Raw genomic sequence first — 57,671 nt, forward strand, 5'->3', positions numbered from 1 at the left:
GCTGTGCGCGCTGGACCACCTCCACGGTGGTCGAGCGCGCACAGCAGGAGGTCGGGGGGTCGTCACCGGGCGTCCTGGAGGTCGTCGTGGTGCTCGTGGTCGACCCAGATCGACCACAGGATCGAGCCGACCAGGAGGCCCGGGAGGATCCACCGCAGCGCGAGCTGCACGGGCGGGCGGCGCAGCCACACGATGGCGTCGCCGAGGTGGGGGATCGTCGCCCGCACCGTCCACACGTGCCTGGTGCGCACGACGGCGGTCCACGGGTCGTTCCCGTTGTTGGCGTCACCTTTGGTCTGGACCTCGTACGCCGTGCCGTGCGAGCCCGGCAGCGGCCGCACCCACACCACGCGGTGGGAGATCACCCGGTGGTCTGCCACCGGGATGTGGTACGTGAACACATCGCCGGCCCGGAGGCTGCTGGTGGGCTTGGTGGTGCCGACGACCACGGACCCCGGTGGGATGCCGGGGCGCATCGAACCGGTCAGCATCACCATCGTCCGGTAGTCGAAGAGGCGTGGGCCGATGGCCAAGAAGAACAGAAGGGCGGCGGCCACGATGACCGCCGCCCACTCTGCGAACGCCCCGATCTTTCGGACCATCGTTCAGGTCACTTGTTGGTCGCAGCCCGCTGGGTGCCGGTGAAGGCGACGTTCAGCGTGGTGCTCAGGCCCTGGAACGTGTTGTCGGCCGTCTGCGGGAGCGTGAACGTCGCCCGCAGGTAGTCCGAGGAGCCGGCGGTCAGCGAGCTGAGCCCGCTGAGTGCAGTGTTGGTGGTGAGGTTCGCCACCGGGGTCGATGCCAGCGCCGATGTGGTCGTGCCACCGCAGGTGTACGTGTACGCCGGCGCGGTCCCCGCTTCGACCCACGCCTGGCTGCACTTGTCGATCTGCAGCTGCAGGCCGTTGACGGCATCGGTGTCGAGCTTGCTGCTGGTGCCGGCTGACGGCGTGACGGTTGCCGTCACGGACGCCATGTCCAGCGTGCCGGTGTTGTCGAGCTCGAAGCCTCGCTGGAACGTGTCGCCGGCAGCCAGGTTGGTGGCGCCGACGGCCAAGCGGTTGTTCGCCCCGAAGGTCAGCACGACGGTGCCCGAGCTGTCGGCTTGGGGACCGGCCGTGGTGGTGGAGGTGAACGTGCCGAAGGTCCCGAGTCCTGCGACCGCAGCCGCGGTCGCGAGGGTCGCGACGGTGGCGAGGATCTTCCCGCGGCGGCTGAGGCCACGCCGCTTCCGGGCTCCGGGGTGGCCTCCACCGATGGTGTTGGATGCTTGGTGCACTGCCATGGTTCGTGTCCTTTGCTTGGCAAGTAGGTCGCCCGGTCTGTCTTGCCGGACATCTCGATCGTCGGGGGTTTTCGGGGCGCGGCAAATGGCCCGCTCGGGTGGGGGCGGGTGGTGGGCCGGGTCCGCTGCCGGGCCGCCCGGCGGCCGGCGGGCTTCGATCCGCGGTCGGGCGTTCACCGCCCTCGCCTGGTGGGATCAGCCGTCAGGGACGGAAGTCCCGAGCCGACCCGGGACTTTCGTCCCGGTCGCTGCTGGCCCGTTCGGGCGCTGGGCACCACCCGGGACCTTTGACCCTTTTCGGTCCGTGTGACGGGGGAGTGCGCGGGTCGGCGGTGGCGAGCCAGCAGAGGTGTCCCGCGGTGGGACGATGTCGCTCCGGCGGCGCGGCGCGGACGCGGACCGCCCGGCGTCCCGGCAGCGGAGCGGTCAGCGGAAGAGGTCTTCGGCCGGTGGGCGGACGATCTCGTCGCGCACGTCGCCGCGCCGGAACCAGCCGGTGTCGACGCCGCGCACGATGGCGACCGGCACGCCCGACGCCTTGCCCATCACCAAGTCGGCCGCGCCGGCGATCTCGTCGACGACGGCGACTTCGGTGGCCTGCAGCTCCCGGCCGCGGTCGTCGACCGAGCCGCGCAAGTCGAGGATGGGACCGATGCCGGCCGAGCCGATGGCGATGTCGGTGACGCCACGACGCCACGTGCGGCCGAACGTGTCGCTCACGATCACCGCGACCTCGACGCCCGCTGCTGCGCGGAGGCCGTCGCGGATGCGCCGGGCCGAGCGATCGGGATCGACGGGCAGCAACGCAGCCCATCCCTCGTCGACGTTGGACAGGTCGACGCCCGCGTTGGCGCACACGAAACCGTGTCTCGTCTCGACGATCACGAGGTCGCCGCGGCGTCGCAGCACCCGCACGGACTCGGCCTCGATCACCGCGAGGCGCGACGCGGGGTCGTCGGGATCGACCGGCACCAGGCGGCCTTCGGCCTTCGACACGACCTTCTGGGTGACGACCACCACGTCGCCGCCGCGGAGGTCGGCGGCGGCCGCGATGATCGCCGCCAGGTCGTCACCGGGGTGGATCTCCCCGATGCCGGTGACCGCGATGACCTCGATCGTCACGCCGCGTCCAACACGGTGCGGGCGAGGGTCGCAGCGGCTGCGGGGCTCGACATGATCGTGGGCGCCGCCACGCACTCGATGCCGGCGGCTTCGACGTGAGGTGCCAGGGCGGCGTCGGCCTCGTCGATCACCAACGTGCGCGCCAGCGGGGCGTACAGGCGGGCGATGCCGACGACGGTGGGCTCGTGGCCGAGCTCGCGCAGCATGCGATCGGCGGGGCCTTTCAACGCCGCGCCGGCCACGATCGGCGACACCGCCACCGTGTCGGCGCGGCGGGCTTCGATGGCGGCACGGACCCCGTCGACGGCGAGCAGCGGGCCGATCGACACGATCGGGTTCGACGGCGCGATCACCACGCGATCGGCGGCGGCGATCGCGGCCAGCACGTCGGGGCCGGGCTTGGCGACATCGGCACCGTCGAAGCGCACCGCTGTGATGGGAACCTCGTGGCGGTGCTCGACGAAGTACTCCTGGAACGCCAGCTCGGTGGCCCCGCGGTCGAGGGTGACGGTGAGCGTCGTGCGCAGCGGGTCGTCGGTGACGGGCAGCAAGCGGAACCCGAGTTCCCAGGCCCGAGTGATCTCGGCGGTGACCTCGGTGAGCGTGGCGCCCTCGGCGAGACGCCGGGTGCGGAACAGGTGCGTGGCGAGGTCGCGGTCGCCGAGGTTGAACCAGGTGGGCCCGCCGTAGCGGCCGAGCGCATCCATGGCCTGCCAGGTCTCGCCGGCGAGGCCCCAGCCGCGGTCGGGGTCGATGGCCCCGGCGACGGTGTACGTGACCGTGTCGAGGTCGGGGCTGATGTGCAGACCGTGGAGCTCGAGGTCGTCACCGACGTTGCCGATCACGGTCACGTCGCCGGCGGGGTGGACCTGCACCACCCCTGCCAGCAGCCGGGCCGCGCCCACACCACCGGCAAGCACACAGATCATCCGCCGACGCTATCCCCGCGCCGACCCCCCGACCCCTCCCGACCCGCTTCTCCTCCATTCTGGGCTGCTTTTTACGCGTTGGGACGCGTCGTTTTCAGCCCAGAACGGTGGGTCAGGCGGTGACGGGGGTCAGGCGTCAGGCGTCAGGCGTTGGCGCGCTTGCGGCTGGCCAGGATGATCAGGCCGCCGAGGGCGAGCAGCAGGGCTGCGCCACCGGTCATCATGCCGATCTCGGCACCGGTGAAGGCGAGGCCGCCGCCGGTGGACGTGCTGCCGGTGGCCGAAGCCGGCACCGTGATCGCGAAGCTGGCGGTGTTGCCGGCGGAGTCGGTGGCGGTGATCGTGTGGGCGCCGGGGGCGACGTTCGGGACCGTGACCGGGGCAGTGAACGCACCGGTGGCGTCAGACGTGACCGTTCCGACAGTGACGGCCTGGGAGTGGAAGTCGATCGTGATCGTGAGGCTGTGCCCGAAGCCCGAGCCGGTGCAGGTGATGGTGACACCCGTTGACGCGACGCTGGCGGAGCAGGTGAGCGACGGGGCGCCCGGGGGCGGGCCGTAGCCCGGACCCGTTGGTGGTGTCTGGGCGAACGCGGGGGCAGCCGTGAACGCGACCAGTGCTGCTGCGACGATCAGCACACGCTTGATCATGGACGTTCCCTCCAGGGATGGACGGCCGGGCGACCGTGCCGGGGTTCTCTGTTCCGCCTTGGCACGCAGCCATGAATGACTACCAATGACCACGCAGGTTAGACGCGTGCGCGCGGTGCGTGCCAGTTATTCGTTTATCTGGCGTTTCACCAGCCCTTTTGCACCCTCAGTGGTCGACGTCAGCTGTCCAAGTGCGTTCGGTGGTCAGCACGCCGCGGAGGGTCGCCGTGGGGTCGGCGTGCCATCCGGGCGGGAGGCTCAGCCGCACCTCGACCTGGTCGGGCAGCACCATCGGCTGGGGGTGAAGGATCAGCGCGTAGCGGGTCGCGGCGCGGTGAGCGCCGCCGGGAAGCCGCCGGTCCGGGGCCGGGGGGAGGACACCGGACAGGTGGTACGTGATCGTGCGCGTGCCGCCGGGCGGGATCTGCACCGACAGGCCGTAGGCGTTGGCGCCGGCCTCGACGTTGGAGTCGAAGGACTTGTCGGTGCCGTCGACGTCGACCGCCTCGAGCTCGAGCCCCGAGTACAAGGTGGCGTAGGTGGCGTTGGTGCCTTCGGGCAACCCGAAGTTGTTGCCGATCAGGTAGGGCGGCAGGCCGGTCGACGGTGCCGTGTTGTGGAGGCGGACGGTGGCGGTGGCGGTGGTGGCGCCGCTGTCGGGATCGGTGCGCACGTCGTACGTGATCGATCGCTGCAAGAAGTTGTCGATCTTGGACTGGCCCTCGTTCTGGGTGGTCAGCGCGAGGAGGTCGCTGCCCTCGGCGCGGGCGCGGGCCCCGGGGAAGGTGCCGTCGAGCCCGATCGTCTTCATCAGCGCCTGCTCGTCGGCGTGGCGGCTCCAGAACAGCAGCCGGCCCTGGTGCATCGAGGGGCTCAGCAGGTCGGCAAGTGACCGAGGCCCTGGCAGGGTGCCGTTGGTGAGCTTGTCGAAGGTGGCGCGCATCACGTCTTGGAGGTAGTCGTGACGGTCCCGTTGCTGGATGCCCGGCTGCGGGAACTCGACGTACTGGTCGTGGAGGAGGAACTGCTCGACGTTCTTCGACGTGAGGGGGCTCGTCCGGCCCTCGACCTGGATGGGCCCGGTGATCTGGAGCAGCGCGGCCATCGCCTTGGGGTCGAGCGCGAGCACGCCGTCGACCGGCACGCCGCCGGACTGCGGGTAGAGCTCGGCCAGCACGTGGGCGTCGGTGGGGAAGTCGGGGGAGAAGAACGCGTCGCCCGGCGAGTTCTGGGCGCCGAAGCGGTAGTAGCGGGCGAGGTAGTCGGCCGGCCCGGAGATGTGGCGGGTGCCGTCGGGTGCCGCGCGCCGCAGGGTTCCGGCGTCGCCGGAGCGGACGAGCTGCAAGTGACCGTGGTCGGCCACGACCTCGCCCCAGGCGCCGACGAACCCGCCCAACCCCCGCTGCTCGGTGGGGGTCATGAACGCAACGAGGTAGTGGCGGGGGCCGTCGGCGCCGAGCAGCGCCGGTGCGACGCTCGACGCCTCGGTGGCGAGCCGTGCTTCGGGCAACGCCTTGTCGATCTGGTGGGTGAAGCTGCGCAGCCGGCTGCGCACCGGACCCACGAGCCACGGGTCGTCGACGTTGGCGGTGGCCTTCTCGGCGCTGCGGAGCGCGGCCGTCAGGCGCTCGAGCGGCGGGGTCATTGCGGCGAGCTTGGTGGTGTCGAGGTGGCCGGCCCGGTAACGAAGCTGGTTGTAGTCGGCTTCGCTGGCCGACTTGGATGCCACGGCCGTCACGTCGACCGCGGTGCTGGTGGTGCTCGCCAGCGCGGTGCGGTGCTGGCTCACCACGGGCACGAGGCCCGAGACGAGCGTGAACGGATTGGCTGACTTTCGATGCGCGCGTTGGAAGGCGATGTGCGCCCGGTTCAAGGCGGCCACGGCGGTGGCCTGGTTGGCGTTGCTGGCGGAGTTGAAGGCGAGGTTGGTGTTGGCCACGCCGGTCTGGATGTCGGCGCGGGCGAGCAAGGCGCCGATCACGGCCGGGATCGACAGCACCACGAGCGCGGCGACGAAACTGATCGCGACACGGCGGCAGACCTTCTGGGTGCTGCTCCGTGCTGCCCGGTAAGCCGAGACGACCACGGGTGCCACGGCCACGCAGGTGATGAGGGCGGTGAGCCCGTGGAAGCCGATGGCGTGGAGGTGCAACAGCACTTGCGCGGCGACGGCCCCCACCGCGGCCCCGACGCGGCGCAACCTGCGTGGTTGGAGGGTGCCGGCGAACGCCACCACGATGGCCAGCGCGGCGGGGGCGATCCACCAGCCGCGGCTGAAGGCCAGCGCAAGCGCGCACATCACCAGGGTGGGTCCGCGGCGTGACCGGCCGGCGGCCAGCGCGACCAACGCGCCGAAGCCGGCGCGGTAGAGCGCGTCGACCACGGTGTGGCCGGTGGGGTGTGCCGACGCGAACACCGCGAGGATCGCCGAGAGCGCGACGAACACCAGGGCTTGTTGGCGAGCTGCGGACTGGCGGGCGTCGCGATGGCGCCGGCGGGCTTCGGCTCGCGCTTGGTGCAGTTCAACGCTCAAAGTGCGTGGACGGTAGCCGATAGGACCAGCATCGTTGAGCACGCGGGAGCGATGCTCGCGGCCTGCCGGTGCTTGGTCGGGTGCGTCGAGCTCGAGGTGACGCGGCGCGAGCGCGCCCGCGCTCACCGCGCACACGCAGGCGGCGGTGGTTGTCGACGGGACATCGAATCGCTACCTAGAGTGCTTCGATGAGCGCGAAGCGCGTTTTGACAGCTAACGTCCGCGTCGCGGCACTCGGTGGTTCGCTCACCGGGTTCTGCGGTCGTTGGCTCCGGCCACTCGGCTGCCAGAGCGAACAGGCTCCTCGGCGGGTGAGTCCGGTCGTGCGCGCGGTTGGACACAGGCTTGGGCGCCTCTCGGGTGCGCTCCGGGGTTCTGCAGTGCTCAGAAGCGAAAGCAGGGTCGATTTGCACTCGAGCGTGGCGGACGTCTCGTTGGGTTGCGGCAATGGGTGTTGACTCGCGCGGGTTCGATCCTGCCCGCATGTCGCCGTTGCCGCGTGTGTTCGTGATCGCGTCACGGCAGCGGGCGGTGTTGCAGCCCGTGCTCGACGCGCTGGCCTGGATCGTGGCCGTGGTGCTCGCGGTGTGGTCGCGCTACGACTTCGAGTCGAATCGTGTGCACTGGGGACACCTGTTCGTCATCGCGGTGGGCGCGGCGATCCTGCAGCTCGTCGTGGGCTGGGCGATCGGCCTGTACCGCGGTCGTTGGCGGTTCGGCTCGTTCGAGGAGGTGGCGGCGCTCGCCGAGGCCGTGGCGATCACCGGCGCGGTCGGCGCGCTGGTCGACCTCGAGCCGCTCGACCGCTGGGTCCCGGCATCGGCGATGATCATGGCCACCGCTGCCGCGCTCGTGCTGGCCAGCGCCATCCGCTACCTGTGGCGTCTCAACCTCGAGCGCTACCGCCGCGACGGGCGCGACCCCGACGAGCGGGTGATCGTGTTCGGCGCGGGCGAAGGCGGGCTGCAGGCGCTCGACGTGTTGCTGCGCAGCCCCGACGGCTCGATGCTGCCCGTGGCGCTGCTCGATGACGACCCCGGCAAGGCGCGCGCTCGCCTGCGGCACTTGAAAGTGCTCGGCGGGCGCGACCGCATCGGCGAGGCGGCCGAAGAGGTCGAGGCCACCACGTTGCTGATCGCCATCCCGAGCGCGGGCTCCACGCTGATCCGCGAGCTGAGCGAGCTCGCCGGCGAGGCGGGGCTCAACGTGAAGGTGCTGCCGTCAGTACCCGAGCTGCTCGGCGGCGAGATCGGCGCGGGCGACATCCGGCCGTTGAGCGACGCCGACCTGCTCGGCCGCCACGTGATCGACACCGAGATCGATTCGATCGCTGGCTACATCGCCGGCAAACGGGTCCTGGTGACCGGTGCCGGCGGATCGATCGGCTCGGAACTGTGCCGCCAGATCCACCGCTTCGCGCCCGAGTTGCTGATCATGTTGGATCGCGACGAGTCGGCGCTGCACCAGGTGCAGATGTCGATCGAGGGCCGGGCGATGCTCGACACCCGCAACCTGGTGGTGTGCGACATCCGTGACCGCGAGGCGCTCGACGCGGTGTTCGCCGAGCATGTGCCGCAGGTGGTGTTCCACGCCGCCGCGCTCAAGCACCTGCCGCTGCTCGAGATGTGGCCCGCCGAGGCGGTGAAGACCAACGTGTGGGGCACAAACCACGTCCTCGATGCGGCCCAGGCGGTGGGCGTCGAGCGGTTCGTGAACATCTCCACCGACAAGGCCGCCGACCCGCAGAGCGTGCTCGGCTACACCAAGCGGTTGGCCGAGCAACTGACGGCGGCGATCGCTGCCACGGCCGAGGGTACGTATCTGTCGGTGCGGTTCGGCAACGTGTTGGGCAGCCGGGGTTCGGTGCTCACGGCGTTTCGCGCCCAGATCGAGGCGGGCGGGCCGGTCACCGTCACCCATCCCGACGTGGAGCGCTACTTCATGACGGTCGAGGAAGCCGTGCAGCTCGTGGTGCAAGCAGGGGCGCTGGGCGAATCGGGTGAGGTGCTGGTGCTCGACATGGGCGAGCCGGTGAAGATCGCCGATGTGGCCCAACGCCTGGTCGAGCAGAGCAAGCGCCCGGTACGGGTCGTGTACACGGGCCTGCGCCCCGGCGAGAAGCTGAGCGAGGTGCTGTTCAGCCCCGACGAGGTCGACCGGCGCCCGAAGCACCCGATGATCTCCCACGTCGACGTGCCGCCGATGCCGGGCCATGGCATCGGCGACCTGCTCGTCCAAGCGGGGCGCGAAGCCTTGGTCCAAGCCCTCGCGGCCCGCTGCCGGGCGGGCTCGCCGGCAAGCGCCGACGCAGGTCAGGCATGAGGAAGCTCACCGACCGCGTGCGGCAAGATCGTCACGTTCGGTCACTCGGCGCGACACGACCGGTCAGGACCCGATGACCCCCAGCTACACCGGCAAGACCATCCTCATCACCGGTGGCACCGGCTCGTTCGGTTCCACCGTGGTGCACGGCCTGCTCGGTCGCGACCACAAAGAGATCCGGGTGCTGAGCCGCGACGAAGCCAAGCAGGATGCGATGCGCACCAGCCTCCCGCCTGGACACCGCGTGCGCTTCTACATCGGTGACGTGCGCGACGCCCGCAGCGTCGCAGCGGCGATGCGGGGGGTCGACCTGGTGTTCCACGCCGCCGCGCTCAAGCAGGTGCCGTCGTGTGAGTTCTTCCCGTTGGAGGCGGTGGCCACCAACGTGGCAGGCAGCGCCAACGTGGTGCGCGCCGCAGACGAGGCGTCGGTGGAGTCGGTGGTGTTGTTGAGCACCGACAAGGCCGTCTACCCGATCAACGCGATGGGGATGAGCAAGGCGCTCATGGAGAAGGTGGGCCAAGCCGCAGCGCGGGAGCTCGCTGGATCTGGCACCACGGTGTCGACGGTGCGCTACGGCAACGTGATGTACAGCCGGGGCTCGGTGATCCCGCTGTTCGTGCAGCAGATCAGGGCCGGCCAGCCGCTCACGATCACGGTGCCCGGCATGACACGGTTCCTCATGCCGCTCGCCCACGCGGTGGATCTGGTGGAGTTCGCGCTCTTGCACGCGGAGCCTGGCGACGTGTTCATTCGCAAGGCGCCGGCGGCCACGATCGCGGACGTCGCCACCGCGGTGCAGAACGTGTTCGGCGCATCCGTGGGCACCAAACAGATCGGCATCCGCCACGGCGAGAAGCTGTACGAGACGCTCGCCACCGCACACGAGCTGCGCCGGGGCGAAGACTACGGCGACTACCTGCGCGTGCCGCTCGACGATCGCAACCTCGACTACGCCAAGTACTTCAGCGAAGGTGACCAAGACGAAGACCCACTCGACGACTTCCACTCGCACAACACCCGGCGCCTGTCCGTGCCGGAAGTGGAGAAGCTGCTGCGTTCCCTGCCCGAGATCGAAGCGGAGCTCGCTGCCTGGGACGGGCCGGCATGAGCGCGGCGGAGCGCATCGTGATCACCGGTGCCGACGGTTTCTTCGGCTGGCACCTGCGGGCGCGCCTGCTCGCGCTACGGCCTGAGGCACAGGTTCGGTCGCTCGATCCGGACTCGTTCGCCGACGACGCCACGCTCGCCACCGCGCTGGCAGGTGCCACCGCTGTGGTGCACCTCGCCGGGGTGAACCGGGGCACCGACGAAGAAGTGGCAACGATCAACCCCGCGCTCGCCGAGCGGCTCACCGACGCGCTCGACCGCGCGTGCGTCACCCCGGTGGTCGTCTACGCGGATTCCATCCACGCGGCTCGCGACACCACGTACGGATCGGCCAAGCGCGCGGCCGGCGAGCGCTTGTTGGCGTGGGGTGAGCGCACCGGCGCCGCCGTGGCCGACCTGCGTTTCCCGAACCTCTTCGGCGAGTGCGGCCGTCCCAACTACAACTCCGCGGTCGCCACGTTCTGCCACGACCTGGTCGCCGGTCGCCCGTCGGAGGTGAACCCCGAGGGCAGCACCGAGCTGTTCCACGTGCAGGACGCCGCCGCGTCGGTGCTGGAGGCCATCGACCGGCGCGCCAGCGGCACGGTCACGCTGGCCGGCGAGCGCGTCGCGATCCCCGAGCTGCACGCGCGGCTCCGGCGACTCCACGATTCGTACGGTCAAGCCCACTTTCCCGACCTCGACGACCGGCTCGATCTGCGGCTGTTCAACCAGTTGCGCGCCGCCGGGTTCCCCGGCAACACGCCTCAGCAACTCACCGCGCACCGTGACACGCGTGGCATGTTCGTGGAGGTCGCCCGCGGCTTCGGCGCCACCCAGACCTCCTTTTCGGCCACCGCCCCGGGCATCACTCGTGGCGACCACTTCCACCTCGACAAGGTCGAGCGGTTCGTGGTGCTGCACGGCACCGCGGTGATCCGCTTGCGGCGCCTGTTCACCGACGATGTTCACGAGTGGGTGGTGCGCGGCGACGAACCGGTGGCGATCGACATGCCCCCGCTGCACACGCACAACATCACGAACACCGGCGACGACGAGCTGCTCACCATCTTCTGGGCGAACGACCACTTCGACCCCGCCGCCCCTGACACGTTCGTCGAGCCGGTCGGCCAACCCACGTCGCCGGCCGTGGGGGTGGCGCCGTGAAGGTGGTGACCGTGGTGGGCACCCGACCGGAGATCATCCGGTTGTCGCGCGTGATCCACCGGCTGGAGCTCGACTGCGAACACGTCCTGGTGCACACCGGCCAGAACTGGGATCCGCAGCTCAGCGACGTGTTCTTCAAGGAGCTGGCGATCCGCCAGCCGGACCACTGGCTCGAAGTGCCGGTGACGTCGCTCGGCGCGGTGCTCGGCGGCGTGCTGTCGAGGATCGAGCCGGTGCTCGTGGCCGAGCGGCCCGACGCGGTGCTGGTGTTGGGTGACACGAACAGCTGCATCGCCGCGGTGATGGCGAAGCGGATGGGCATCCCGGTGTTCCACATGGAAGCGGGCAACCGCTGCTTCGACGAGAACGTGCCGGAGGAGACGAACCGCCGGCTCATCGACCACGTCGCCGATTTCAACCTCTGCTACACCGAGCACGCCCGTCGCAACCTGCTGGCCGAAGGGCTGCCGACGCGGCGGATCTTCGTGACCGGTTCCCCGATGGCCGAGGTGATCGCCGCGTACGACGCCCGGATCGCCGAGTCCGACGTGCTGGAACGGCTCGGGCTGAAGCCGGGTGGCTACTACCTGGTGTCGATGCACCGCGAGGAGAACGTCGACGACCCCGCCCAGCTCGACGTGCTGGTGGAGGCCATCTCGGGGCTCGCCGAGCGCGACGGCAAGCGGGTGGTGGTGTCGACCCACCCTCGGCTGCGCAAGCGGCTCGAAGGTCGAGCGGGCGAGGCTGGAGACCGCCTGGAGTGGCTCGAACCGTTCGGCTACTTCGATTACAACCAGCTCCAGCGCAACGCCCGCTGCGTGCTGTCGGACAGCGGAACCATCAGCGAGGAGTCGGCGATCTCAGGGTTCCCAGCCGTCACGATCCGCAACGCCATCGAACGCCCCGAGGCGCTCGACACCGGCTCGATCGTGATCACCGGTATCGACGCCGAAGCCATCGCCCGGGCCGTCGACCTGGTGGTCGCGCAGTGGGCCGAAGGCATCCGCCCATCGGTGCCTGCCGACTACCAGATCACCGACACGTCCATCAGGGTGAGCCGCCTCGTGTGCGGCCTCGCCGGAGTGCACGGCAACTGGCTCGGGCTCCGCTCCAAGCAACGGCTGAGCGACGCCTGATGCGCATCGTGCTCATCCACCGCTACTTCGCGCCCGACACCCCGCCGTATGCACACATCCTGCGCGACATCGCCCTCCGGCTCGGCGAGGATGGCCACGAGGTCACGGTGCTCACGTGTCAGCCCTCGTACAACCGTGCCGTCGTCGACCGCGCGCCGAAGGTCGAGCGGCTCGCTGACAACGTCACGGTGCGGCGATGGCCGGTGTTCGATGATCGGACGTCGGCACCGTTGAAGGCCCTCAACCTCGCCACCTTCTGCGTGCGGCTGTTGGCCAGCCGGGCCCGTCTCGGCAGGGTCGAGGTGATCATGGCCGCCTCGACGCCGCCGGTTGCGCCGGCGAAGGCGGCGTCCTGGTTGGCTCGCCTCTGTGGCGCGAAGTTCGTGTACCACAAGCAGGACATCTACCCGGAGGTCGTCACCGCCCCCGGGATGTTGCGGGCGGGGCGACTGGCCGACCTGCTGCGGCGGATCGACGCGCGCACGGAGCGGGCCGCCGCCGAGGTCGTCGTCTTGTCGAAGGACATGGCGGCGACGGTTCGGTCTCGGGGTGCCGGCGCTGAGCGAGTCGCGGTGATCAACAACTTCGATCCGTGGACCGGCGCGTCGCCGGCCGGCTCGGCCCGGCGCGAGCAGGGACGCGCACCGCTTCGCGTGGTGTTCGCTGGGAACCTCGGGCGCTTCCAGAACATCGAGGCGGTGCTCGACGCCATGGTGAAGGTCGGCGCCGATGACCGCGTGCGCCTCGACTTCCTGGGGGACGGAGCGTTGCGCAGTGAGCTGGAGGCCACCGTGGAGGCCCGCGGGCTGACGAACGTTTCCTTCCGCGGTTACCAGGCTCCGGAGGAGGTCGCCCGGGTGCTGCGGGAGGAGGCTGACCTCGGCGTTGTGTCCCTCGTCGCGGGGGTCATCCGCGCGGCATATCCGAGCAAGACGATGTCGTACCTGCGCAACGGCTGTCCGGTGCTCGCCCTCGTCGAGGCGGACTCCGAGCTGGCTCGAGCAGTTGTGGCCGCGGGTGCCGGCGTTCAGCACGATCCAGCCGACGCGGGTGGGCTGGCCGACCTGCTGCTGGAGCTGGCCGGGCGGCGCGACGAGTTGGCGGTGATGCGCGACCACGCGTTGGCCTTGTACCGCACCCAGTTCGACCCGCAGCTGCAGCTCGCGAAGTGGGCCGAGCTGTTCGCGTCACTCGACGGCGAGCGGGTTGGTGCGCCATGAGGCCGGGCCGGGAGCACCGCACATTCGGTCGGGTCGTGGCCGGCGCGGCGCTGGTCGTGTCGAGCCCCGTGCTCGCGGCCGCCGCCGTTGCGGTGAAGTTGTCGAGTCGTGGCCCTGCGATCTATCGGGCCAAGCGCGTTGGACGCGGTGGCTCGGAGTTCACGATGTTCAAGTTCCGGACGATGCGCACCGCGCCGGCGGGCAGCGGCGGCCGCATCACCAGTGGTGTCGACCCCCGGATCTTCCCGGTTGGGCGCTGGCTGCGACGCCTCAAGCTCGACGAGTTGCCCCAGCTCGCCAACGTGGTCCGCGGTGAGATGGCCATCGTCGGGCCGCGCCCCGAGGATCCAACGATCGTTGCCGACCACTACGCCCCGTTCATGCTCGAGACCCTCGAGGTGCTCCCCGGCCTCACGAGCCCGGGGAGTCTCCAGTACTACGCCGAGGAGGAAGGCGACATCCCATCGGACCCCGACCTGGCGGAGCGGCACTACGCAGAGGTACTGCTGCCGCGCAAGATCGCGCTCGACCTCGTGTTCGTGCGCAATCGCTCGTGGCGTTACGAAATGGAGCTGATCGTGCGCACGGTCGCCTCGCTGTTCGGCATCCGGCGGCCGTTCGCCCGTCGCGCGTCGTGGGAGCGAGCGGAGGCCGACGCGATCTTGCGAGGCGTCAGCTCCGGCCCCGCCCCTTGGCCTGCGGCGGTGGGCGCGTGAGCCCGCGACACGTGATCTTGATCGGCGCAGCCCGATCCGGGACGAAGATCGTTCGTGACACGCTGGCCGTCGCGACCGGCGCAGGAACCGTTCCATACGACATCGGTTACGTCTGGCGGGCCGGCAACGAGTCCGCACCCGATGACGTGCTGGAGCCGTCGCAGCTCTCCTCGAAGGCGCAGCAGTTCGTGGCGGGCTTCGTGGACGGCTATGCCGCGGGCGTCGTGCCGACGGTGATCGAAAAGACCGTCGGCAACTCGCTTCGGGTGCCGTATGTCGCCAGCGCGTTTCCCGATGCGGTGTTCATCCACCTCATCCGCGACGGGGTCGACGTCGCGGAGTCCACCCGGCGACAGTGGATCGCGCCCACCGACTGGCGTTACCTTGCGCGCAAGGCCCGCCACTTCCCGTTCCGTCTCGTTCCGGGCTATGGCGTGCGCTACGCGCAGTCGCTGGCGAGTCGCGTACGCCGAACCGACCGCCGTGTCGGCTCGTGGGGGCCGCGGTACCCCGGCATCGACGAGGACTTGGCGAGCGAGGACTTGCTGGTGGTGTGCGGGCGCCAATGGAAGGCCTCGGTGCTGCATGCCCGCCAGGCCTTCGCCTCGCTCGACGTTCCGGTGCTCGAGGTCCGCTACGAGACGCTGGTGCGCGACCCCATGTCGACCATCAAGGAAGTCGCCGAGTTCGCGGAGTTGGCAGTCGGGTCCGACTCGTTGGGTCAGGCGGCGGCGAGCGTGACCAGCGCGCGCGTCGGCGCAGGTCGCCGTGCGCTCGAGGTGTCAGAGCGGGCGGCGCTCGGACGGGAGCTCGACCAGCTGCTCGACGTGTGCGGCTATGCCCGGTGCGGCGACGCCATGCAGAATGGCGTCGGATGAGCAGCGCTCCGGGGGCTCGGACCAAGTTGCGTTATCGCTGGTCGCACCGGAATCCGGTCCACCGCGCCGTGGTGAGGAGCGCGAACCGGGTCTTGCCGCACGTTCCGTTCCGGGTGAAGTACGGGCTGACGGATGCGATCCGTCGGCGAAACCCGCCGTACAGCCTGCTGACCCCGACGTCGTCGGTCGTACAGGTGGGCGCGCCTCGGGACACCCTGCTCGCAGGGCGGTCGCGGGCGATGGGGTTCGCGCTCCGCACCCGCCCGTCCGGCCGGGTGCTCGTCGTCGAGCCCGACGCCACCAGCGTCGCCGAGTTTCGGCGGGTGGCAGCCGCTCAACGCCTCTCGCACGTCGAAATCGTGCAAGCCGGTGCTTGGTCCGAGCGTGGCACGATCACCCTCGAGGTCGACCCCGAGCACCCGGCGACGAACTTCACCGATGGCACGGCCGATTACACCGCGGAGGAGCGCGCCCGCTTCACGACCGTGGAAGTTCCGGCCGCGCCGCTCGACGAGCTCATCGCGGAGGCCGGGCTCGAGCATGTCGATCTGGTGAGCATCACGACGAACGGGGCCGAAGAGCCGGGATTGCGGGGACTGGAGCACACGATCGAGCGCGATCATCCGTACATCTGCCTCGCCCGGACAGAGGATTCGTACGAGGAAGTGATGGCTGGTCGGGGCTACGAGCTGCTCGCTTCCGACGACCGGGGCTTCACGTTCCGACACCGGCCATGATGCGTACCCATTCCCACGCCCCCGTGCCCTTCGCGCTGCCCGACATCGGCCAGGAGGAGATCGACGCCGTCACCGAGGTGCTGCGGTCCCGTTGGCTCACGACCGGGAAGCGGTGCCAACAGTTCGAGGCGGCCTTTGCGGAGGCCGTCGGTGCCGACCATGCGGTTGCGTTGAACTCGTGCACGGCTGCCCTCCATCTCAGCCTGGAGGCCTACAGAGTCCGCGAAGGCGACCTGGTCTTCATGTCGCCTTACACCTTCGCCGCGTCGGCCGAGGTGGTCCGCTACCTCCGCGCCACCCCCGTCTTCGTCGACATCGATCCAGCGACGTTGAACATCGACGTCGAGCGCTTGCGGACCGCCGTGGTGGCCAGCGCCGAGGCAGGGCTCGGGCGACCGAAGGCCGTCATGCCAGTGCACCTCGGCGGGGTGCCGTGTGACATGCCTGCCATCCGAACGCTGGCCGCCGAGCACGGTATGCACGTGATCGAGGACGCCGCCCATGCCTTTCCCGCCGCCCGCGATGGGGCGGCGGTGGGCGGGTTGCGCGAGGGGGAGCCCGGTACCGCCTGTTTCTCCTTCTACGCGACCAAGACCATCACGACCGGCGAGGGAGGGATGCTGACCACCGGCGATGCCGAGATCGCTGCCAGAGCGCGCATGATGAGCCTGCACGGGCTCAGCCGCCAGGCGTGGACCCGCTACGAGGACGGCGGTTCGTGGGTGTACGACATCGTCGCCCCTGGGTTCAAGTACAACTTGACCGACCTCGCTGCTGCGTTGGGTCTCGTGCAGCTCCAGCGCGCCGAGCAGATGCGGCTCCGCCGGGAAGCGATCGCGGCGCGGTACTCGTCGGCCTTCGCCGATCTGCCCGGCCTCGCCGTGCCGACCGTGCCGGCCGGAGTGACGTCGGCCTGGCACCTCTACGTGCTGCGCGTTGGGGACGGCCGTTCTTCGCGCCCGCGCGACGAGCTCGCCGCGAATCTCACGAGATCGGGAATCGGCTGCAGCGTTCACTTCATCCCTCTGCACCTGCACTCGTACTACGCAGAGACGTACGGCTACCGCCCGGGCGATTTCCCGCTCGCCCTCCGCGAGTCCCAGCGGTCGGTGTCGCTCCCGTTGGCGAGCAGTCTCACTGACGACCAAGTCGGATCGGTCATCGCCGCTGTCCGCTCCTCCGTCACGGAGTCCGCACGCCATGGCTGACATTCGCATCTACCTCTCCGCCCCAGACGTGGGCGAGACAGAACGACAGTTCCTCCTCGACGCGTTCGATTCGAACTGGATCGCGCCCGCCGGTCCCGCGATCGATGCGTTCGAACGCGAGGTGGCGCAGCTCGCTGGTGTTCCGAGCGCGACGGCATTGTCGAGCGGCACCGCTGGCTTGGAGCTCGCACTTCGGATGCTGGGGGTTGGTCCTGGCGACACGGTGCTGCTCCCGTCGCTCACGTTCGTCGGCTCGGTTGCGCCGGTGGTGCACCTGGGCGCCGAGCCGGTGCTCGTCGACAGCGAGGTGGCGTCGTGGAACATCGACCCGGACCTGGTCGAACAGGAGCTGCGCGCGTACGCAGCGAAGGGGCGGCTTCCCGCGGCAGTGATGGCCGTTGACCTGTACGGCCAGTGCGCGGACTACTCGCGCCTCGAGCCGCTCTGTGCGGAGTACGGCGTTCCGCTCATCGAGGATGCCGCGGAAGCAGTCGGCGCGACCTGGCAGGGGCGGGCGGCCGGCTCGTTCGGCGAGTGCGGGGTCTTCTCGTTCAACGGCAACAAGATCATCACCACTTCCGGTGGGGGCATGTTCCTGTCGAAGAACCCCGACCTGGTGGCGCGAGCGAAGTACCTCGCGACACAAGCGCGACTGCCGGTTGCCCACTACGAACACGAAGAGATCGGGTTCAACTTCCGGCTCAGCAACTTGTGCGCGGCGTTGGGTCGCGCGCAGCTCCGCTCGCTCGACCGCAAGATCCAGCGCCGGCGCGAGATCTTCGAGCGGTACGCCAGCGCACTTTCGGGGGTTGACGGCATCGAGTTCATGCCTGAGCCGCCCGATGCGCTCAGCACGCGATGGCTCACCGTCGGCTTGGTGGATCCTCGCCGGACAGGGCTGACCCGCGACGATCTGTGCGCCGCGCTCGCGGCCGTCGGGATCGAAGCCCGTCCTGCCTGGAAGCCGATGCACCTGCAACCCGCGTTGAAGGCAGCGCGCGTGGTGGGCGGCGCCGTCGCGGAGCACATCTTCGATCAGGGCGTCTGCCTGCCGAGCGGTTCGGGGTTGACCGACGGGCAGGTCGAGGAGATCATCGGGGTGATCAGGTCGGCGCTCGACGGGGCCGTTGCGTCGTGAGCCCGGCACGCGCCGCTGTCGCCCCCCACCCCTTTGTCGTGGTCGGCGCGATGAAGTCGGGAACCACGAGCCTGTACACCTTGTTGCAGCTGCACCCGGCGGTCCGTGTGGTCGGCGACAAGGAGGCCGACCAGCTGTTCCGTGACGAGGGCGTGGCAGCGCTCGCGCGGGAAGTTGCTGCTCATCCGGAACATGCCTGTGGCGAAGTGTCGACCGCCTACATGCAACGACCGCTCAGAGAACCGCCGGTGGCGGCCGCACGGCGGGCGCTCAGCGACGGTGTTCGCGTCGTCGCGGTGCTGCGAGACCCGTTCGAACGGGCGGTGAGCCACTGGCGTCACTGGCGCCAGCTGGGCACCGAAGGTTCGGCGGCGTTCGAGCGGGCGGTCCTCGACCCCGCTGGCGAGTATGTCGCGTTCAGCAGGTATCACCACCAGCTGGCCCCGTGGATCGACGAGTTCGGGTCGGGCGCGGTGCATTGCATCCGGCTGGAGGACTACCAGTCCGATCCGGTCGCCATCGTCCGCAACCTGTGCGCGTTCCTCGGCGTTGATCCGGCGCCGCTCGTCGGCCTGGAGTCCCAGCGGGTCAATGCGGCGGAGTCTCGCTTGGTGGCGCGCGGGCCGGCCAGAGCCTTGTCCCGGTCGCCGTTGTATCGACGGGTGATCCGGCCCGTGGTGCCAGCTGCCGCCAAGCGTGCCGTCCTCCGGGTGGCTGGCGGTGCCGGCGGTCGGGAGGGGGCCCCGCATCCGGTCCCCGACACGAGGGTCCGGTTCTTCGAGCTCGTCGCCGACGATCTCGCCGAGTTGCACGCGCGTTGGCCCCACTTGCAGTGGGCTGCACCCGGAGGGCAAGGCGGGACAGGGCGGTGAGGCTCGAGTTCCTGTCGGCCACCGACGCCCTTCGCCGACCACCCGACGTGCCGGACATCTATTACACGGCGGGGTACGGGCTGACCGCGGAGCTCATCGACCGCGGCGTGTGGGAGTGCGCGGTCTCAGACGATGGGATGGTGTCCATGCCGTACCTCCGCCGCGACATTTGCGGCGGGCCGGAGTACGACATCGTGAGCCCCTACGGCTACGCCGGGGTAGCGGTGGCGTCGGCAGATCAGGCGGGGAGGCGCCGCGAGTTCCGTGCGCGCTTTCTCGACGCCTCACGCGAGCGCGGGCTCGTGGCCGAGTTCGTGCGGACCAACCCGCTGGATGTCGCCGAGCCCGACCTCGCCGACCTGGACGTCGGCACCGCGCGGCGTCACCGCACCTTTGCCGTGAAGGTGGGTGCGCATCCAGCCGCCTATTGGGACGAGACCGAGGGCCGCCATCGCACGGCCGTGCGCAAGGCCGAGCGGTCGGGTGTGGAAGTGATGGCGGGTCAGACAGACGAGCTGCTCGACGAGACGAGCGGCTTTCGGAGGATGTATCGCCACACGATGGAGCGCGTCGCCGCGGGGCGTCATCTTCGGCTGGGCACGCCGTACTTCCGGCGGATGGTCGACCACCTGCGCGACGACGTCCACCTGCTCGAGGCCCGCTTCGACGGGGAAGTGTGTGCGGCAGCGCTGTTCCTGAGTTGGAACGACCGCTTGCACTACCACTTGTCCGGCTCCACCGAACCCGGTCTCCGCCTGGGAGCGACGAATGCGATCCTCGACCGGGCAGTCCGCACGCTGCTGCGTCCGGGCGGCGTCCTCCACCTCGGTGGCGGGCTGCAACCCGACGATGGCCTCGAGCGGTTCAAGCGCTCGATCGCGACGGAGCAATGCTCGGTGTTCTTCTGCCAGACGGTGGTGAACGAGCGGCGCTACCGCGAGTTGGTCGAAGCGTCGGGCGCGCCCGAGAGCGGCTACTTCCCCGCGTATCGAGCCGAAGGGCGCTGACGGTGTCCTTCCTCGACAAGTCCGACGACTTCGAGTCGTTCCTGAGTCTGTTGAACGACACCCTCGAGCCGGTGTTCGGTACCGCAGGCCCGACCGGCGACTCGCACACGTCGGTGCAGATCACCGGCCTGCCACGGACCGGCACGACGATCCTGTATCAGCTCCTCGCGCGAACCGGCTGCGTCGGCTACGTCTCGAACCTCATGGCCTTCTTCTGGCGGGTACCGACTGTGGGCGCCACCCTGCAGCGCCAGCTGACCACCGGCGAAGTGACCCTGTCGACGTCGTCGATGGCGGGTCGCACGGTCGAGCCCCTTGATCCGCACGAGTTCGGCTACTTCTGGCGCGCGGTGCTCGGCCATTCGGCGAACTCGATGGTCCGCGATTTGGAGCCGTGGCCCATCGATCGACTGCAGCAGGTGCTGGACGACGTGTCGAAGGTGTTCGGTGCACCGACGGTGTACAAGAACTTCCTGGTGCTGGCGCACCCCGACGAGATGTTCACCCTTCCGTCGGCGCGGTTCTTGGTCCTCGAGCGGCCAGCGATCGATGTGGCAGCCTCGCTGGTCGCGCTCGATCGGCGGGTCGGTGGTGCGGCGCCTGCCCGGCTGGGGCTGCAACCGGCGCCGGCCGAGCAGGTCCGTGACGGATCGTTGGTCGAACAAGTGGCACGCCAGGTCGCGGTGCTCGAACGGGCGCGACGCCGTGCCGGTTTCGAGCGCCACCCGGCAGCGCTGGTCGTCCCTTACCGGAAGCTCTGCGAATCGCCACGCGAAACGGTCGGCGAGGTGCTCGAGTTCATCGGCGGAGACCTGCGCCAGCTCGACCCTGGCCGGTTGCCGGCATCGCTGACCCCCGGTGCGGGCGCCACCGACTTGGCCCCGGCCGAGCGGCGCGTGCTGCAACGGCTGCTCGACGAAGAGCTCGAAGGGGCGATGTGAAGCGCCGCCGCGACATCAACTTGCTGGTGGTGGCGCCGGGCCTGACGAGCTCGGGTGGGATCGCTTTCGGCGAACGCCTCGTGAGCGAGCTCGAGGTGCAGCTCGGCCGCGAGGTCGGGCGGGCGGAGACGCCACGGCTCGGCCGTCTGCAGCTCGATCGGCACTCGGCCGGCGCCACGCATGTGCTGTTCCTCGGCTCCCGGGCGATCGAAGTGGCCGGAGCCCGCACCGTGCTCTGGCCGTTGAACGTGGCCCCCTTCGACGCGCGAACGGTCCACGCTCCGTCGTCGAGCGTGCAGAACCGGGCTCGGCACCGCCTGTTGCTCCACCGTCTGCGCCGCTCGGTCGGATGTGTGGACGGCCTGGTGTTCGGCTCGCATTACGCACGGTCGCTGTACTTGGCGCGGTTCGCGGATGCCGCGACGATGCCATATCGCGTGATCCGCGGTGGCGCCCGCTCACTCGAGGTCGCCGACGGGACTGAGGGCCGACGCGACGGGGGCCTGATCCTGTGTGTGTCGCACCTCTATCCCTACAAGGGCATCTTGGAGCTGGTCGAGGCCGTTGCGATCGTCGACGCCGAGCTCCCGCCGGCGGTGACCGTTCGAATCGCGGGGGCGGATCGCGACCGTCGCTACGCCGCGGCCGTGCGCAAGCGGATCATGGACCGCGGGCTCGATCACCGCATCGAGGTGCGGGCGGCAACTGGTCCAGAGCTGCAGTCCCTCTATGCCGAAGCAGAGGTCGCGGTGTTCATGTCGACTTGCGAGAACGCGGGTTCGTTCGCGCTCTACGACGGGCTGCACGCGGGCTGCCCCACGATCTGCTCGGATCGATCGTCGATGCCGGAGATGGTCGAGGGGGCGGTTCGGCTCGTCAACCCGTTCGAGCCGCATGCGGTGGGCTCCGCCATCGTCGGGCTGCTGCGCGACCCGAGCGAGCGCCAGGTGCTCGCGGCCCGGGCGCAGGCCTGGTCGGCGAAGGTGCCGTCATGGGGCGATCGAGCCGCAGAGCTCATCGAGTTCTTCGAGGAGCTCGACGCGTGACCGCCCGGTCGAGGGCGCGGGCGTTCGGCCGGGGCATGGCGTTGGAAGCCGCGAGCGCTGCGTACCTGGTCGGCGGGCGCCACCGTCGTTCGCTCCGGGAGCCGGGTGCCATGGTGGTCCTGGTTCACGACACGCCGCCGCGCTCGCTCGCGTCGTTGGAACGGTTCGTTGTGCGACAGCGGGAGCGGATCGTCGACTACGCCGTGGCCGTGAACGCGGCGAACGGGTCTGGCTCGGCGGGGGCAGGGTCGATCGCACTCAGCTTCGACGACGGGTTCCTGAGCAACCGCGGCGCGGCCGAGATGTTGGCGAGCCACGGTGTGTCGGCGGCCTTCTTCGTGCCGACCGGGGTCATCGGCGCGGCACCAGATGAAGTCGACCGGTTCTACCGGCGCCCCCAGCGCGAAGGTGTGATGGGTTGGGCCGACCTCGACCGGCTCGTCGAGCTCGGCCATGTGGTCGGCAGCCACTCCCGCGAGCACCGGCCGCTGGCGCAGATGAGCCTGGCCGAGGCCGAGGCACAGGTCTGCGAGTCGGTGGAACTGCTGCGCCGGCGCCTGGGCCGAGCTGACCACTTCGCCTGGCCGTACGGATCGCTCGCCAGCGCGCCGGTCGACCAGATCGTTCGCTGGTGTGGCGCTCTCGGCGTCACGCCGGCCTCGGGGGTGCGCGGCCGCAACGTCGCCGAGCGCTTCGCGCGAGAGGGCTACCTGCGGCGAGATCCCGTCGACCCGCTCCACTTGGCACGCGACCTGCGCGTCTTCATGAGTCGGTCTCGCTAGCGCGGCGGGCCCGAGGATTGGCTCGCCGGTAGGCGATCTGCCACGGCACCTGCCCGAAGGCGCTCACCAGGCCGAAGCCCCACGCCGCGCCTTCTGCTCCTGCGGTCACCGCGCCGATGGTGGTGCCGACCAGGAGGCAGACGCCGAGGAAGGACGCGACCCGGAGGATCAACTTGGGTTGCTGCACGGCCCGGAGGCCCACCCGTGGTCCCTGGTTCGCACCCATGCCGGCCGCCCACAGCGCCGTAGGTATCAGCAGCTTCTTCGAGATGCCCCAGTTCTTGCCGGCGAGCAGGTGCCCGAGACGGGCGGGGAGGAAGTAGAGGCCCGCCGTGAACACGACGACGGTGGCGACGAGCGCGATGCTCAGGCCGGTGACGTACAGGTCCAACTGCCGGCCGCTGCGAGCCCGCAGCCGTACGGCCTCGGGCACCGCGAAGGCGATCGTCGCTGCGATCAACGTCGTCAACGGGGTCATGAGCGTTCGCGAGGCGCTGAGCTCGCCGAGCGCGCCGACGCTCACGATGCCGCTCAACATGATGAGCGACAGGCGGCCCGCTGCCTGCTGGGCGAGCGTCTCCCCGGCAAGCCTCAGGCCGAGATCCTTGTGAGAGGTCAGCCACCGCCACGCGCTTCGAGCGCCCGGGAGCACGCCGATCTGCACGATCCCCGCGATCAGACCAGCGCCAGTGCCCACCCCCCAGACGATCATGAGCACCGGGACGGTCGGGTGGCCGTGGTGTACCACTGCGAGCGTCACCAGCCCGGTTGCGATCAGGCAGATGCCGTCGTTCGCGGCAGCGGCCCATGCTCGGCCTGACGCGAAGAGGTGGAAGCGCCAGGCGTCTTGCACGAGCAGCAGCGGCATGATCGCGGCGGCTGCAAGCACGATGAGGGCGGCGTGACGGGGAAGCAGTGGGAAGGCGAGCAGCGCCAGCGCGGTGGTGAGCAGCCCGAGTAGCAAGGACGCACCCGAGGCGCTCGCGGTGGCGCTCCGCCGGTCACGGTCGCCAGCCGCCGAGAACCGGATGGTGATCGGCTCGAGGACCAGCGACCGGACGGTCGAGAGCGCCAGCAAGCTGATCGTGTAAGCGAGCGTGAACTCGCCGATGCCGCCGACCGACAGGTAGTGCAGCGCGGCGAACAGCACGACGAAGTTCTGCAGGCTGGAAAGCGCCTGGTCGACGATCGCGCCGGCGGCCCGGACGCCTGCCCCTCGCAGCATTCGCACCCCGCGCGCACGACGTGAGGGCTGCTGTCGGGACAAGCCGAGCTCCGGCGGCGGTCCGGTCGTGAAGTCGTCGAAGGACGCGATGGGCGCCACGATCTCGTCCGGGATCGCGTCCGGCTCGTGCGGGAGGACCCGAACCTGCGGTTCCAGCCTGGGGCGGCGCGCCGCTCCGGCCGGTCGGTGCGGCCGGCCGCGGAACATGACGGGTTCGAGGGTGACGCCTTCTGGTGTCGCCGCCGGGCCGGAGGGCGCAGGGCGAAGCGCCGGCGGCTCGCGGTGCGGGGCCCGCGTCCGCGCACCGCCCGCGCGTTGGCGTCGCCGCTCGAGCGCGCGGGCACGGCGGCCGAGGAGGTACAGCGGTACGAGCAGCACCCAGGTCTGGAGGGCTTCGGTGAGCGCTTGACCGACGGAAACCCCGACGACGGCTTTGGCGAGCGTCAAGATGACCAGCGAGTAGAAGACGAGCGACGTCAGGTCGGTCGGATCGCGTGGGTACCACCGTCGTTCGGAGCGGCCGAGCAGGTAGCCGACGAGGATCGACAAGATCACCGCCGCTGGTACGCCGAAGTTCCAAACCAGCTCGCCGCTGATACCAGGGGGAACACCGCTCCGCCCCAGGTTGTACAAACGTTGGCCAATGATCGGCCCGGGAGTGATTACGGGTTTATTGGGCCAGATTGCCCGAGGGATTGGTGCGATGACGAGCGCCGCGATGGTCTTCCCATATTCATATGGGAGCGTAGATGGGACTGCATCAATGATTTTCAGCGTCTTGCTGAGGTCGTACGCATTGCGATTGAGCAGTGCGCTGTCTAGCCCATACAGCACACCGGGATTGGAGTCGGCGGTACCTTTGCGTTGGGCGGTAAGGAAGCCGATTCCCAGTATGCCGACAAACAACACGGCGAGCACCGTCGTGGTTCGCAGGCGACCCCGAATCAGCACAATGACCACGACCACCGCAGCACCCACGTCGACCAAGTCGGCACGCGTGGTTGTGATGAGGTTGATCCCGAACCCATTGAGGAACAGGGCGCCCAGGATCATGCCTCGCATCATCCCAATCCGGGGCCGTGTCTGGAGCCAGTACGCGAACAACAGGATCGCGCCGATGGCGCCAGCCTTCGCCAGGAACTCCCAATGTCCGTACGACTGGATTCCGGCTTGCGCGGCTGTTGCATTTATGACCGTTCGACGGTTGCTGATCGACGCGCCGAGCCCGCCCACGCTGCGGTCGTAGGCGAGCGTGGCGGCGAGGCCGACGACCGCGTAGAGGCCGGCGATGAACAAGATGGTTGGCTCGCTCAGGTCGCGCGCGTGCAACGACCACTTCCTTGGCGGTGGTGGGTCGGCGGTGCTCGAGCCGCGCGGAAGCGGCGGTCGGGACGCTATCGACGCGACATAGCCGAATACGAGGGCGGCGATAGTCGCAATGGCGACGAAGGCCGGCCAAGCGAGACTCCCAAATGACGACCCCAACAGAAAGAGAGAATCGATGACGTCACTGTTGGGGTAGTGGATTGCGATCATGACACCCCGGACGCCAGACCCGATGGTGATGACAAAACTGGCCAAGCCCCACATCGACAAGATGGCCTGCTGTGGCAGCAGGAACGGAACTTGGGAAAGGGCGGTGCAGACGAGCCCGACTGCGGCGAACCCCCAGAGGTCTCCCCCCATGAGATAGGTGATGAAGCAGCCAAGTGCTGCGAGCACCTCGACGGCGATGAGGCCAGCGACCCATTCGCGGGGGCGGTTGAGGGTGGGGCCCGGGGTGCTGGTTGAGGCGCGTCCCGTGGGCGGACTTGCCGAGAGGACGCTGGCCATCCAGACAACTTACGCCTCTGCCAGGGCGCCGGGCCCGAGTTCTGTCTATCCGGGGTCAGGTGGCCGCCCCGCTGCCGGCGTGAACGAGGCTCGTCGCCGTGGGCCGGCGTGTACCGTCGTCGAGGTGTTCAGACGGTGCCCGCGCTCGCTGTGTGGTCGCCGCCGTTGGGTTGCATGCACAGGTGTGTTGGCGCTCATGCTGCTCGCCGCAGCGTGTGGGGAAGGGGGGCGTGGAGCCACGACCTCGACGGGTCCGACGGAGTCGTCGTCGACAGTGGACGAGGCGCTTGGCAGCGAGGCGGCATTGGGGTTTCCTCTGCTCGCGCTGGCCGACTTCGCCAAGTGGCCCGACGGTCCGGTCGCGCGGTTCGCGGGCGACGGCCACTACTCGGTGGCGGGGCCGTCGAAGATGAAGGTGGAGGGCGGGCGACTGGTCCTCCGCGACGCCGGGACGGTGCCGGCCTCGGCGTTCCTCGAGCACCGCGAGACCGTCGTGCCCCGTGTCGTGGCCGGCGACGCTGTCTTCTCCGGCGGTCGCACGTCTGCGGAGGAGTTCGTGCTGGTCAGCAGCCAGGCGAGCATCTCGGTGGCGTCGGTCCAGTTCTTCATCACACCGGACCGGTGGGCCCTGCTCACCGTCACGCGCGGCAAGCGGCACCGCGTGGCCCACGGCAAGTTTCGAGCCGTCTTGAAGCGCGACGGATCGACTCCCAACCGGATCGTCATGCGGATCGACCCTTCGACGTCCGTCGTGACGGTTCAGTACCCAGGCGGTCAGGGCCACTGGCACGATGCCGACTTCGCCCGCTACTGGGGATCGCTGTTCAGCGTGCAGATCATCCGGCCCCACACCTCCGACGGCACGGTCGCGATCTTGGGGACCGCCTCGGGTGCCTGAGGTCGGGTGGTCGGGTCGGCCGCGGGCGACCGAGCGGCCTGTGAGGGTGCACCCGACACGACGCGACTACCATCCGGGGGTCCTGAACAGGCGGGCGCCAAGCCATCAAGCTCAGGACAACTGGTTAGTCCGTGGACCACACTGACGATTTCGACCTCCGCGAGTACCTGCGCGTACTGCGGCGGCGCCTGTGGGTGGCGGTTGTCTCCGTCATCGCGCTCGGCGTGCTCGCCGGCGGTCTGTCGAAGATGCAGACGCCCGTGTACACCGCGTCAGCGGACGTGCTCGTTCCCCAGCAGACAGCAGTGAGCCAGATCACCGCCGGCAATCAGGCCTCGCCGAACCCGCAGTACTTGCAGCGCAACATCGACAACGCGCAGAAGTTCGCTTCGAGCGATGTGGTCAAGCGCGCGGCGGCCAAGGCCCTCGGCTACTCGGCGACGGCCAGCGTGACCGCGTCATCGAGCGCCGATCTGCTGACCTTCAAGGCCCACAGCACCAACAAGAAGAAGGCAGCGGCAGTTGCGAACGCGTACGCCAAGGCGTACATCGATGCCGACCGCCAGCGGCAGGTCGACGGTTACGCCGCGCAGAGCCAGGCCGTCAGCGCGACCATCACCCGGCTGCAGCAGCAGGCGGCGCCGCTACCTCCGGGCAGTGGCCCCTACGAGAGCATCTCCAGTCAGATCACCCAGCTCCAACAGCTCCAGTCGAACCTCCAGGCCGCGCAACAGTTCAGTGCCGCAAACGGTGGCCAGGTGATCAACGACGCCAAGGTGCCGCAGAACCCGTCGTCGCCCAAGGTGTTCCGCAACACGTTGCTCGGCGTTGCGCTCGGCGTGCTGCTCGGCATCGGTCTGGCGTTCCTCGTCGACCGCATGGACGATTCGCTCAAGTCGAAGGCCGACGTCGACGAGATCGCCGGCGACGTGCCACTGGTCGGCATGATCCCCGAGCTCCAAGGTTGGCGTGCCCGCTCCGACACCCACATCGCCACGCTCGAGAGCCCGCAGTCGGTCGTGGCCGAGTCGTACCGCACGCTGCGCACCTCGGTGCAGTTTCTCGGCATCGAGCACCCGTTGAACGTCATCGGCATCACCAGCCCCAACCCTGGCGAGGGCAAGACCACCACGCTCGCCAACCTGGCTGTCTCGGCCGCCAAAGCCGGTCTGCAGGTCGTGATCGTCGACTGCGACCTCCGCCGTCCCCGGGTGCACGAGTTCTTCGGGCTGCGCAACGACGTCGGATTCACCTCGGTGCTGCTGGGCGAGACGTCGCTCGGCGCCGCCTTGCAAGACGTCGAGGAGCAACCCCGGCTCCGGCTGCTCGCCTCCGGGCCCACGCCGCCGAACCCGGCCGAGCTGCTCAACGTCAGCCGGGTCGAACAAGTGGTGCGCGCCCTGGAGAAGACGGCCGACCTGGTGCTCATCGACTGCCCGCCGGTCGTGCCCGTCACCGACGCGCTGCTCATCTCCCACCTGGTCGACGGGATGCTGCTCGTGGGCTACGCGGGTCGGACCAACAAGCGCGAGTTCCACCGTGCACTCGAGCTGTTCGCCAGCGTCGACGCCCCGCTGGCCGGCACCGTGCTCAACGCGGTGCCGAACAAGGGCGGCTACGGCTACGGCTACGGATATGGCTACGGCTACACGTACGGTTCCGAGCTCGACGAGAGCCGCCGCGCCCGCCGCCGGGCCCGCCGCCAGGCCTTCGAGGACGTCGTGGGCGACACCAAGTCCAACGGGAACGGTCAGCCCGAGGACGCCCGGCCCGTCTCGCGCACCTGACCATTCCGTTCTGGGCTGCTTTTTACGCGTTGGGACGCGTCATTTTCAGCCCAGAACGGAGGTTTCGGCTTCAGCCCAGAACGGAGAGGTTTCAGCTGGTCGCCAGCTCGTCGAGCACCGCCGCGTAGCGCTCGATGAACGGGCGCGCCGACGCGGCGTCGGTCCATCCCTTGCGCCCGGCGCCGAGCAGCACCCGGTGCACCCCCAAGTCCCGGTAGGCGCGCAACGTGTCGGGCGTCGGGTCGCCCCACGTCACCATCGAGATCGGCAGCTCGCCGCGGCCGGCGTCGGCCGCAGCGGCACGGAACCGGTCGATCTTGTTGGCGAGGCTGCTGGCGTGCACGCCGCCGTGGGCACCTTCGAGGTCGCCGAGGGCCAAGTCCATCGGCATCCAGCCGTCGGCCCAACGGACCGCATGCGCAGTGCCGAGGCGGCCCGACATCCCACAGACCACTGGCGGCCCGTGGGGTCGCTCGGGCTTGGGGAGCGACCAGACCGGGTCGAAGTCGAAGAACTCGCCGTGGAACTCGGCCTGCTCGTCGGTCCACAACGCCCGTAACGCACCGACGCACTCCTCGAGGGCCCGGTAGCGCGCCGTCCACGGGATCGGCCGGTGGTTGGCGAGCTCCTCCTCGTTCCAGCCGACCCCCACGCCGAGCTCGAACCGGCCACCGGTGTGACGGTCGAGCGTGGCCACGGTCTTGGCGAGGTCGAACACGTCGTGCTCGAGGGGGAGTGCCACCGACGTGCCGACCACCAGGCGCTCGGTCGCGCCCGCTGCGACCAGCAGGCTGAGGAACGGGTTCATCATCTCGAGGTACGGCGCCGGGAGCTCGCCACCGGCGGGGTACGGCGTGCGCCGCTCGACGGGGATCTGTGGGTGCTCGCCCGTCCACAGCGACTCGTAACCCGCGTCCTCCAACAGCCGTCCGAGCTCGGCCGGCGCGATGTCGTCGAGGGTGTTCATCGACGTGAACCCGACGTGCATGCCGGTGAAGGTAGGCGATGGGACGCCAAGTACTGTCGCAGCGATGAACATCGTCATGCTGCTCGAGATGGCGGCCGAAGGGATGGGGGACCGCCTCGCGGTCGGCACGCGCGACCAGGCCCTCACGTACGCGCAACTGCTCGACGAGGCCCGCCGGGGCGCCGGCGCGCTGCAGGCGGCCGGCGTCGAGCGGTCGGGCGTGGTCGCGGTCAACTCCGCGTCGATCCCCGTGCAGCTGTTCGCCAGCGCCATCGCCGGGGTGCCGTTCTCGCCGATCAACTACCGCCTTGCCGACGACCGGCTCCGCGCCATCGTCGGGCGGCTCGCGCCGGCGGTCGTCGAAGCCGACGACGACGCCGTCGCCCGCATCGCCGGCATCGACGGTGTCGAGGTGCTCAGCCACGACCAAGCCGCCGCGCGCCTGGCCACCGCCGAACCGGTCGAGGACGCCCACACCGACCCCGACGCGGTGGCCATCTGGCTGTTCACCAGTGGCACCACCGGCGACCCGAAAGTGGCTCTGCTGCGCCACCGCCACCTGGTGGCATACGTGCTGTCGACCGTGGAGTACATGGCCGCCGGCGAGCACGAAGCCAGCTTGGTGAGCGTGCCGCCGTACCACATCGCCGGGATGATGGCGATCTTGTCGGCCACGTACTCGGGCCGCCGCATCGTGTACCTCCCGCAGTTCGACCCCGACGAGTGGGTGCGGATCGCACAAGAGGAGGACATCACCCACGCGATGGTCGTGCCCACCATGCTCGGGCGGGTGCTCGACGCAATCGAACGGCGCGGCACGACGCTGCCGGCGCTGGCGCACCTCTCCTACGGTGGCGGGCGCATGCCCGTGTCGATCGTCAGCCGGGCCATGGACCTGTTGCCGCACGTCGGATTCGTCAACGCATATGGCCTCACCGAGACCTCGAGCACGATCGCCGTGCTCGGGCCGGCGGACCACCGCGAGGCCCACGACAGCAACGACCCGTCGGTCGTCGCGCGGCTCGGTTCGGTCGGGCGTCCCTTGCCGATCCTCGAGCTCGAGATCCGCGACCCCGACGGCAAGGAGGTGGCCACCGGCGAGACCGGCGAGATATGGGTGCGGGGCGAGCAGATCGCCGGCGAGTACCTCGAGCGCAACGCCCTCACCGACGACGGTTGGTTCCCCACCAACGACGCCGGTTACCTCGACGCGGCCGGGTTCTTGTTCGTCGAAGGTCGCCTCGACGACGTGATCGTGCGGGGCGGCGAGAACATCTCGCCGGGTGAGGTCGAAGACGTGCTGCTGCAGCACGAAGCCGTCGCCGAAGTCGCGGTCGTGGGTGTGCCCGACGACGAGTGGGGCGAGGTCGTGGCCGCGGCGGTGGTGCTCACCGACGGGGGCCGCGCCGACGAAGCCGAGCTGCAGGAGTGGGTGCGGACGCAGTTGCGCTCGTCGCGGGTGCCGGCCCGCGTCGACATCCGCCGCGACCTGCCGTACAACGAGACCGGCAAGCTGCTGCGCCGGGTCTTGAAAGGCGAGCTGTCGTGAAAGTGCGGATCGACCCGGAGGTCTGCACCGGGCACGGTCGCTGCTACGCCTTGGAACCAGCCTTGTTCACCGACGACGAGTCAGGCTACGGGCAAGTGATCGGCGACGGCACCGTCGAATCAGACGACGACATCTCGGCGGCCGAGCGAGCCGTCCGCAACTGCCCCGAGCGCGCCATCACGTTGGAGTGAGCTCCGCGGCCCGTCCGTCCGGTGGGGCCGTCAGGGGGGCGTCGCCTGAGGCTGGCGGGCAGGTCGAGCGGCTGGCCGGCAGGTGCCGCGGCGTCACGTGAGGCTGGCGGGCAGGTGGGTGCCGCCGAGCGCGCCGGCCGTCAGGTGAGGCCGGCAGGTGCCGCGCGCCGCCCGTCACGTGGCGGGGCGCCGCCGGGCCGTCAGGTCGGGGGCGCGCAGAAGGTTCGCACCACACGCTCCTTGCGAGGGTCGGCGAGGACCTCGGCGAGTGGGGCGTCGAGCAGGACCAGGCCAGCGGGCGCCGCAGGCGGCGGGGCGTACAAGGCCAGCGCCTGGTCAGGCCGCAACGCTTCGCCCGGTCCGATCGGCACGCCCGACCCGGTGCGCCGCTCGACCGCCGCGCGGATCGCGATCCACGGGTCCTCGGGGCCGTACGGCGCGTCGCTGCTGCCGAGCACCGGCGCCCCCGCGGCGAGCAGGGTGGCGCAGCGGTACAAGTCGGGCCGGTCGACCGGGTCGACGGTGGCCAGGTAGCGGTCGCCACGAGCCGCCACGAACGCGGGTTGCGTTGCGACCGTCAGGCCGTGTTCGTGCAGGCGGATGGCGAGATCGGGTGAGGTGACCGACGCGTGCTCCACGCGATCGCCGGGGAGCGAGCCGACCTCGTCCCACGCCGCGACCGCGAGCGCGAGCGCCACCCGGGTCACACAGTGGACGGCGACGGGGCGCCCCGCCCGGTGGGCGCGACGGAACCACTGCTCGAGGTCGGCCAGCGGCGGAAGCGCATGGTCCGCGATGACCACTTTCACCGGGCCCTTGGTGAGCGGCGGCGGCGGGTCGGCCTCGGCCAGCGGCGGGCCGCCCATGACGATCACCTGTTGCGGCAGCGCACCGCTGCGCACCGCGTCGGCCAGAAGTCGGTGGTGCGCCGGGTCGGCGGTGGGGGTTGCATCGGTGACGCCGGTGATGCCATACGACGCAAGACGCCGGCCGACTGCAGCGAGATCGGGCGGCGGTGGCGGCGGTAGGCGATCCCGCAGCCACTCGTCACTGCGGAACAGCCGCCCGTCCGCGAGGTCGTCGGCCTCCGGGTGGGGGAGTCCCGGCGGACCGGGTCGGTCGGGTCGGCCGGGAAAGCCGGGGTGCCCGGGCCGGTCGGCGTCCACCCCGAGTTCGGTGAGCGCCCGGCTGTTGAGGACCCACAACGCGCCCGAACGGTGTTGGACACGAACCGGCCGGTCCGGCGCGAGGTGGTCGAGACGGCGCCGATCGAGGGGGCCGTGGACCTGGTCGTCGTAGCCCACTGCCCGCAGCCAGCCGCCTCCCGCGAGCGTGCCAGGGCGGATGGCGAGTGCCTCGTCGAACGAGGCTGGGTCCGTCGCAGTTGCCAGGTCGAGCGAGTGGTCGGCCGCGGCCATTGCCAGGAGGTGCAGGTGGTGGTCGTGCAGCCCACCGATGAGCGCGCCGCCGCCCGCGTCGATCACCTCGTCGGGGGCCGCAGACGGGCGGGCCACGATGCGGCCGTGGCGGATCGTGACGTCGACCGTGGCGCCGTCGACCTCGGCGCCCCTGAGCAGGATCTGCATCAGCGTCCGGGCTCTGCGGGCAGGTCGATCGGCACGGGTTCGCCGGCGACGTGGGCCGAAACGCCGGCCATCGCCACGTCGAGCAGCCAACGTCCACCGCTGCGCAGGGTGGCGAGCGTGGCGGCCGCGGCGACCATCCCCGAAACGGGGTCGGCGACCGCGTCGGCCACGAAACACGGGCCCCGGTCGTCGTAGACCACCAAGCCCCCGGCCACCGCCGCCACGTCGCCGAACGCCACCCGGTTGCGCCACGGCTCGGCCCGCCCGAAGCCGGTGATCGACACCCACACGGTGGGGCCGTCGGCAGCCTCGAGGAGCTCGGCGGCCACGATGCCGAGGTGCTCCAACGCCCGGGGGCGCGAGCCCTCGATCACGACATCGGCCCGGCGGAGGAGGTCGTGCAACTCGGCGCGGCCGTCGGCCGTCGTGAAGTCGACCCGGACGTGTTGCTTGGCACCGTTCAAGCGCTCGTAGAACTCGGTCGGCCCTCGGCGGGCGCCGTCGGGCCGTTGCACCGACTCGACTTTGAGGACCCGCGGTCCGGCCTCGCCGAGCAGGCGCCCGGCGAGCGGACCCGCCCACAACGACGACAGGTCGACCACGGTCAGGTCCCGCAGCGGTTCGCCGGGAGACCCGCTCGATCGGCGGGGCCGGCCCTCGAACGGTGTCGCCCTGACGGGCAGGCCGAACGCCGTCGCCACCGGTTCGGCCGCCACGCGGGCGGTCCCGGTGGTTGTCGGTTCGGCTGCCACGCGGGCGGTCCTGGTGGTTGTCGGTTGGGCTGCCACGCGGGCGGTCCCGGTGGTTGTCGGTTGGGCTCCCACGCGGGCGGTCCCGGTGGTTGTCGGTTCGGCTGCCACGCCGAGCGCCGCGGCAGGGAGGCCGAACTCGGCCGCTCGCTCATCGAGGTCGGCAGCTCGGCGCGAAGCCACGAGCGCGGCGACCGCCCCGAACGGTGCTGGCTGCTCCGGGGCCACGGCGTCGAACGAGAGTGCCCCGGGCAGGGAGTCGAGCTCGAGCCATGCCGGGATGAGCTCGACGTCCTCGGGGCGAGCGAGGGTGAGGGCCAGCCAACCATCGGCCGTGGACAACAAGCGTGTGCCGCCACCGCAACTGATCGGACTGCGACGCCGCAGACCCGCGATGGCGGCCCGCTCGGCGAGCAAGGCCGCGCTGTCGACGCCCAGCTGCTCGTCGAGCAGGTCGAGCAGGTCGAGCAGCGGCCGGGGAGGCCCGATCGGTGGGCCGTCGGCCCGTCCGGTCAGCTCCAGCGCACCGCTGGCCGCCCACCGGGCGATCTGAGGATCCACGCCCTGATTGTGCCAAGGGCGGTCGCCCGCCGCGTACAGTCCCGCTATCCGAGCGATCGACCTGTCCGACGGCGAGCTCGCCGAGTTGCTGGCCTCCCCGTTCGCGGCGGAGGAGCTGTCCGACCCGTCCGGGCTGCTGGTCACCGTGCGACCCGAGGCCGGTGCGTTCGTCGACCACCGGCTGCTCACCAGCCTGCCGTGCGTGGTGGTCGGGGTAGACCGTCCGGCCTTCGACACACCCCCGTGGTGCGACGCCGTGGTCGACCCCGCCGTCACCACCATCGGGGCCATCGAGGCGACGGTCGAGGCCACGCCGTTGGCCGCCACCGCCTTCGTGCTGCTGTTGCGGTCCGCCCGTGCCACAGTCGACGTGGAGGCGGGCTTGGTGGCCGAGTCGGCCGTGTACTCGATGTTGCAGGGCGGCCCGGAGTTCGCCCGTTGGCGTGCCAGCCACCCGGCGCGGGAGCGCGCCGTGAGCGACGGCCTGCCCGTGCGCGTCGAACGGTCAGGTGGCCGCGTCGACGTGATCCTCGACCGACCAGAGGTCCGCAACGCGCTCGATCGCACGCTGCGCGACGGATGGCTCGCGGCGCTGGCGGTGGCGCTGGCCGACCCGTCGGTCTCCGAGGTGGTCGTGCGCGGCGAGGGGCCGAGCTTCTGCAGCGGCGGCGACCTCGACGAGTTCGGATCGTTCGGCGACCCCGCGTCAGCCCACTTGGTGCGACTCACGGCGAGCATCGGCCGGGCGCTCGATCAGCTCGGGGCGAGACTTGGGCCGGGCCTCCGCTTCGAGGTGCACGGTCCGTGCGCCGGATCGGGCATCGAGCTCCCGGCTTTCGCGGCCCTCGTCGAAGCCCGGTCGGACTTCACTGCGATCCTGCCCGAGGTCCGCCTCGGCCTCATCCCGGGCGCCGGCGGCACGGTGAGCCTGAGCCGGCGGATGGGGCGTCACCGCACCGCCCTGCTCGGCTTGTCCGGCGCCACCCTCGACGCCTCCACCGCCCTCGCCTGGGGCCTCGTCAACCACGTCCACCCCCCCGTGCTGTGAGCACTTGGCCACCTGGTGGGTTGGTAAGTGCTCACAGCAGGTGGGTTGGTGGGGACCTGACGTGGGTGTCAGGTTTAGACTTCGGCGGGTGCCCGCCATCATCTCGGTCGACGATCACCTGATCGAGCCGCCTGACCTGTTCGACGGCCGCATGCCGGCGTCGCTGGCCGATCGGGCGCCGGCCGTCCACGAGGCTGACGACGGCACGCAGTACTGGCAGTTCGACGGCCAGCAGTACCCGAACGTCGGGCTCAACGCCGTGGTCGGCCGTCCCCGCGACCAGTGGAGCATGGACCCGGCCCGCTTCGACGAGATGCGGCCCGGCTGCTTCGACATCGACGCCCGTGTGGCCGACATGGACCAGGCCGGCATCTGGGCATCCGTGTGCTTCCCATCGCTGATCGCCGGGTTTGCCGGCACCGTGTTCTCGCGGTGCTCGGACCCGGAGCTCGGCCTGGCATGTGTGCGGGCGTGGAACGACTGGCACGCCGAGGTGTGGGCCGGCACGCACCCCGAGCGGATCGTCCCGCTGCAGATTCCCTGGTTGGCCGACCCGGCTGTCGCCGCGGTCGAGGTGCGAGCCAACGCCGCTCGGGGGTTCAAAGCTGTGAGCTTCCCCGAGTTCCCCACCAGAGTCGGCTGCCCGAGCCTGCGCACCGGCGCATGGGACCCGTTCTTCGCGGCGTGCGCGGAGACGGGCACGGTGCTGTGCCTCCACACGGGATCGGCGGGCTGGGCGCCGCTGTCGTCCGACGACTTGCCGTTCGAGGCGTTCCCGACCCTGTTCCCGGCCAACGCCTACCTCGCGGCCAACGAGTGGTTGTGGTCGGGCGTGCCGATCCGCCACCCCGAGTTGCGGATCGCGCTGAGCGAAGGCGGCATCGGCTGGGTGCCGATGTTCTACGACCGGGTCGACTACGTGCTCGACCACTCGGCGTCGGGCGCCGAGAGCCAGGCCTGGTCCGGCGACCTGCGACCCAGCGAGGTGGCGGCCCGCAGCTTCTGGTACTGCACGATCGACGACCCGTCGGTGATGGCCCTGCGCGAGCGGATCGGCGTCGACCACATCTGCCTGGAGACCGATTACCCCCACGCCGACTCCACGTGGCCCGACAGCCAAGCGGTCGTCGCCGCCACGCTCGGTCACTTGCCCGGAGCGGAGCGGACCGCGATCTGCGCCGGCAACGCGGCCGCGCTGTTCGGCCACCCGCTTCCTCCCGCCGGTTGGGGGACCGACTGATGCTCGATGTGCGGTTCGCGGGTGCGACGTTGGTCGACGGCACCGGCGCGCCCGCCCGGCTGGCCGACGTCGGTGTGCGCCACGGGCGCGTGGTCGCGATCCGCGACCCCGGCGCCCTCGACGAACCGGCGGTGCAGCACGTCGATGCGACCGGGCTCGTGTTGGCGCCCGGCTTCGTCGACCTGCACACGCACTACGACGCGCAGCTCTGCTGGGACCCCACCGCCAGCCCATCGCCGTTGCACGGGGTGACGACGGTGCTCGGCGGCAACTGCGGTTTCACGATCGCGCCGGCCGGCCCCGACCACGCCGACTACCTCATGCGGATGCTCGCCCGCGTCGAGGGCATGCCGATCGAGGCGCTGTCGGCCGGGCTCGCATGGGACTGGAACAGCTTCGGCGACTGGTTGGGTGGCCTCGAGGGATCGATCGCGGTGAACGCCGGGTTCCTGGTCGGCCACTCCGCGCTGCGGCGGGTGGTGATGGGCGACGACGCCATCGGCTCGCCGGCGACCCCTGAGCAGGTGGCGGCCATGGTCGCCTTGCTGCGCCGGTCGCTGAACGAAGGCGGCCTCGGCTTGTCGACGTCGCAAGCAGGCACCCACCGCGACCGCGACGGGAACCCTGTGCCGTCGCGGGCCGCTGGCCGCGACGAGCTGCTCGCGCTGGCCGGCGTGCTGGCGGACGTGCCGGGCATGTCGGTGTCGCTCGTGCCGGCCGGGAGCCTCGGCCAGTTCAGCGACGACGAGGTGCGACTCCTCACCGACCTGTCGCTCGCCTCCCGCGCGGCCGTCAACTGGAACGTGCTCGGGGTGTCGGCCGGGAACCCGGCGCAACACGAGCACCAGCTCGCCGCGTCGGACCACGCGACCGCGCACGGCGCGACCGTGGTGGCGCTCACGCTCCCGCACCGGATGCAGATGCGGCTGAGCTTGCGCTCCGGCTTCCTGTTCGACTCCTTGCCGGGCTGGGCCGAGTTCATCGGCCTACCCGTTCCCGAACGGATCGCGGCGTTGGGCGACCCCGGCGTCCGCCGGCGGCTCGACGCTGGCGCACGGTCCGACGAAGCCGGGTTGCTCAGAGCGCTGGCCGACTGGGGACGGTTCGCGATCGTCGAGACGTTCGACCCGGCCAACGCGGGGCTGGAAGGTCGCACCCTCCGCGACGTCGCAGCGGAGCGGGGCGGCGACCCGTTCGACGTGCTGTGCGACGTGGTGGTCGCCGACGACCTCCGCACCGGTCTCGATCCCCGGTTCATGGTCGACCAACCCGGCGACGCCGAAGCACGCGCCGCGGTGTGGGCCGATCCGCGCACGGTCATCGGCGGGTCCGACGCCGGTGCCCACCTCGACATGATGTGCGGCGCGGTGGCCACCACGTCGTTGCTGGCAGAAGGGGTGCGCGACCACCAGGTCATCTCGCTGGAGGAAGCCGTCCGCCAGCTCACCGACGTGCCGGCGCGGCTGTACGGACTCGATGGCAGAGGCCAAGTGCGCGAGGGGTGGCACGCCGACCTCGTCCTGTTCGACCCCGACACGGTGGCGCCCGGGCCGGTCCGCACCCGCGACGACCTGCCCGGAGGAGCCGCACGCCTCTACGCCGAATCTGAGGGGATCCAATCGGTGTGGGTGAACGGCTCGGCCATCGTGCGCGACGGGGCGTTCACGGGCTCGACGCCCGGGACCGTGTTGCGATCAGGGGGAACGTGATGGGGATCGTCGACCGGCTGAGGACCGAGGACGTCACCATCGACGCCCTGCCGCCACCGCCGACGGTGCGGTCGGTCCTCGAACGCTTCGGTCGCAAGTTCGTGACCGACTCGATCATCCCGTTCGCGCTGTTCCTCGGCCTCAACAGCTGGGTTGGGCTCGGCTGGGCGATGGTGGCCGGCACGATCTGGTCGATCGGGCTGATCGTGGTGCGACGCCGCCGCGGCGAAGCAGCTGGCGCGCTGGTGTGGATCAGCCTCTGCTTCGTGCTGGTCCGCGGCGCCGCCGGCCTGTTGACCTCGTCGGGCACCGTCTACTTCGGCCCGGGTGTGGCCACGAACTTCCTCGTGGCGCTGGCGTTCGTCGTGTCGGTGCTCGTGCGGCGCCCGCTCGTCGGCTACATCGCCCTGGTCTTCTATCCGTTCCCCGACGAGATCCGCTCGCACGACGCGTACCGCCGGGCGTTCTCCCGCCTGTCGCTGGCGTGGGCCGCGCTGCTGGTGGCCACGGGAACGGCGCAAGGCGTCGCGCTGCTCACCGCGTCGACCAACCAGTTCCTGCTGGTGCGGTCGGCCGGCTGGCCGTTCACGGCGGGGCTGTTCGTGTTCTCGCTCGGCTACCCGCGCCGCTGCTTCAAGCGGGACCCCGAGCTCGGACCGTGGGTGCTGGCCGCCGAAGGCGCGGGCGGCTGAGCCGGGGACCGGTCAGGCCCGACGGAGCTCGGCGGCGGCGTCGACGGGGTCCACCGGGTTGAAGAAGACCCCACTGCCGAGCTCGCCTGCGGCCACGAAGCGAGGGACGCCCGGTTGGCGCAGTAGCGGGGCGACGTGCGCATGCACGTGGGCCGTGGCCCAGTCGCCACCGTCGGTCGGTCGCTGGTGCCACCAGAGCATGTACGGCATCGGCGCGTCGAACAGCCGGTCCAGCCGGGTGAACACGTCGACCAACAACCCGGCGAGCGCCCGGTGCGTGGGGGCTGCGGCGGCCAAGTCGGCGACGTGCTCGATGGGGGCGAGCACCATGCCGTACGGCCAGCTCGCCGCTGCTGGCACCCATGCCCGCCACCTCTGCGCGTCGCTCACCAAGCGGTCACCCGGTTGTTCGTCGCACAACGCGCAACGGGGGCTGTCCAGCTCGGCCACGGCCGCGGGCGGCACCGCGTCGAACGCGTAGATCTGACCGTGCGGGTGCGAGATGGTGGCGCCCACTTCCGCGCCGCGGTTCTCGAACACCAGCACATACGCCACGCCGTCGCGGCGACCCAGCTCCACTGTGCGCTCCGCCCACAGCTGCACCACCCGCTCGGCCTGGTCGACGGTGAGCGACCCGAGCGACGCGTCGTGGTCGGGGCTGTACAGCACGACCTCCGCGCGCCCGTCGGGCAGCGCTGGCCAGCGGTTGGCAAACCAGCGGACGTCGTACGGCTCGGGCGCTTCGAGGCCGCCGACGCAGAACGGGCAGCCGGTGACCGGAAGGTTCGGCCGCGACTGGCGGTTGGCGATGACCACGACCGGCTCGCCGGTGAGCGGATCGATGCGTGCGTCGGGCGGCGTCGTCATCGGATGCGGTAGCGCCAGCGGTAAGTGCCCGGCCCGACCCGGTGTTCGGGGGCCACGTCGGGGCCCACCGCACCCGATCCGACCCCGCGGTGGCGGGCGTCGATCCACACCCAGCAGTCGTCCCGGGCGGGGAGGTCTTCGAGATGGTCGGCTGCGGCAACTTCGTCGTCGGTCCAACGCGCGACAGTGACGTCGAGCCCGGCCAGCTCGTCGATCACCAACCGCGGCTCGCCGCGCTCGTCGAGGATCCGCAGCCAGCGAACGCCGGTGCGGTTGCCGCTGGCTTGGGGGTGGACGTACGGCACGGGCCAGTCGTCGACCGAGGTGGTCCACCGGCCGAAGCGGGTACCGGCGCAGCGGTCGGAGTAGCCCTCGTGGGGGCCGTCGCCCGCCCACTCGACCGTCGCCGCGCCAGGGCCGACGTGCAGCCGCACACCCACCCGGGCGACCTCGCCCACCGAGTCGGGCACGGTGACCACGTGGGTGACCTCGACACCACCGTTGTCGCTGGCGTGTGACTCGGTGGTCAGCTCCGCATGGCGTGGGCCGTCGGCCAGGCCGATCGCCTCCCAGCGTTCGGCGTGGGAGTGGCCCACATCGGCGTACGTCTCGTTGTCGATCGGCGCGCGCCACAACGCCAGCGTGGGCTCGAGGTCCGCGAGCGCACGGGTCGAAGCAGGGGCCGCGCCGCGCGCCGGGGCCGGGCCGCCGGCGCGCCCGACCTCGAACTGCTCCCACGCGACCACGTGCCCGGCCGCGGCCCACGGCAGGTCGTCGAGCGTGCGGAACGTGAGGGTCAGGTGCGCGAGCTGACCCGGTGCGAGATCGGGCACGTTGACCGGCAGTTCGACACGGGTGTGGTCGCCGGGCCCGAGCGCGAGGGGTTCGAGCGCGCCGGACGTGACCGGCTCGCCGTCGACATCGAGGGACCACACCGGCTCCAGCCACGACAAGTCGACGAACGCATGCTCGTTGGTGACCCGCACCTGGCCGCGCGCCGCGTCGATCGCCTCCATCTGCACCGGCTGCACCACTTTCGCCAGCTCCAGCAGCGAAGGGTGCGGGGTGCGGTCGGCGGCAACCAGGCCGTTGCAGCAGAAGGGTCCGTCGTTGGGTTGGTCGCCGAAATCGCCGCCGTACGCGAGCCGTTCGGTGCCGCCGGGCAAGGTCTGCCACAAGGCTTGGTCGACCCAGTCCCACACGAAGCCGCCCTGCAGGCCGGGGTACGTGCGGATGGCCCGCCAGTACTCGTCGAGGCCGCCGCACGAGTTGCCCATGGCGTGGATGTACTCGCACATGATCAGCGGCTGGGCCGGCGTGGCCCGGGTGGCCCAGGACACGAGGTCGGCGACGGGCGGGTACATGGGGGCGATCAGGTCGGTCTCCGGGCGGGGCCGCGCGTACAGCTCGCCGGGGTCCGGGAACGTGCCCCCGGCGATGTCGGCGAAGAGGTCGTCGCCGATGCCGCCCTCGTACTGCACGGGCCGAGTGCCGTCCCATGCTCGCAGCCAGGTTGCGGCTGCCTGGTGGGTCGGTGAGCTGCCGCTCTCGTTGCCGAGCGACCAGATGATGACGCTCGGATGGTTCTTGTCGCGCGATGCCATCCGCTCGATGCGCTCGACGACCGCCGTGCTCCACGTCGGGTCCTTGGTGAGCCAGCGCAAGTATGCGTGGGTCTCGACGTCGGCTTCGTCGACGACGTACAGGCCGAGCCGGTCGCACACGTCGTACAAGTGGCTGTCGTTCGGATAGTGCGACGTGCGGACCGCGTTGATGTTGTGCTGCTTCATCAGCACGAGGTCGTGCTCGATCGACTCCCGCGTGACGGCTTTGCCCCGGTGGGGATCGTGGTCGTGGCGGTTCACGCCCCGGATCAGGACCGGCTGCCCGTTCACCAGCAGCTCGTGGCCCCGCACCTCGACCCGACGGAACCCGACGGTGAGGTGGACGGTGTCGAGTGGCGTGTCGTGCGCAGGTTCCGACGGGGCCCCGGGCGCGCCCGCCGTGCCTGGCCCGTCGAGCAGCGTGACCGTGACGTCGTGGAGGTCGGGCGTCTCGGCTGTCCAGGGCGCAACGCCCGGCACGGTGATCGACGCCGTCGCGTGCTGGCCGCCGAACAGCACGAGGTCGAGCATCGAGGCGTCGGCGGGCTCGATGGCCACCGGCGCGTCGACCGATTGGCCGGCCACCTCGACCCGGACACGCAAGCCCGCCGGCGCCGGCGCGGCGGGGTCGATCGCCACCGGCACCCGCACGTCGAGCCGACCGTCGCCTGTGGCGGGATCGAAGTCGGCCGTGGCGTGCACGTCTACGATGCGGGTGCGCGGCGTGGCGTACAGCGCCACCGAGCGGTGCAGGCCGGCGTGGTACCAGTGGTCCTGGTCCTCGAGGTACGTGGCGTCGGACCACCGCACCACGGAGAGCGCCACGTCGACCGTCGATCCGGGTGTGACGAAGTCGGTGACGTCGAACTCGTGGGGGAGGCGGGAGTCCTTGCCCATCCCGACCGGCTGCCCGTCGAGGTGCACGTACAGGACCGATTCGGCTCCGCCGACGTGCAACACGATGCGCTGACCGGCCCATTCGGCGGGCACGTGCACGGCTCGGCGGTAGACCCCGGTGGGGTCGTCGTCGGGCACGCGGCCGAGCGGGCCGGCGAACGGCATCTGCACGTTCGTGTACTGGGGCCGGTCGTGTCCCTGCATGGTCCAACAACCCGGCACCGCCACCGTCGACCAGTCGCCGCTCCCGAGGTCGGGGGTCGCAGTCCGAGGCCCGGCAGCGCCGACGTCGGCCGCGGTCACGGCCTCGGGACGCGGCCGCAGCGCGAACGACCAGTCGCCGTCGAGCGAGATGGCGTCGTCGAGGCGCAGGGGACTGGTCGACGGTTCGCGCCCGAAGCCCGTGACCTCAGGGGTGATCCACGACCGCGGGCCGAACGCGTCGAGCGGTCCGAGGTCGCGGGTCACGCGGTGATGCTGGTCTGCTGGCGGATGTCCCGCGACGAGACGCCCACCAGCACGTCGTACGTGCCGCTGTCGGCGACCCAGTCGTGCGAGTCGACGTCCCACCGTGCGAACGACCGGTGGTCGAGCGCGACGCGCACGTCGGTCGACTCGCCGGGGTCGAGCACCACCTTGGCGAAGCCCTTCAACTCCTTGGCGGGCCGGTCGATCCCGGCGGGTGCGTCGGTGCCGGCGGCTGCGACGTAGACCTGCACGACCTCGGCGCCGCGGCGCTCACCCGTGTTGGTGACCCGGAGCGCGACGGTGCGGTCGGTGCCGCTGCCGTCGACTCTGAGGTCGCCGATGTCGAACGTGGAGTACCCGGTGCCGTGGCCGAACGCGAAGGCCGGCTCGACCCCGTTGGCGTCGAAGTGTCGGTACCCCACGAACACGCCTTCGCCATACCTCACCTTGCCGCCCGCGCCCGGGTACCAGGTGGGGTCGGTGTGGCTCGCCACGTCGTCGATGCGGTGAGGGAAGGTGATCGGGAGGCGGCCCGACGGCTCGGCGGTACCGACCAACATCTCGGCCAGCGCGGCCGGGCCTTCCTCGCCCGGATACCACAGCATCATCAGCGAGGCGGCGCCCTCGGCGGGGGCGACGTCGACCGGCGCGCCGGCGTTCACCACGACGGCGGTGTGCGGGTTGGCCGCCACAACCGCACGCACGAGCTCGGCCTGTTCGCCGACCAGCGCGAGGCCCTTGCGGTCGACGCCTTCGGTCTCCCAGTGCGGGTTCGATCCGACCACCAGCACCACGGCGTCGGCGTCGCGGGCCGCGGCGACGGCGCGCCCGAGTGCGTCGGGGACGGCTGGGCGGTCGGCGTCGACGCGGAACCCGTTGACGGGCGCCGGCGACGACGTCAGCTCCACGGAGAGTTCGTGCGCGGTGCCGGCCGACAGTTCGACTTCGGCAGTGACGGTGGTGCTTCCCATCCCGAAGAACGACTTGGCCCGCTCGGGTCGGGTGTTGTCGATCACGACCTCGCCGTCGAGCAACAGACGGCTCGGGCCCACGCTGGCGAGGCCGAGCGTCCATGTGCCGTCGGTGTCGGGTCGGAAGGTGGTGGTGGACCGCAGTGAGAAGTTGTCGATGCCGACACCCGGCGCAGGGTCGCCGAGCGCGATGTACTCGGCCCGGCCCAACGCTTCCGCCGCGAGCGGCTCGCCCTCGTGCGTGGTGTTGGGCCAGTACTCCGTGCGGAAGCCGCCCTCGATCAGCCGCATGTCGAGCGTCGGCAGCGTGCCGTCCTTGGTGAGCCGGCAGCCTTCCTCGTGCACGACTTCGACGCCCGGCAGCCGGTCGCGCAGCTCGTCGACGAGGTCCTGGTGGCGGAACGGCACGACCACCGAGCTGCCGCCACCCCCGGTCTGCAGGGCGCGTGCGTTGGGGCCGATCACCGCGACGCGCCGCAGCCCGTCGCCGGCCAGGGGGAGCAGGCCGTCATTGCGCAGCAGCACGGTGCCGGCCGCCGCCAGCTCCCGGGCCAGGGCACGGCGCTGCGGGTCGTCGTCCTCCCGCTCGTCGTCGACCACTCGGCCGGCGAGCAGACCCGTCCGCTCCATCAGGCGTGCGATGCGCGACGCGTGCTCGTCGACCACGCCCGTGTCGACGCTGCCCTGCTTCACGGCCTCGGCCAGGTTGGGACCGAGGTACTGCGGCGGGCCGGGCATCTCGATGTCGAGCCCGGCCGTGGAGGCTTCCACCGTGCTGTGCGTGCCGAACCAGTCGGATACGACCACGCCGTCGAAGCCCCACTCGTCCTTGAGGATCCCACCGAGCAGCTCCGGGTGCTCGCCGCAGAACGTGCCGTTGAGGCGGTTGTAAGCCGACATCACGGCCCAGGCGCCCGCCTCGACGACGGCCGCCTCGAACGACGGCAGGTGCACCTCCCGGAGGGTGCGCTCATCGACCTCGGCGCTGATGGTCATGCGCTCGTGTTCCTGGTCGTTGCACGCGAAGTGCTTCACGCAGCAACCCACACCGCCGGCCTGCACCGCCGCCACATACGCCGCGGTCACGCGCGCGCTCAGGTAGGGGTCTTCGGCGAACGACTCGAACGTGCGGCCACCGAGTGGGGTGCGCGGGATGCACACCGTGGGCCCGAGGACCAAGTGGACGCCCTTGGAGATCGCTTCGTCGGCGACGGCCTCGCCGTAGCGCCGGATCAGGTCGAGGTCCCACGTCGACCCGGCGGCCATGCCGCACGGGAACGAGAGCGAGCGGCGCGTGCCGAACTGGCCACCCCGGACGCCCGACGGTCCGTCGGACATCTTGAGCCGTCCGATGCCGAGTCGTTCGATCGGCGGCAGCCGCCACACGTCGCCGCCCGCGGTGAGCGATGCCTTCTCTTCGGGGGTGAGCTCGGCCTCGAGCTCCTCGGCGTTCACGCCGTCGCCCAGATGAGGTGGTCGACCAACGCTTGCTCCCATTCGGCGCGGTGGGTGAGCTGGGGGGAGTGGTACGCGCCGTCGATGATGACCACGCGGCCGTTGGCGACACCCTTGCCCATGGCGTCGGCGTGGTCCACCAGCGGGTGGTCCTTGCTGCCGGCGAGCACGGTGGTGGGGCAGGTGATCTCGCCGAGTCGGCCGTCGACCTCCGTCCGCTCGTCGAACAAGTCGACGCCGAGACCCTTGTACGCGTACGGGTCGACCGCCGCGTCCATGACGGCCTTGCGGGCCTGCCAATCGGCGGGCGTGCGGGCGTCGATGAGGCTGCGCTCGTCGCTCGGGAGGTCCGGTCGGCCGTCGGTGGCCGGGTCGAACTTGGCGAAGTGGTCGCGGACGATGCCGACGATGTCGTCGCTCCCGAAGCCGGCCGATGTGGTGTCCATCAAGACGAGCGAATGGACGAGGTCGGGTCGGGCGAGCGTGACGCCGAGGACCACGCGACCGCCCATCGAGTGGCCGAGCAGGTCAACCGGGGGATGGGCCACCGCCTCCAGCCAGGCGATGAAGTCGGCCACCAGTTGGTCGATCGTGTAGCCGTCGAGCCGGCCGGTCTTGGTGGACTCGCCGTGGCCGCGGTGGTCGACGGTGAGCACGGGCCGGGTCGCTGCCAGCGAGGGGACCGACAGGGCGAAATCGTGCGAGGAGCCGGTGAAGCCGTGGCACAGCACCAGCTCGCGCCCCTCGTCGGGGCCGGCGCGACCGCCGGCCAAGTCGACGCCGTTGACCGTCGTGACCATGTGTCCGCTCCCCCGGTGGGACAAAATTCTAGCGATCGATAGGTTTCTTTACGGGCGGGCGCCTGTCAAGCAGAGTGACCGCCATGACCGATCTGTACGCCGACTTCCCCGACCTCCGCTTCGACCGTCCCGCCGACGGTGTGCTGCGCATCACCTTGGAGGGCCCCGGGCTGAACTCGGTGAACCCGGCCATGCACGGCCAGATCGCCGACGTGTGGCGCACCGTAGACCGCGACCCCGACACGCGCGTCGCGCTGCTGCGAGGCGCCGGCAAGGCGTTCTCGGCCGGCGGCAGCTTCGACCTGATCGACTCGATCACCGACGACTACGCCGCCCGCCTCCGCGTGCTGCGCGAGGCGCGTGACCTCGTGTTCAACGTGATCGACTGCTCCAAGCCGATCGTGTCGGCGATGCACGGACCCGCTGTCGGCGCCGGCCTGGTGGCGGGGCTGCTGGCCGATGTGTCGGTGGTGGGACGGACCGCCCGCATCATCGACGGCCACACCCGTCTCGGCGTCGCCGCCGGCGACCATGCAGCCATCTGTTGGCCGCTGCTGTGCGGGATGGCGAAGGCGAAGTACTACCTGCTCACGTGCGACACGCTCACCGGCGAGGAGGCCGAACGCATCGGGTTGGTGTCGATCTGCGTCGACGACGACCAGGTCCAGGAGCGAGCGTTGGCGGTGGCCGTCCAGCTCGCCGGCGGCGCCCAGGCCGCGATCCGTTGGACCAAGCACACGCTCAACCACTGGTACCGGTCCCAAGGCGCCGTCTTCGACGCGTCGGTGGCGTACGAGTTCCTCGGCTTCGGCGGCCCCGACGCCCGCGAAGGCCTCGCCAGCCACGTCGACAAGCGCGACCCCCACTTCACCGGCCCCACCTCCGAATGAGGAGGTCGGCCTCCGCCCCGATCGTGGGGGGCCTGGCCTCCACCCCGATCGTGCTGTGAGCACTTCGCCACGTCCTGGGTGGTCAACTGCTCACAACAGCGGTTGTTGTTGTGGGTGGGATGGGTGGGAGATGGGTGAGGTGGGTGGGCGGCGTCAGGTGCGGTGGCGACAGGTGCGGTGGCGTCAGGTGAGGTGGGGGATGACGTCGCGGCCGAAGCCGTCGAGGGTGGCGACGTCGGCGAAGTCGGTGAACCAGGCGTACGTCCGCTCGACGCCTCGCGCGGCGAGCGACTGGAGCTGGTCGACGAGCTCGGGGCCGGTGCCGGACAGCCGTCCCCGGCCCATGTCGGCGAACCGTGCCGCGGCCTTGCCCTCGACGTCGGCCCGCTGGGTCTCGCTCGGGATGTACGTGACCATCTGCTGGACCGACACCCGTGCGGAGCCGGCGAGCGGGCGCCGTTCGTCGAGCCGCCTGACCTCGTGGATCGGCAGGTTCCACCACGTGGCGTGCTGGGCGACGAGCTGCATCATGCGAGGCCCGGCCGCGCCGATGACGATCGGCACCGGCGCGGTGGGGACGGGGAGCTGGTGGCCGTGGTGGATGTGGTGGAACGTGCCGTCGTAATCGAACGGCTCGCCCGACCACAGGCCCTTCAGGACGTCGAGGGTCTCGCCGAGGCGGGTCACCCGGTCGCCGGCCGACCTCGGCGTGATGCCGTACAGCCCGAACTCGGTGGGCACCGACCCGGCGCCGATGCCGAGCTCGAAGCGTCCGCCGGACGCGTGGTCGAGGGCCACCACCTGCTGGGCCAGCACCGCGGGTTGGCGGAAGGCGTCGCACAGCACGAGGTGGCCGACCTTCAGCGTGGCCGTGTGGGCGATGAGCCACTGGGCCGTGAACATCGCCTCGTACATCGGGTGGCCCGACGCGAGCGGCGGCTCGAGGTGGTCCATCAGCGCGATCCCGGCGAACCCGGCGGCCTCGGCGGCGCGTGCTCTGTCGGCCAGATCGTCGAGCGACATCCGCATCTGCGGCAGGAAGACCCACACCTCCATCAGCTGCTCCGCTCGCCAGACCGGACTCGCTCGAGGAACGACACGACGGCATCGTTGAACGAGTCGTTGCGGTCACCGGCCACCATGTGCCCCGCGCCGGCGACGTCGGCGAACTCGGCGTGCGGGACGAGCTCCAGCAGCTCCTTCGCCCCTTGTTCTGACAGCAGGTCGCTCATGCGGCCGCGCACCAACAGCGTGGGGACGGTGAGGTTGCGAGCGGCTTGCTGGAGGCGGTCGGGCCGCAGCATCGACGACCGGGTCTCATCGTCGGAGCCGAGCGGGCCGCGGATGAAGCGTGGGTCCCAGTGCCACACCCAGCGCCCGTCCTTGCGTTGGCGCAAGTTCTTGCGGAGCCCGCTCAGGTCGTTGGGGCGGGGGCGGTGCGGGTTGTACGCGGCCACCGCGTCGGCTGCTTGTTCCAGCGTGGCGAAACCGTCCGGCGCGCCGTTCATGAAGTCCTTGATGCGGTCGACCCCGGCCGGCTCCACTCGCGGGGCCACGTCGACCAGAACCAGCCCGGCCGCCAGCGGTCCGTCGTCGGGCGACGCCTCGCCGATGGCCACCAGCGACGACAGGCCGCCGAGCGACGCACCCACCAGCACCGGTGGCGTGGCGAACGATCGGGCCACCGTGGCGACGTCGCCCGAGAAGGCGTCGATCGAGTAGTCGCCGTCCTCGACCCAGTCGCTCTCGCCGTGGCCGCGGAGGTCCATCGTGTAGGCGTGCCACCCGTTGGACGCCAACGTGGCGAGGGTGGTGCCCCACGCATGGCGGGTCTGGCCCCCACCGTGGAGCAGCACCACCGGGTGGCCGGCCGGGTCACCTGCGACGTCGGCCACGAGACGGTTCCCGTCCCGGCCGGTGAGTTCGGTCTTCTGCGTCACCAGACCGTTTTAGTGGCCCCTTCCGTTCTGGGCTGCTTTCTACGCGTCCCAACGCGTCGTTTTCAGCCCAGAACGGGTGAGCGTACGATGGCGGGGCGTACATGACACGCGTGTCAGCATTGGCTTCGGGGGAGACGACGATGGCCTACCGGATCGGGATCGATGTCGGCGGGACCTTCACCGACTGCGTCCTGTGCCGCGACGACGGCTCCGTGGTGCTCGAGAAGGCTCCCACCACACCGGCCGACCAGAGCGACGGGGTGCTCGCCGGGCTCGGACAGCTCGCGGCGGTCGAAGGGCTGTCGGTTGCCGAGCTGCTCGACCGCACGCACACGATCGTCCACGGCACGACCACGGGCGACAACACGATGATCCAGATGTCGGGCGCGCCGGTCGGCTTGCTGGTCACCGAAGGGTTCCGTGACGAGATCGAGTTCCGCCGCTGCTACAAGGAGGACATCTGGGACCCTTCGCTGCCGCCGCCTGATCCCATTGCCCGGCGTCGCGTGCGGCTCGAGATCCCCGAGCGGATGACGGCCGAGGGCGACATCGAGACGCCGCTCGACGAGGGGGCGGTGCGCAAGGCCACCGTGCGGCTGCGCGACTTCGGCGTCACCTCGATCGCGGTGAGCTTCCTGCACAGCTACCTCAACCCTGCGCACGAGCGGCGCGCCCGAGAGCTCGTGCTCGACGAGTTCCCCGATGTCGAGATGATCTCGCTCTCGCACGAGGTGCTGCCCAAGCCGCCGGAGTTCGAGCGCACGTCCACCACGCTGGTGAACGCCTACGTCGGCCCGCCCATCGCCAAGTACCTCGGCCGGTTGGCCGCCCGGCTGCGGGAAGCGGGTTACCGCGCGGAGCTGCTGATCGCCACGTCGGCCGGCGGCGTGACCACCGCGGAGCAGGCCTCGGCGCGTGCCGTCGCCACGATCGGGTCGGGACCGACCGGCGGCGTCACGGCCGCGGCCCGATCCGCGCGCGAGGCCGGCCTCGGCGACGTGGTCAGCGTCGACATGGGCGGTACCAGCTACGACCTGTGCCTGATCCGCGCCGGCCATCCCGAGGTGAAGCTCGACTGGAACTGGCGACACCGGTACTGCATCGCCATCCCGATGGTCGACATCGCAGCCATCGGCGCGGGCGGCGGGTCGATCGCCTGGGAGGAAGGCGGCGTGCAGCACGTGGGCCCGCAGTCGGCGGGCAGCGAGCCCGGCCCGGTCTGCTACGGCCGGGGCGGCACCGAGCCCACCGTCACCGACGCCGACCTCGTGCTCGGCCGGCTCGACCCGTCGTCGTTCGCCAACTCCCGCATGACGCTCGACGTCGGCGCAGCACGCGCGGCGCTGGCGAAGCTGGGCGAGCAGTTGGGGCTCGACGGGCTCGGCGCCGCGCAGGCCACTGTCCGGCTCGTCGACGCGCTGATGGCCGACGCGGTCCGCCGCGAGCTCTCCCTCGCCGGTGCCGATCCGCGTGACTTGTCGCTGGTCGCGTTCGGCGGGATGGGCGCGGTCCACGCCACGACGCAAGCCGCGCTGCTCGGCATGCGCCAGGTGCTGGTCCCGCGCGGCGCGGCCGGCCTGTCCGCTGCGGGGCTCCTGTCGGCCGATCATGTCGTCGACGACCAGCGCGGCCACGTCACCCCGTGGCGCGAAGCCGACCTCTCCGTGCTCACCGCGCTCGCCGACGAGCTGCGCGCCGGTGCCACCGAGGAGCTGCGCACTGCGGGGGTGCCCGACGAGCGCATGCGGTTCAACTGGTCGCTGCTGCTCGTGTACCCGGGCCAGACGTTCGACGTCCCGATCCCCGTCGATGACCCGTTCGACGTCGAGGGTGCGGTCACCGAGTTCCACCGCCGCAACGAGGAGGCCCGGCTGATCGAAGCCCGCGCCCAAGAACCGATCCTGCGCGGGGTGCGCCTCACCGCCGTCGGCGAGGTCGACAAGCCTGCCACGCCCGCAGTCCCGCCGGCCGCCACCTCGCTGGAGCCGATCGCCCGGCGCGACATCTGGCTCGAGGGCGAGTGGCGCCGAGACGCGCCGGTCTACGACGAGGCCGCCATGGCGCCGGGTTCCGCCGTGACGGGTCCGGCCGCGGTCCAAGGCCCGTTCACCACCGTGATCCTCCGCCCCGGCGACCGCGCGGAGGCCACCGCGGCTGGCGACCTGTTGATCGACGTCGCCCCGCTCGTCACCGCGTAAGGCGGCCTCACGCCGGTCCTGCGGTCAGCCCCGGCCCCGGCAGTCAGCCCCGGTCCCGGCAGTCAGCCCCGTCCCGGCAGTCAGCCCCGTCCCGGCGGTCAGCCCCGGTCCCGGTGGTCAGTCCCGGTCCCGGTGGTCAGTCCCGGTCCCCGCAGTCAGGCGGTCCCGGTGGTCCGGCGGCCAGCCCCGGTCCCGGTGGTCCGGCGATCAGGGCTCGGACTTGGCGGCGTCGAGCACCGGCGGCGCGTTGCGCCAGTCGTCGAGACCGTCCTCGGGGAGGCCGACGGGGTAGCGGTGGTCGTGCACCCATGCCCAGTGCGCGTGGTTCAGCTCGTGCAGCGTGAAGCACGCGTTGAGCGCGTTGTGGAAGCCCATGTTGTCGACGGTCTGGTTGACCGACTCCTTGACCAGCAAGGCGGCCATGGTGGGCATCTTGGCGATGCGCCGGGCGAAGTCGAGCGTCTTGTCGGCGAGCTGGTCCTCCGGGAAGATCTTCGAGACCATGCCGAGCTGGTACGCCTCTTCGACGTCCATGGAGTCGCCGGTCAGCAGCAGCTCCTTGGTCTTGCGGGGACCGAACTCCCACGGGTGGGCGAAGTACTCGACGCCGCACATGCCGAGACGGGTGCCCACGACGTCGGCGAACTTCACCCCTTCGGCCGCGCAGATCAGGTCACATGCCCACATCAACATCAAGCCGGCGGCGAACACCGTGCCGTGCACCTGGGCGATGGTGATCTTGCGCAGGTTCCGCCAGCGTCGGGTGTTGTCGAAGAAGTAGTGCCACTCCTGCAACATCAGCCGCTCTGCGCCATCGCGGGTGCCGCCGTTGATCTGGTACGAGGGGTGCTGGTTCGGTCCCGGTGCGCCCTCTTCGCGCGACACCGACGAGCCGACGTCGTGGCCCGACGTGAACATCGGGCCCATGCCGCCGAAGATCACGACGCGCACGGTGTCGTCGGCCTCGGCACGCAAGAAGGCGTCGTTGAGCTCGACGAGCATCCCCCGGTTCTGCGCGTTGCGGGCCTCGGGTCGGTTCAACATGATCCGGGCGATCGTGCCCTCGTCGAGGGTCTCGTACGTGACGAACTTGTCAGACATCAGGGTCCTCGTCAGACATCAGGAACGGCGTTGCTTGCGGAGTAGCTCGGTTGCTTCGGTATCGACCGCGAGGTCCATGGCATCGAGCGTGCCGATTACTACGACACCGTAGTCACGGCGCGCGCCCTCCACGGAGACGTACTCGTCCCACACGTCGTCGAGCACCGCCGCCGGATCGCGGTCGAGCGGGTCGCCCCAACCGCCGCCGCCGCCGAACTCATAGACGAGTTGCTCGCCGGTCTCGAGCAGCACGTTCGCCACGGCCGGCGCCACTTCCAGGTCGCCTTTCAGCACGCACTTGTCGGGCGTGCCCGGCGCGCCGCCCGCAATGCCCGGATGGAGGTGTTTGCGGTTCACCACGTACTGGTTGACGTACGTGGGCGTGCGGGCTTCCTTGATGAACAGCGACCCGCAGCCTCCGCGCCACTGCCCGGCACCGCCCGAGTCGGTGCGGAAGTTGCGGCCGCGCAGGATGTGGGGGAACAGGCCCTCGTTGATCTCGGCGCTGGCCTTGATGAGGTTGCCCATCGAGGCCACCATCGCGCCCCACCCGTCGACGCCTTTGACCCCATTGACCCAACCGGCCGCGATTTCGCCGCCGTGGTCGAAGAACGGCTTGCCGGTCCGGGGGTCGAGGTCGCCCCACATCTGGCGCGGGCTGCCGAACTTGTACGTCTGCGGGCAGCAGCGCTCCGGGATGATCTGCGACAGGGCCACCGCGATGATGTCGCTCACCTCGACGCCGGGATGGTGCGTGCCGCTCGACACCGGTTTGCCCTCGGGCGGGTTGACGCACGTGCCCTTCGGCGCGCGGATCTCGATGCGGTCGAAGAAGCCCTCGTTCTTGGGGATGGCCGGGTCGACCATGCTGGCGATCTGCGAGATCACGTTGCCGCGGGTGTTGCCGTACGTCGACCACGCCTGGATGTGGGGACGGTCGTCGGACCCGGTGAAGTCGACGATCAAGTGGTCGCCCTCCACCGTGACCGCCACGTGCACGTGGATGTCCTCGTTGCCCGCAGGATCGGCGTCGACGTAGACGTCGGCTTCGTAGACCCCGTCGGGCCAACGGGCGATCTCCGCGCCGAGGCGACGGCTGGCGTCCGCGATCGTCCAGTCGACGGTGGCGCGCACCGCGTCGGCGCCGTAGCGGTTGACCACGTCGGTGAGCCGCTCGACGCTGAGCTGCGCGGCGCCCACTTGCGACCGCAGGTCGCCGATGAACCCGCCGAGGCGGTTGTTCGCCCGCATCATGTCGATGACGTCGCGCCGCTCTCTGCCGCCGTCGATGATCTTCATGGCGGGGTAGCGGGTGCCCTCGGACCAGATGTCCTTGGCGAAGACGTTGTAGCCGCCGGCCATGGCCCCGCCCGTGTCGCCGTGGTGGCACTGGATCGACGCGAACAACAGCAGCTCGCCGCTGTCGTCGAACACCGGCGCGAACACGTTGAAGTCAGGGAGGTGGCCGCCGCCGTGATACGGGTCGTTGGCGACGAGCACGTCGCCCGGCACGATCTCGTCGCCCAGGAGCTCGAGCGCGTACCGCACCGGCAACGTGCTCGACAGCATGAACTGCGGGATCCCCACCGACAGCGCCGCCAGGCGTCCCGTCGCGTCGAGAATCGTGGCGTTGCGCTCATTGGACTGATTGAGGATCGGCGTCGTGGCCGTACGCGACACGTACGTCGCCATCTCGAAGCACACGGTCTCCATGGCCGAGCGGATGACCTGCATGGTGACCGGGTCGTTGCCCGCGCCCTGCGCGACTGCCGGGCCGGTGGCGGGGTTGGTGTCGGCGGTGTGAGGGGTGGCGTGGGTGGGGCCGGTGGCGGGTCCGGGCGCGTTGGCGGCGTGCCTTGCGCCGGTGTTCTGGCCCGTTCCGCGGTCGGTGTCGGTCATGCGGGCGCCCCCTTTTGGCCCTCGATCCCGTGTCTGACACTAGCGTCAGCTTTGTGACCCTGGACGAGCTCATGGCCGCCGCGCCCCGCAGCGATGGACCCGTCCTGGTCGATCGCGACCATGCCCTCACCCGTGACGACCTCGACGCCGCGGTGGCCAGCGCGGCTGCGGACCTGGTGGACCGTGGCGTCGGACGAGGCGACCGGGTGGCCTGGCAACTGCCCAACTGCGTCGACGCCGTGATCTGGACCCGAGCGTGCTGGCGGATCGGCGCGATCGCCGCACCCCTTCACCACCTGGCCGGCGCGAGCGAGATCGAACACCACCTGGCCGTCCTCGACCCCACCGCGATCCTCGGCCCGCCACCGCCGAAATCCTCCGATTCGTGCAGAAGTGGCGGAATAGCAGCCATTTCTGCACGAAGAGTCGCGGGCGAAGGCGGGTCGCCGGAGGACGACCTGGCCGTGGTGCTGTTCACGTCGGGCTCGACAGGCTCGGCCAAAGCGGTGCTCCACACCCATCGGGCACTCGTCTACAAGTCGCAGCTCATGTGCGACGTGCACACGCTCGGCCCGACCGACGCGGCCCTCGTGCCGTCGCCGATCGCCCACATCTCCGGGATGCTCAACGCCATCTTGGTGCCCGGTGCGGCGGGGATGCGGGTGGTGCTCATGGAGAAGTGGGAGCCAGGGCGAGCCCTCGACCTCATCGAGGAGCACCAGATCACGTTCATGATCGGTCCGCCCACACAGTTCATCGGCCTGATGGACCATCGCGCCTTCACCCCCGAGCGGGTGGCGTCGATGCGGGTGATCTCGACCGGTGCAATGGGGGTGAGCCCGTCGTTCGTCGAGCGGGCGAGCGACGCGTTCGGCGCCCACGTGAAGCGGGCGTACGGCTCGACCGAAGCCCCCACGGTCACCACGTGCCACGCCGACGACCCGCCCGAGCGATCGGCGACCTCCGACGGCCGAGCGATCGGCGACGCCGAGGTGCGCATTGTCGACGGTGAGGTCTGGGTGCGCGGGCCCGAACTGTTCGCCGGCTACGCGGACCCCGCCCAGACAGCCGAGGTCATGCGCGACGGCTGGTTCCGCACCGGCGACCTCGGCGTGCTCGACGACGGTCGCTGGCTGCGCATCACCGGTCGGGTCAAGGACCTCATCATCCGGGCCGGCGAGAACATCGCACCTGCCGAGGTCGAGGCCGTGCTCGAGCTGCACCCGTCGGTCGCCCAGGCCGTGGCGGTCGGCTACCCCGACGACACGTACGGCGAGCGGGTGGCCGCCTTCGTGGTCCTTGCCACCACCGCCGAGCCCGCCGCCGACGCAGCCGGTGGGTCGGGGGTGTTCGACGTCGCGGCGTGCCGCGAGTGGTTCGCCGAGCAAGGCGTCGCCAGATTCAAGACGCCCGAGCGGGTGATCGTCCTCGACGAACTGCCCGTGCTCGGCATCGGCAAGCCCGACCGCGCCCGTCTCCGTCGCCTCGCCGCCGACCTGTCGACCGGCTGACAGCCAGTCCGCCCTTCGTCTGTCGCCGGGTCGCCGCCCTTCGCCGGTCGCCGGTCGCCGCCATTCGTGTGTCGTCGGGTCGCCGCTGTCCGGCGGGCGAAACGCTCGCATGATTGGCTCTTTTCTTTCGGATTCCGACACCAACGAGCCAATCTGCCGGCCGTGGGGCGGCGGGGCGGCGGCCGCGGGGCCGCGGGGCCGCGGGGCCGCGGGGCCGCGGGGCGGTGGGCGCGGGGCCGGTCAGGCGGCGGGCACGCGCAGGCGGCGAAGGTCGCGCACGGTGGCGGCTCGTAGGCGGGTCACCATCGTCCAGGTCAGGCGGACGACCCGGTAGCCGTGCAGTGCGGCGAGGTTGTCGCGGCGACGGTCGTTCTCGAAGTCGGCGACCCGCTGATGCCAGGCTCGCCCGTCGCCCTCGACGATCACCCGCTCGACCTCGAGCAGCACATCGACCCGCTCCGGCCCCTCCGGCCACCAGGGTGGTGCCGCCTCGAACCGTGCGTCGTGGAATCCCGCGAGCCGCAACACCTCCCGCAGTCGACGTTCGAGCGCGCTCATCGACGGGGCTTCCGCCTCGAGCAACTGCGTGACGACACGCTGCAAGGTGGCGGCCCCTCGCAGGCGTCGCACTCCCGCGAGTTGGGCACGGCGCTGCAGCTCGCCGGGGTCGAGGCCGTGGTGCAGCAGCGCCGTCTCCACCGTGCCCAGGAGGCGAGGCGCGGGGAGCACACCGGCGAGGTCGACGACCGTCTGCGGAAGGTCGGTGACGCGAATGTGGTCGATGACCGTCGAGGTGACCTCGTCCCGGCGGCGCACGGTGGCCCGCGGTGTGCGGTGGTGGCAGCCACGTGGGACGGTGATCTCGGGTCGCCCGGGACCGAACCCGAGGCCATGCAGGCTTGCCGACGGGCGGCCCGACACCATGGCCTCGGGATGGCCGAGCTCCGCGATCTTCAGCTGCCGTTCCCACGTGGGGTCACTTCCGGCGAAGACCAGCACACCCCGGTCGACGGGAAGCCACAGCCCCGCGTTCACGCGCCGGCGGAGCAGGCTGTTGCTGGCACCCATCGCCACCACCTGCCGGGTGGCGAATGCGCCATGTTGCCGGCGCGCCAAGGACGCCACCTCGTGGTCGACCTCTCGCTTCGTCATCGGCCCACCCTGCCCGCCACCTGTGACAGTCGGCGGTCTCCCGGCGATGTTTGGCTCGTTCCTTTCGGATTCCGACACCAACGAGCCAAACATCTGGAGGACGAGCGGCCGGCGGGCTCGGCCGGGTGGCCGGGGCGGGACGCGGCGCGAGGACGAACGGGGACGCGGCGCGGGCCGGGCGGCCGGACGGGGCGGGGCGCTGCAGTGTGGCCGGGTGGCCGGACGGGGCGGGCGGCCGGGCCAGGTTGCCCTCAGATGACGCCGGTGGACTGATGGGTGGCGAGCTCGTCGGATGACAGGCCGACCAGGTCGCACCAGACCTCGTGGTTGTGTTGGCCGAGCGTCGGGGCGGGTGCCGGGGCGACCGGCGGGCGACCGTCGAGGCGCGGGTACGGAGCCTGCTGGCGGTGCGGGCCCGCGACCGGGTCGTCGACCGTGACGAAGTCGCCGCGGGCGGCCATGTGGGGGTCGGCCAACATGTCCTCGGCCGTGTACGCCGTGGCCACGGGCACGCCGTTCGCGATGCACCGTTCCTCGACGTCGGCAGCCGACCGGGACAGCGTCCAGTCGGTGACGATCCCGTTGATCTCGTCGGCGTGCTCGGCCCGCGAGGCGAGCGTGGCCCAGCGGGGGTCGTCGAGCAGGTCGGGTCGGTCCATGGCCTGGCACAGCCGGGCGAAGTTGGCGTCGGACCCGGCCACCACGCACACGTACGCGCCATCGGCCGTGGGGTAGTTGTCGAGCGGTGCGGACGTGGGCACGCGGTTGCCGTGGCGCCCCCGCACGAGCCCGAGCCGGTCGTAGCCTGCGACCGTCCACTCCATGACCCGCAGGATCGAGCCGTACAGCGGCGCGTCGACCACCCCGCCCCGGCCGGTGCCGCCGGGCCGGTCGCGGCGGTACAGCCCGGCGACGACGGCCTCGGCCGCGAACGCGCCGGTGAGGTAGTCGGAGATCGTGATGCCGGGACGCACAGGCGGGCGGTCGTCGAACCCCGTCACCTGCAACAGCCCGCCGTACGCGATGCCCATGCGATCGAGACCGGGCCGGGGGGCGTACGGGCCGTCCTGGCCGAAGACGCTGATCCGGGCCCAGACCAGGCGCG

At 70.7% G+C, this 57,671-nt stretch carries 46 protein-coding genes (1 of these 46 running past the window's edge); 26 read left to right on the plus strand and 20 right to left on the minus strand.

What is annotated here, in order from left to right:
• Nucleotides 1–62: 62 nt before the first annotated feature.
• The 6 genes from VHA73_10510 to VHA73_10535 form a co-directional block, all read right to left on the minus strand.
• Complete coding sequence (locus tag VHA73_10510) at nucleotides 63–602, minus strand: signal peptidase I (GenBank protein ID HVX18450.1); 540 nt, start codon at nucleotides 600–602, stop codon at nucleotides 63–65.
• Nucleotides 603–610: 8 nt separating this feature from the next.
• On the minus strand, nucleotides 611–1,285 hold the full coding sequence (locus VHA73_10515; GenBank protein HVX18451.1) for a TasA family protein: 675 nt from the start codon (nucleotides 1,283–1,285) through the stop codon (nucleotides 611–613).
• A 426-nt stretch (nucleotides 1,286–1,711) separates the two neighbouring features.
• A complete protein-coding gene (gene cofE, locus VHA73_10520) occupies nucleotides 1,712–2,407 on the minus strand; it encodes a coenzyme F420-0:L-glutamate ligase (protein HVX18452.1) in 696 nt (231 codons plus the stop codon).
• A complete protein-coding gene (cofD, locus tag VHA73_10525; GenBank protein ID HVX18453.1) occupies nucleotides 2,404–3,336 on the minus strand; it encodes a 2-phospho-L-lactate transferase in 933 nt (310 codons plus the stop codon). Before cofD ends, cofE begins: the two co-directional genes overlap by 4 nt.
• Nucleotides 3,337–3,479: 143 nt before the next feature.
• Nucleotides 3,480–3,986: a hypothetical protein gene (locus VHA73_10530; protein ID HVX18454.1), complete on the minus strand. Its 507-nt coding sequence runs from the start codon at nucleotides 3,984–3,986 to the stop codon at nucleotides 3,480–3,482.
• 166 nt (nucleotides 3,987–4,152) lie between these two features.
• On the minus strand, nucleotides 4,153–6,519 hold the full coding sequence (locus VHA73_10535) for a DUF4012 domain-containing protein (protein ID HVX18455.1): 2,367 nt from the start codon (nucleotides 6,517–6,519) through the stop codon (nucleotides 4,153–4,155).
• A 483-nt stretch (nucleotides 6,520–7,002) separates the two neighbouring features.
• On the opposite strand from VHA73_10535, the gene VHA73_10540 reads away from it, so the two are divergent.
• From VHA73_10540 to VHA73_10610, 15 genes are all read left to right on the plus strand, one after another.
• The gene (locus tag VHA73_10540; GenBank protein HVX18456.1) at nucleotides 7,003–8,841 is read left to right on the plus strand and encodes a nucleoside-diphosphate sugar epimerase/dehydratase; all 1,839 of its coding nucleotides are present in this window, start codon (nucleotides 7,003–7,005) and stop codon (nucleotides 8,839–8,841) included.
• Between the two features lie 73 nt (nucleotides 8,842–8,914).
• Entirely contained in the window at nucleotides 8,915–9,952 is a 1,038-nt protein-coding gene (locus VHA73_10545) for a polysaccharide biosynthesis protein (GenBank protein HVX18457.1), read from the plus strand.
• A complete protein-coding gene (locus VHA73_10550) occupies nucleotides 9,949–11,097 on the plus strand; it encodes an NAD-dependent epimerase/dehydratase family protein (protein ID HVX18458.1) in 1,149 nt (382 codons plus the stop codon). Before VHA73_10545 ends, VHA73_10550 begins: the two co-directional genes overlap by 4 nt.
• Complete coding sequence (wecB, locus tag VHA73_10555) at nucleotides 11,094–12,233, plus strand: UDP-N-acetylglucosamine 2-epimerase (non-hydrolyzing) (protein ID HVX18459.1); 1,140 nt, start codon at nucleotides 11,094–11,096, stop codon at nucleotides 12,231–12,233. Before VHA73_10550 ends, wecB begins: the two co-directional genes overlap by 4 nt.
• Nucleotides 12,233–13,453 carry a glycosyltransferase family 4 protein gene (locus tag VHA73_10560; protein HVX18460.1) on the plus strand — a complete coding sequence of 407 codons (1,221 nt, stop codon included), beginning with the start codon at nucleotides 12,233–12,235 and terminating at the stop codon, nucleotides 13,451–13,453. The genes wecB and VHA73_10560 overlap by 1 nt, the downstream gene beginning before the upstream one ends.
• Nucleotides 13,450–14,169, plus strand: a complete 720-nt coding sequence (locus VHA73_10565) for a sugar transferase (GenBank protein ID HVX18461.1) — start codon at nucleotides 13,450–13,452, stop codon at nucleotides 14,167–14,169. The genes VHA73_10560 and VHA73_10565 overlap by 4 nt, the downstream gene beginning before the upstream one ends.
• The gene (locus VHA73_10570) at nucleotides 14,166–15,047 is read left to right on the plus strand and encodes a sulfotransferase (protein HVX18462.1); all 882 of its coding nucleotides are present in this window, start codon (nucleotides 14,166–14,168) and stop codon (nucleotides 15,045–15,047) included. Before VHA73_10565 ends, VHA73_10570 begins: the two co-directional genes overlap by 4 nt.
• Before the next feature lie 92 nt (nucleotides 15,048–15,139).
• Nucleotides 15,140–15,784 carry an FkbM family methyltransferase gene (locus VHA73_10575; GenBank protein HVX18463.1) on the plus strand — a complete coding sequence of 215 codons (645 nt, stop codon included), beginning with the start codon at nucleotides 15,140–15,142 and terminating at the stop codon, nucleotides 15,782–15,784.
• A gap of 23 nt (nucleotides 15,785–15,807) precedes the next feature.
• Entirely contained in the window at nucleotides 15,808–16,992 is a 1,185-nt protein-coding gene (locus tag VHA73_10580) for a DegT/DnrJ/EryC1/StrS family aminotransferase (protein HVX18464.1), read from the plus strand.
• Nucleotides 16,985–18,130 (plus strand): aminotransferase class I/II-fold pyridoxal phosphate-dependent enzyme, encoded by a 1,146-nt coding sequence (locus VHA73_10585; protein ID HVX18465.1) that lies wholly within the window; start codon nucleotides 16,985–16,987, stop codon nucleotides 18,128–18,130. The genes VHA73_10580 and VHA73_10585 overlap by 8 nt, the downstream gene beginning before the upstream one ends.
• 38 nt (nucleotides 18,131–18,168) lie before the next feature.
• Nucleotides 18,169–19,002 (plus strand): sulfotransferase, encoded by an 834-nt coding sequence (locus tag VHA73_10590; protein HVX18466.1) that lies wholly within the window; start codon nucleotides 18,169–18,171, stop codon nucleotides 19,000–19,002.
• Nucleotides 18,999–20,009 (plus strand): GNAT family N-acetyltransferase, encoded by a 1,011-nt coding sequence (locus VHA73_10595; protein ID HVX18467.1) that lies wholly within the window; start codon nucleotides 18,999–19,001, stop codon nucleotides 20,007–20,009. Before VHA73_10590 ends, VHA73_10595 begins: the two co-directional genes overlap by 4 nt.
• A gap of 2 nt (nucleotides 20,010–20,011) precedes the next feature.
• Nucleotides 20,012–20,950 (plus strand): sulfotransferase, encoded by a 939-nt coding sequence (locus VHA73_10600; protein HVX18468.1) that lies wholly within the window; start codon nucleotides 20,012–20,014, stop codon nucleotides 20,948–20,950.
• The gene (locus tag VHA73_10605) at nucleotides 20,947–21,996 is read left to right on the plus strand and encodes a glycosyltransferase (protein ID HVX18469.1); all 1,050 of its coding nucleotides are present in this window, start codon (nucleotides 20,947–20,949) and stop codon (nucleotides 21,994–21,996) included. The genes VHA73_10600 and VHA73_10605 overlap by 4 nt, the downstream gene beginning before the upstream one ends.
• Entirely contained in the window at nucleotides 21,993–22,778 is a 786-nt protein-coding gene (locus VHA73_10610; protein ID HVX18470.1) for a polysaccharide deacetylase family protein, read from the plus strand. The genes VHA73_10605 and VHA73_10610 overlap by 4 nt, the downstream gene beginning before the upstream one ends.
• Here VHA73_10610 and VHA73_10615 read toward each other — a convergent pair.
• Nucleotides 22,759–25,332 carry a hypothetical protein gene (locus VHA73_10615; protein HVX18471.1) on the minus strand — a complete coding sequence of 858 codons (2,574 nt, stop codon included), beginning with the start codon at nucleotides 25,330–25,332 and terminating at the stop codon, nucleotides 22,759–22,761. The genes VHA73_10610 and VHA73_10615 overlap by 20 nt on opposite strands.
• A gap of 808 nt (nucleotides 25,333–26,140) precedes the next feature.
• Between VHA73_10615 and VHA73_10620 the strand changes: the two genes are divergently transcribed.
• Both VHA73_10620 and VHA73_10625 read left to right on the plus strand, forming a co-directional pair.
• On the plus strand, nucleotides 26,141–26,734 hold the full coding sequence (locus VHA73_10620) for a hypothetical protein (protein HVX18472.1): 594 nt from the start codon (nucleotides 26,141–26,143) through the stop codon (nucleotides 26,732–26,734).
• A gap of 131 nt (nucleotides 26,735–26,865) precedes the next feature.
• Nucleotides 26,866–28,521 (plus strand): polysaccharide biosynthesis tyrosine autokinase, encoded by a 1,656-nt coding sequence (locus VHA73_10625; protein ID HVX18473.1) that lies wholly within the window; start codon nucleotides 26,866–26,868, stop codon nucleotides 28,519–28,521.
• Between the two features lie 91 nt (nucleotides 28,522–28,612).
• Here the strand turns inward: VHA73_10625 and VHA73_10630 are convergent, their stop codons facing one another.
• On the minus strand, nucleotides 28,613–29,509 hold the full coding sequence (locus VHA73_10630) for a TIGR03619 family F420-dependent LLM class oxidoreductase (GenBank protein HVX18474.1): 897 nt from the start codon (nucleotides 29,507–29,509) through the stop codon (nucleotides 28,613–28,615).
• Between the two features lie 43 nt (nucleotides 29,510–29,552).
• Between VHA73_10630 and VHA73_10635 the strand changes: the two genes are divergently transcribed.
• Both VHA73_10635 and VHA73_10640 read left to right on the plus strand, forming a co-directional pair.
• Nucleotides 29,553–31,037, plus strand: coding sequence for an AMP-binding protein (locus VHA73_10635; protein HVX18475.1), 1,485 nt, complete (start codon nucleotides 29,553–29,555; stop codon nucleotides 31,035–31,037).
• Nucleotides 31,034–31,228: a ferredoxin gene (locus VHA73_10640; GenBank protein HVX18476.1), complete on the plus strand. Its 195-nt coding sequence runs from the start codon at nucleotides 31,034–31,036 to the stop codon at nucleotides 31,226–31,228. The genes VHA73_10635 and VHA73_10640 overlap by 4 nt, the downstream gene beginning before the upstream one ends.
• 200 nt (nucleotides 31,229–31,428) lie before the next feature.
• On the opposite strand, the gene VHA73_10645 is transcribed toward VHA73_10640, so the two are convergent.
• Both VHA73_10645 and VHA73_10650 read right to left on the minus strand, forming a co-directional pair.
• On the minus strand, nucleotides 31,429–32,814 hold the full coding sequence (locus VHA73_10645; GenBank protein HVX18477.1) for an amidohydrolase family protein: 1,386 nt from the start codon (nucleotides 32,812–32,814) through the stop codon (nucleotides 31,429–31,431).
• Nucleotides 32,814–34,124: a CoA transferase gene (locus VHA73_10650; GenBank protein HVX18478.1), complete on the minus strand. Its 1,311-nt coding sequence runs from the start codon at nucleotides 34,122–34,124 to the stop codon at nucleotides 32,814–32,816. The genes VHA73_10645 and VHA73_10650 overlap by 1 nt, the downstream gene beginning before the upstream one ends.
• An 85-nt stretch (nucleotides 34,125–34,209) precedes the next feature.
• Between VHA73_10650 and VHA73_10655 the strand changes: the two genes are divergently transcribed.
• The 4 genes from VHA73_10655 to VHA73_10670 all read left to right on the plus strand — a co-directional run bounded on the left by VHA73_10655 (nucleotide 34,210) and on the right by VHA73_10670 (nucleotide 38,813).
• On the plus strand, nucleotides 34,210–35,172 hold the full coding sequence (locus VHA73_10655; GenBank protein HVX18479.1) for an enoyl-CoA hydratase/isomerase family protein: 963 nt from the start codon (nucleotides 34,210–34,212) through the stop codon (nucleotides 35,170–35,172).
• 88 nt (nucleotides 35,173–35,260) lie between these two features.
• Entirely contained in the window at nucleotides 35,261–36,412 is a 1,152-nt protein-coding gene (locus VHA73_10660; protein ID HVX18480.1) for an amidohydrolase family protein, read from the plus strand.
• A complete protein-coding gene (locus VHA73_10665; GenBank protein ID HVX18481.1) occupies nucleotides 36,412–38,121 on the plus strand; it encodes an amidohydrolase family protein in 1,710 nt (569 codons plus the stop codon). The genes VHA73_10660 and VHA73_10665 overlap by 1 nt, the downstream gene beginning before the upstream one ends.
• Complete coding sequence (locus tag VHA73_10670) at nucleotides 38,121–38,813, plus strand: VC0807 family protein (GenBank protein ID HVX18482.1); 693 nt, start codon at nucleotides 38,121–38,123, stop codon at nucleotides 38,811–38,813. The genes VHA73_10665 and VHA73_10670 overlap by 1 nt, the downstream gene beginning before the upstream one ends.
• A 12-nt stretch (nucleotides 38,814–38,825) precedes the next feature.
• On the opposite strand, the gene galT is transcribed toward VHA73_10670, so the two are convergent.
• Genes galT through VHA73_10690 form a run of 4 tightly spaced genes read right to left on the minus strand, consistent with a single transcriptional unit; the run spans nucleotide 38,826 to nucleotide 45,875 of the window.
• On the minus strand, nucleotides 38,826–39,680 hold the full coding sequence (gene galT / locus VHA73_10675) for a galactose-1-phosphate uridylyltransferase (protein HVX18483.1): 855 nt from the start codon (nucleotides 39,678–39,680) through the stop codon (nucleotides 38,826–38,828).
• Entirely contained in the window at nucleotides 39,677–42,649 is a 2,973-nt protein-coding gene (locus VHA73_10680) for a glycoside hydrolase family 2 TIM barrel-domain containing protein (GenBank protein ID HVX18484.1), read from the minus strand. Before VHA73_10680 ends, galT begins: the two co-directional genes overlap by 4 nt.
• A complete protein-coding gene (locus VHA73_10685) occupies nucleotides 42,646–45,075 on the minus strand; it encodes a glycoside hydrolase family 3 C-terminal domain-containing protein (GenBank protein ID HVX18485.1) in 2,430 nt (809 codons plus the stop codon). The genes VHA73_10680 and VHA73_10685 overlap by 4 nt, the downstream gene beginning before the upstream one ends.
• Nucleotides 45,072–45,875 (minus strand): alpha/beta hydrolase, encoded by an 804-nt coding sequence (locus VHA73_10690; protein ID HVX18486.1) that lies wholly within the window; start codon nucleotides 45,873–45,875, stop codon nucleotides 45,072–45,074. The genes VHA73_10685 and VHA73_10690 overlap by 4 nt, the downstream gene beginning before the upstream one ends.
• Nucleotides 45,876–45,958: 83 nt before the next feature.
• Between VHA73_10690 and VHA73_10695 the strand changes: the two genes are divergently transcribed.
• A complete protein-coding gene (locus tag VHA73_10695) occupies nucleotides 45,959–46,765 on the plus strand; it encodes an enoyl-CoA hydratase/isomerase family protein (protein ID HVX18487.1) in 807 nt (268 codons plus the stop codon).
• Between the two features lie 183 nt (nucleotides 46,766–46,948).
• Here VHA73_10695 and VHA73_10700 read toward each other — a convergent pair whose 3' ends face one another.
• Complete coding sequence (locus tag VHA73_10700; GenBank protein HVX18488.1) at nucleotides 46,949–47,821, minus strand: LLM class flavin-dependent oxidoreductase; 873 nt, start codon at nucleotides 47,819–47,821, stop codon at nucleotides 46,949–46,951.
• Nucleotides 47,821–48,705 (minus strand): alpha/beta hydrolase, encoded by an 885-nt coding sequence (locus VHA73_10705; GenBank protein HVX18489.1) that lies wholly within the window; start codon nucleotides 48,703–48,705, stop codon nucleotides 47,821–47,823. The genes VHA73_10700 and VHA73_10705 overlap by 1 nt, the downstream gene beginning before the upstream one ends.
• A 101-nt stretch (nucleotides 48,706–48,806) precedes the next feature.
• On the opposite strand from VHA73_10705, the gene VHA73_10710 reads away from it, so the two are divergent.
• Complete coding sequence (locus VHA73_10710) at nucleotides 48,807–50,903, plus strand: hydantoinase/oxoprolinase family protein (protein ID HVX18490.1); 2,097 nt, start codon at nucleotides 48,807–48,809, stop codon at nucleotides 50,901–50,903.
• Between the two features lie 207 nt (nucleotides 50,904–51,110).
• Here the strand turns inward: VHA73_10710 and VHA73_10715 are convergent, their stop codons facing one another.
• Both VHA73_10715 and VHA73_10720 read right to left on the minus strand, forming a co-directional pair.
• Entirely contained in the window at nucleotides 51,111–52,004 is an 894-nt protein-coding gene (locus tag VHA73_10715; GenBank protein HVX18491.1) for an enoyl-CoA hydratase, read from the minus strand.
• 18 nt (nucleotides 52,005–52,022) lie between these two features.
• The gene (locus VHA73_10720; protein ID HVX18492.1) at nucleotides 52,023–53,903 is read right to left on the minus strand and encodes a hydantoinase B/oxoprolinase family protein; all 1,881 of its coding nucleotides are present in this window, start codon (nucleotides 53,901–53,903) and stop codon (nucleotides 52,023–52,025) included.
• Between the two features lie 53 nt (nucleotides 53,904–53,956).
• Between VHA73_10720 and VHA73_10725 the strand changes: the two genes are divergently transcribed.
• Nucleotides 53,957–55,414 (plus strand): AMP-binding protein, encoded by a 1,458-nt coding sequence (locus VHA73_10725; protein HVX18493.1) that lies wholly within the window; start codon nucleotides 53,957–53,959, stop codon nucleotides 55,412–55,414.
• A 240-nt stretch (nucleotides 55,415–55,654) separates the two neighbouring features.
• Here VHA73_10725 and VHA73_10730 read toward each other — a convergent pair whose 3' ends face one another.
• Complete coding sequence (locus tag VHA73_10730) at nucleotides 55,655–56,566, minus strand: type IV toxin-antitoxin system AbiEi family antitoxin domain-containing protein (GenBank protein ID HVX18494.1); 912 nt, start codon at nucleotides 56,564–56,566, stop codon at nucleotides 55,655–55,657.
• A gap of 251 nt (nucleotides 56,567–56,817) precedes the next feature.
• Nucleotides 56,818–57,671: the 3' portion of a CoA transferase gene (locus VHA73_10735; protein ID HVX18495.1), read on the minus strand. 661 nt of this gene lie beyond the right edge of the window; only the last 854 of its 1,515 coding nucleotides appear in the window; its start codon lies off the right edge, out of view; its stop codon occupies nucleotides 56,818–56,820.

This window comes from Acidimicrobiales bacterium (assembly GCA_035547835.1).
Taxonomy (GTDB): domain Bacteria; phylum Actinomycetota; class Acidimicrobiia; order Acidimicrobiales; family Iamiaceae; genus DASZTW01.

What these genes read in the sequence shown, in the direction of transcription:
- VHA73_10635 (HVX18475.1), top strand. Translation starts at nt 29,553, where the DNA reads ATGAACATCGTCATGCTGCTCGAGATGGCGGCCGAAGGGATGGGGGAC.
- VHA73_10715 (HVX18491.1), bottom strand. Translation starts at nt 52,004, where the DNA reads ATGTCTGACAAGTTCGTCACGTACGAGACCCTCGACGAGGGCACGATC.
- VHA73_10530 (HVX18454.1), bottom strand. Translation starts at nt 3,986, where the DNA reads ATGATCAAGCGTGTGCTGATCGTCGCAGCAGCACTGGTCGCGTTCACG.
- VHA73_10665 (HVX18481.1), top strand. Translation starts at nt 36,412, where the DNA reads ATGCTCGATGTGCGGTTCGCGGGTGCGACGTTGGTCGACGGCACCGGC.
- VHA73_10510 (HVX18450.1), bottom strand. Translation starts at nt 602, where the DNA reads ATGGTCCGAAAGATCGGGGCGTTCGCAGAGTGGGCGGCGGTCATCGTG.
- galT (HVX18483.1), bottom strand. Translation starts at nt 39,680, where the DNA reads ATGACGACGCCGCCCGACGCACGCATCGATCCGCTCACCGGCGAGCCG.
- VHA73_10710 (HVX18490.1), top strand. Translation starts at nt 48,807, where the DNA reads ATGACACGCGTGTCAGCATTGGCTTCGGGGGAGACGACGATGGCCTAC.
- VHA73_10550 (HVX18458.1), top strand. Translation starts at nt 9,949, where the DNA reads ATGAGCGCGGCGGAGCGCATCGTGATCACCGGTGCCGACGGTTTCTTC.
- VHA73_10730 (HVX18494.1), bottom strand. Translation starts at nt 56,566, where the DNA reads ATGACGAAGCGAGAGGTCGACCACGAGGTGGCGTCCTTGGCGCGCCGG.
- VHA73_10585 (HVX18465.1), top strand. Translation starts at nt 16,985, where the DNA reads ATGGCTGACATTCGCATCTACCTCTCCGCCCCAGACGTGGGCGAGACA.
- VHA73_10670 (HVX18482.1), top strand. Translation starts at nt 38,121, where the DNA reads ATGGGGATCGTCGACCGGCTGAGGACCGAGGACGTCACCATCGACGCC.
- VHA73_10690 (HVX18486.1), bottom strand. Translation starts at nt 45,875, where the DNA reads ATGGTCACGACGGTCAACGGCGTCGACTTGGCCGGCGGTCGCGCCGGC.
- VHA73_10545 (HVX18457.1), top strand. Translation starts at nt 8,915, where the DNA reads ATGACCCCCAGCTACACCGGCAAGACCATCCTCATCACCGGTGGCACC.
- VHA73_10515 (HVX18451.1), bottom strand. Translation starts at nt 1,285, where the DNA reads ATGGCAGTGCACCAAGCATCCAACACCATCGGTGGAGGCCACCCCGGA.
- VHA73_10630 (HVX18474.1), bottom strand. Translation starts at nt 29,509, where the DNA reads ATGCACGTCGGGTTCACGTCGATGAACACCCTCGACGACATCGCGCCG.
- VHA73_10565 (HVX18461.1), top strand. Translation starts at nt 13,450, where the DNA reads ATGAGGCCGGGCCGGGAGCACCGCACATTCGGTCGGGTCGTGGCCGGC.
- VHA73_10645 (HVX18477.1), bottom strand. Translation starts at nt 32,814, where the DNA reads ATGCAGATCCTGCTCAGGGGCGCCGAGGTCGACGGCGCCACGGTCGAC.
- VHA73_10695 (HVX18487.1), top strand. Translation starts at nt 45,959, where the DNA reads ATGACCGATCTGTACGCCGACTTCCCCGACCTCCGCTTCGACCGTCCC.
- cofD (HVX18453.1), bottom strand. Translation starts at nt 3,336, where the DNA reads ATGATCTGTGTGCTTGCCGGTGGTGTGGGCGCGGCCCGGCTGCTGGCA.
- VHA73_10700 (HVX18488.1), bottom strand. Translation starts at nt 47,821, where the DNA reads ATGGAGGTGTGGGTCTTCCTGCCGCAGATGCGGATGTCGCTCGACGAT.
- VHA73_10560 (HVX18460.1), top strand. Translation starts at nt 12,233, where the DNA reads ATGCGCATCGTGCTCATCCACCGCTACTTCGCGCCCGACACCCCGCCG.
- VHA73_10540 (HVX18456.1), top strand. Translation starts at nt 7,003, where the DNA reads ATGTCGCCGTTGCCGCGTGTGTTCGTGATCGCGTCACGGCAGCGGGCG.
- VHA73_10720 (HVX18492.1), bottom strand. Translation starts at nt 53,903, where the DNA reads ATGACCGACACCGACCGCGGAACGGGCCAGAACACCGGCGCAAGGCAC.